General features: G+C 45.7%; 44 protein-coding genes, 3 tRNA genes, 1 other RNA gene and 4 pseudogenes (2 of these 52 running past the window's edge). 24 read left to right on the top strand and 28 right to left on the bottom strand.

Annotated features, from left to right (window positions below; translation table 11 throughout):
* Together BM607_RS02715 and BM607_RS02710 are read right to left on the bottom strand one after the other, a co-directional pair.
* Positions 1–147: the 5' end (the start) of a DUF3450 domain-containing protein gene (locus BM607_RS02715; protein WP_006087403.1), read on the bottom strand. 636 nt of this gene lie to the left of the window's left edge; only the first 147 of its 783 coding nucleotides appear in the window; the start codon lies at positions 145–147; the stop codon falls past the left edge of the window.
* A gap of 553 nt (positions 148–700) precedes the next feature.
* A pseudogene (locus tag BM607_RS02710) lies at positions 701–808 on the bottom strand (transposase); the annotation flags it as partial.
* Between the two features lie 65 nt (positions 809–873).
* Here BM607_RS02710 and BM607_RS02705 point away from each other — a divergent pair.
* Together BM607_RS02705 and BM607_RS02700 are read left to right on the top strand one after the other, a co-directional pair.
* Positions 874–1,108 (top strand): annotated as a pseudogene (locus BM607_RS02705) (transposase); the annotation flags it as partial.
* A 383-nt stretch (positions 1,109–1,491) separates the two neighbouring features.
* Positions 1,492–2,355: pseudogene (locus tag BM607_RS02700) on the top strand (IS982 family transposase).
* Here BM607_RS02700 and BM607_RS21750 read toward each other — a convergent pair.
* From BM607_RS21750 to BM607_RS02685, 4 genes and pseudogenes are all read right to left on the bottom strand, one after another.
* Positions 2,349–2,523: pseudogene (locus tag BM607_RS21750) on the bottom strand (helix-turn-helix domain-containing protein); the annotation flags it as partial. The pseudogenes BM607_RS02700 and BM607_RS21750 sit on opposite strands and share 7 nt — an antisense overlap.
* 178 nt (positions 2,524–2,701) lie before the next feature.
* Positions 2,702–5,596, bottom strand: a complete 2,895-nt coding sequence (locus tag BM607_RS02695; protein ID WP_071938986.1) for a TonB-dependent receptor — start codon at positions 5,594–5,596, stop codon at positions 2,702–2,704.
* 294 nt (positions 5,597–5,890) lie between these two features.
* Positions 5,891–7,102 carry a porin gene (locus BM607_RS02690; RefSeq protein WP_071939284.1) on the bottom strand — a complete coding sequence of 404 codons (1,212 nt, stop codon included), beginning with the start codon at positions 7,100–7,102 and terminating at the stop codon, positions 5,891–5,893.
* A 223-nt stretch (positions 7,103–7,325) separates the two neighbouring features.
* On the bottom strand, positions 7,326–9,755 hold the full coding sequence (locus BM607_RS02685; RefSeq protein ID WP_071938987.1) for a DNA polymerase II: 2,430 nt from the start codon (positions 9,753–9,755) through the stop codon (positions 7,326–7,328).
* A gap of 120 nt (positions 9,756–9,875) precedes the next feature.
* Here BM607_RS02685 and dinG point away from each other — a divergent pair, with 120 nt between their 5' ends.
* Genes dinG through BM607_RS02655 form a run of 6 tightly spaced genes read left to right on the top strand, consistent with a single transcriptional unit; the run spans position 9,876 to position 15,352 of the window.
* A complete protein-coding gene (gene dinG / locus BM607_RS02680; protein WP_071938988.1) occupies positions 9,876–11,948 on the top strand; it encodes an ATP-dependent DNA helicase DinG in 2,073 nt (690 codons plus the stop codon).
* A gap of 9 nt (positions 11,949–11,957) precedes the next feature.
* Positions 11,958–12,731 (top strand): TSUP family transporter, encoded by a 774-nt coding sequence (locus tag BM607_RS02675; RefSeq protein WP_012196866.1) that lies wholly within the window; start codon positions 11,958–11,960, stop codon positions 12,729–12,731.
* Complete coding sequence (locus BM607_RS02670; protein WP_006081147.1) at positions 12,728–13,390, top strand: primosomal replication protein; 663 nt, start codon at positions 12,728–12,730, stop codon at positions 13,388–13,390. Before BM607_RS02675 ends, BM607_RS02670 begins: the two co-directional genes overlap by 4 nt.
* Before the next feature lie 10 nt (positions 13,391–13,400).
* A complete protein-coding gene (locus tag BM607_RS02665) occupies positions 13,401–14,090 on the top strand; it encodes a DUF2057 domain-containing protein (RefSeq protein ID WP_006085379.1) in 690 nt (229 codons plus the stop codon).
* Positions 14,091–14,119: 29 nt separating this feature from the next.
* Complete coding sequence (locus tag BM607_RS02660; RefSeq protein WP_071938989.1) at positions 14,120–15,028, top strand: histone deacetylase; 909 nt, start codon at positions 14,120–14,122, stop codon at positions 15,026–15,028.
* A gap of 33 nt (positions 15,029–15,061) precedes the next feature.
* Positions 15,062–15,352 (top strand): late competence development ComFB family protein, encoded by a 291-nt coding sequence (locus BM607_RS02655; RefSeq protein ID WP_006081144.1) that lies wholly within the window; start codon positions 15,062–15,064, stop codon positions 15,350–15,352.
* A 219-nt stretch (positions 15,353–15,571) separates the two neighbouring features.
* On the opposite strand, the gene ffs is transcribed toward BM607_RS02655, so the two are convergent.
* The 8 genes from ffs to pspA form a co-directional block, all read right to left on the bottom strand.
* Positions 15,572–15,669: signal recognition particle sRNA small type (gene ffs, locus BM607_RS02650), an RNA gene on the bottom strand.
* 284 nt (positions 15,670–15,953) lie between these two features.
* The gene (locus BM607_RS02645) at positions 15,954–16,322 is read right to left on the bottom strand and encodes a ComEA family DNA-binding protein (RefSeq protein WP_006085377.1); all 369 of its coding nucleotides are present in this window, start codon (positions 16,320–16,322) and stop codon (positions 15,954–15,956) included.
* 226 nt (positions 16,323–16,548) lie between these two features.
* Positions 16,549–17,742 carry a methionine gamma-lyase gene (gene megL / locus BM607_RS02640; RefSeq protein ID WP_071938990.1) on the bottom strand — a complete coding sequence of 398 codons (1,194 nt, stop codon included), beginning with the start codon at positions 17,740–17,742 and terminating at the stop codon, positions 16,549–16,551.
* A gap of 342 nt (positions 17,743–18,084) precedes the next feature.
* Positions 18,085–19,305 (bottom strand): YcjF family protein, encoded by a 1,221-nt coding sequence (locus tag BM607_RS02635; RefSeq protein WP_071938991.1) that lies wholly within the window; start codon positions 19,303–19,305, stop codon positions 18,085–18,087.
* Positions 19,302–20,762, bottom strand: coding sequence for a YcjX family protein (locus BM607_RS02630; RefSeq protein ID WP_071938992.1), 1,461 nt, complete (start codon positions 20,760–20,762; stop codon positions 19,302–19,304). The genes BM607_RS02635 and BM607_RS02630 overlap by 4 nt, the downstream gene beginning before the upstream one ends.
* A 113-nt stretch (positions 20,763–20,875) precedes the next feature.
* Entirely contained in the window at positions 20,876–21,262 is a 387-nt protein-coding gene (pspC, locus tag BM607_RS02625; protein ID WP_063883141.1) for an envelope stress response membrane protein PspC, read from the bottom strand.
* Complete coding sequence (gene pspB / locus BM607_RS02620; RefSeq protein WP_006081138.1) at positions 21,249–21,488, bottom strand: envelope stress response membrane protein PspB; 240 nt, start codon at positions 21,486–21,488, stop codon at positions 21,249–21,251. Before pspB ends, pspC begins: the two co-directional genes overlap by 14 nt.
* A 17-nt stretch (positions 21,489–21,505) precedes the next feature.
* Positions 21,506–22,189, bottom strand: coding sequence for a phage shock protein PspA (pspA, locus tag BM607_RS02615; protein ID WP_071938993.1), 684 nt, complete (start codon positions 22,187–22,189; stop codon positions 21,506–21,508).
* A gap of 177 nt (positions 22,190–22,366) precedes the next feature.
* Between pspA and pspF the strand changes: the two genes are divergently transcribed.
* The 8 genes from pspF (at position 22,367) to BM607_RS02575 (ending at position 30,490) form a co-directional block, all read left to right on the top strand.
* A complete protein-coding gene (pspF, locus tag BM607_RS02610; RefSeq protein ID WP_071938994.1) occupies positions 22,367–23,458 on the top strand; it encodes a phage shock protein operon transcriptional activator in 1,092 nt (363 codons plus the stop codon).
* 69 nt (positions 23,459–23,527) lie between these two features.
* A complete protein-coding gene (gene sapA, locus BM607_RS02605; protein WP_071938995.1) occupies positions 23,528–25,153 on the top strand; it encodes an ABC transporter substrate-binding protein SapA in 1,626 nt (541 codons plus the stop codon).
* On the top strand, positions 25,153–26,184 hold the full coding sequence (locus BM607_RS02600; protein WP_006085371.1) for an ABC transporter permease: 1,032 nt from the start codon (positions 25,153–25,155) through the stop codon (positions 26,182–26,184). Before sapA ends, BM607_RS02600 begins: the two co-directional genes overlap by 1 nt.
* Positions 26,171–27,061, top strand: coding sequence for an ABC transporter permease subunit (locus BM607_RS02595; RefSeq protein WP_006081133.1), 891 nt, complete (start codon positions 26,171–26,173; stop codon positions 27,059–27,061). The genes BM607_RS02600 and BM607_RS02595 overlap by 14 nt, the downstream gene beginning before the upstream one ends.
* Positions 27,062–27,064: 3 nt before the next feature.
* Positions 27,065–28,072, top strand: a complete 1,008-nt coding sequence (locus BM607_RS02590) for an oligopeptide/dipeptide ABC transporter ATP-binding protein (protein WP_063883145.1) — start codon at positions 27,065–27,067, stop codon at positions 28,070–28,072.
* Positions 28,053–28,838 carry an ATP-binding cassette domain-containing protein gene (locus BM607_RS02585; protein WP_006085370.1) on the top strand — a complete coding sequence of 262 codons (786 nt, stop codon included), beginning with the start codon at positions 28,053–28,055 and terminating at the stop codon, positions 28,836–28,838. The genes BM607_RS02590 and BM607_RS02585 overlap by 20 nt, the downstream gene beginning before the upstream one ends.
* A gap of 105 nt (positions 28,839–28,943) precedes the next feature.
* Positions 28,944–30,146, top strand: a complete 1,203-nt coding sequence (gene fabV, locus BM607_RS02580) for an enoyl-ACP reductase FabV (protein WP_011846466.1) — start codon at positions 28,944–28,946, stop codon at positions 30,144–30,146.
* 131 nt (positions 30,147–30,277) lie between these two features.
* Positions 30,278–30,490 (top strand): molybdopterin-binding protein, encoded by a 213-nt coding sequence (locus BM607_RS02575; protein ID WP_006085368.1) that lies wholly within the window; start codon positions 30,278–30,280, stop codon positions 30,488–30,490.
* 189 nt (positions 30,491–30,679) lie between these two features.
* Here BM607_RS02575 and BM607_RS02570 read toward each other — a convergent pair whose 3' ends face one another.
* The 9 genes from BM607_RS02570 to BM607_RS02530 form a co-directional block, all read right to left on the bottom strand.
* A complete protein-coding gene (locus BM607_RS02570) occupies positions 30,680–32,545 on the bottom strand; it encodes a SurA N-terminal domain-containing protein (RefSeq protein ID WP_071938996.1) in 1,866 nt (621 codons plus the stop codon).
* Positions 32,546–32,770: 225 nt separating this feature from the next.
* Positions 32,771–33,043 carry a nucleoid-associated protein HU-beta gene (gene hupB, locus BM607_RS02565; protein ID WP_006081127.1) on the bottom strand — a complete coding sequence of 91 codons (273 nt, stop codon included), beginning with the start codon at positions 33,041–33,043 and terminating at the stop codon, positions 32,771–32,773.
* Positions 33,044–33,302: 259 nt separating this feature from the next.
* Positions 33,303–35,660, bottom strand: coding sequence for an endopeptidase La (gene lon / locus BM607_RS02560; protein WP_071938997.1), 2,358 nt, complete (start codon positions 35,658–35,660; stop codon positions 33,303–33,305).
* Positions 35,661–35,792: 132 nt separating this feature from the next.
* On the bottom strand, positions 35,793–37,073 hold the full coding sequence (clpX, locus tag BM607_RS02555) for an ATP-dependent protease ATP-binding subunit ClpX (protein ID WP_006081125.1): 1,281 nt from the start codon (positions 37,071–37,073) through the stop codon (positions 35,793–35,795).
* An 84-nt stretch (positions 37,074–37,157) separates the two neighbouring features.
* Positions 37,158–37,766 (bottom strand): ATP-dependent Clp endopeptidase proteolytic subunit ClpP, encoded by a 609-nt coding sequence (gene clpP / locus BM607_RS02550; protein WP_006081124.1) that lies wholly within the window; start codon positions 37,764–37,766, stop codon positions 37,158–37,160.
* Between the two features lie 89 nt (positions 37,767–37,855).
* Entirely contained in the window at positions 37,856–39,160 is a 1,305-nt protein-coding gene (gene tig, locus BM607_RS02545) for a trigger factor (protein ID WP_071938998.1), read from the bottom strand.
* A 261-nt stretch (positions 39,161–39,421) separates the two neighbouring features.
* Positions 39,422–39,497, bottom strand: a tRNA-His gene (locus BM607_RS02540).
* A 9-nt stretch (positions 39,498–39,506) separates the two neighbouring features.
* Positions 39,507–39,583: transfer RNA gene (locus tag BM607_RS02535), tRNA-Arg, on the bottom strand.
* Positions 39,584–39,700: 117 nt separating this feature from the next.
* Positions 39,701–39,777, bottom strand: a tRNA-Pro gene (locus BM607_RS02530).
* Positions 39,778–40,140: 363 nt separating this feature from the next.
* On the opposite strand from BM607_RS02530, the gene folD reads away from it, so the two are divergent.
* Entirely contained in the window at positions 40,141–40,995 is an 855-nt protein-coding gene (folD, locus tag BM607_RS02525; RefSeq protein ID WP_071938999.1) for a bifunctional methylenetetrahydrofolate dehydrogenase/methenyltetrahydrofolate cyclohydrolase FolD, read from the top strand.
* Between the two features lie 117 nt (positions 40,996–41,112).
* Here the strand turns inward: folD and cysS are convergent, their stop codons facing one another.
* The gene (gene cysS / locus BM607_RS02520; protein ID WP_006081121.1) at positions 41,113–42,492 is read right to left on the bottom strand and encodes a cysteine--tRNA ligase; all 1,380 of its coding nucleotides are present in this window, start codon (positions 42,490–42,492) and stop codon (positions 41,113–41,115) included.
* Between the two features lie 140 nt (positions 42,493–42,632).
* Between cysS and BM607_RS02515 the strand changes: the two genes are divergently transcribed.
* Together BM607_RS02515 and BM607_RS02510 are read left to right on the top strand one after the other, a co-directional pair.
* On the top strand, positions 42,633–43,127 hold the full coding sequence (locus BM607_RS02515) for a peptidylprolyl isomerase (RefSeq protein WP_012588029.1): 495 nt from the start codon (positions 42,633–42,635) through the stop codon (positions 43,125–43,127).
* A gap of 9 nt (positions 43,128–43,136) precedes the next feature.
* Positions 43,137–43,859 (top strand): UDP-2,3-diacylglucosamine diphosphatase, encoded by a 723-nt coding sequence (locus tag BM607_RS02510; protein ID WP_071939000.1) that lies wholly within the window; start codon positions 43,137–43,139, stop codon positions 43,857–43,859.
* A 127-nt stretch (positions 43,860–43,986) separates the two neighbouring features.
* Here the strand turns inward: BM607_RS02510 and miaE are convergent, their stop codons facing one another.
* A complete protein-coding gene (gene miaE / locus BM607_RS02505; RefSeq protein ID WP_012588031.1) occupies positions 43,987–44,757 on the bottom strand; it encodes a tRNA isopentenyl-2-thiomethyl-A-37 hydroxylase MiaE in 771 nt (256 codons plus the stop codon).
* 283 nt (positions 44,758–45,040) lie between these two features.
* Between miaE and BM607_RS02500 the strand changes: the two genes are divergently transcribed.
* Positions 45,041–45,637, top strand: a complete 597-nt coding sequence (locus BM607_RS02500; RefSeq protein WP_006081117.1) for a Yip1 family protein — start codon at positions 45,041–45,043, stop codon at positions 45,635–45,637.
* 197 nt (positions 45,638–45,834) lie between these two features.
* On the opposite strand, the gene glnS is transcribed toward BM607_RS02500, so the two are convergent.
* The 3 genes from glnS to BM607_RS02485 form a co-directional block, all read right to left on the bottom strand.
* A complete protein-coding gene (glnS, locus tag BM607_RS02495) occupies positions 45,835–47,505 on the bottom strand; it encodes a glutamine--tRNA ligase (protein WP_006081116.1) in 1,671 nt (556 codons plus the stop codon).
* A gap of 215 nt (positions 47,506–47,720) precedes the next feature.
* Entirely contained in the window at positions 47,721–50,015 is a 2,295-nt protein-coding gene (gene feoB / locus BM607_RS02490) for a Fe(2+) transporter permease subunit FeoB (protein WP_071939001.1), read from the bottom strand.
* Positions 50,008–50,247 carry a FeoA family protein gene (locus BM607_RS02485; RefSeq protein WP_006081114.1) on the bottom strand — a complete coding sequence of 80 codons (240 nt, stop codon included), beginning with the start codon at positions 50,245–50,247 and terminating at the stop codon, positions 50,008–50,010. Before BM607_RS02485 ends, feoB begins: the two co-directional genes overlap by 8 nt.
* Positions 50,248–50,682: 435 nt before the next feature.
* On the opposite strand from BM607_RS02485, the gene BM607_RS02480 reads away from it, so the two are divergent.
* The 4 genes from BM607_RS02480 to BM607_RS02465 form a co-directional block, all read left to right on the top strand.
* On the top strand, positions 50,683–51,648 hold the full coding sequence (locus BM607_RS02480) for a DmsE family decaheme c-type cytochrome (protein ID WP_086010627.1): 966 nt from the start codon (positions 50,683–50,685) through the stop codon (positions 51,646–51,648).
* Between the two features lie 13 nt (positions 51,649–51,661).
* The gene (locus BM607_RS02475; RefSeq protein WP_071939002.1) at positions 51,662–53,812 is read left to right on the top strand and encodes an MtrB/PioB family decaheme-associated outer membrane protein; all 2,151 of its coding nucleotides are present in this window, start codon (positions 51,662–51,664) and stop codon (positions 53,810–53,812) included.
* 35 nt (positions 53,813–53,847) lie between these two features.
* Positions 53,848–55,767 carry an OmcA/MtrC family decaheme c-type cytochrome gene (locus BM607_RS02470; protein ID WP_071939003.1) on the top strand — a complete coding sequence of 640 codons (1,920 nt, stop codon included), beginning with the start codon at positions 53,848–53,850 and terminating at the stop codon, positions 55,765–55,767.
* 248 nt (positions 55,768–56,015) lie between these two features.
* Positions 56,016–57,671: the 5' portion of an OmcA/MtrC family decaheme c-type cytochrome gene (locus BM607_RS02465; protein ID WP_071939004.1), read on the top strand. The gene runs 876 nt beyond the window's last position; only the first 1,656 of its 2,532 coding nucleotides appear in the window; the start codon lies at positions 56,016–56,018; its stop codon lies off the right edge, out of view.

The following is a 57,671-nucleotide window of genomic DNA, read 5'->3' as shown; positions in this document are numbered from 1 at the left end:
TTGCGACGCAGCAGCATCAGCATGGATCATACTATCCGCTTTCTGCACGTCGGTAAGAGGATCTGCAACAACGAAGTTGCTGCTCGCTAATGCCAGCACGCCAACAAGTGCAGTAGCGATTTTTGTTCTATTGCTTACCTTGGACATAGTTCCCAACCAATTTGAAGTGAATAAAAAGGTTTAACTTACCAGCAACAAAACGAGAAGCAATAAATGCTCGCCGAAAAAATTACTGTAAGTTCGTCTTTCTCTTGTGATTCTTAGTTTTTTCTTCCCTTTCCTACGCCCTTACAGGCATAGACCCGCTGGCATCATTTCACAAAATGTTGACCTGTGTCAACATTTCGGTCGGCTAAAAACTAGTGTAAAGAAGCGCTAATGATAAAAAATTTTACTAAAGGTGTTTTTTTAAACAATACATCACCAACAAAGTTAATTTAATTGAGCAGCCAAAATAAAATATCGATAAAAAACATTAAATTTCATAACCTTGAAATGAATCATCTTTGACCCGGCTGATTTTGTTAATTAACATTTTTCAACATGAAACTAACTCAAGCAGGTAATCTTTACTTGCATCTTAATTTTTGGAAAGAGAATTTTTATAGAATGTAGAGCATGGATTAATTAATCAAGGCAACCTTTATAATAGCTGTAACTAAAAATAGCTTATCTAACCTAGGTTCGATTTAACGAGCTATAACTTAAAACCATGCACGTTTCGGTGTCTTGATCGCTCTATTTGAGAGATATTTTTTAACTGATCGTTGATGGTTTCTATGATGAAACCTCTCGACAGCATCGCTCTATGGTTCTATGGTGTTGTTGAACAAATCATGAACTAATTGGTGTTGAAATCATCAGATTTCCTAACTAATCTTCTGGGTGGATGAAGCAGCAATAAATGCGCAGTACTACCATGAGCATCATGGCAAGCATGATTGCGGGTTTAGCAATAGTGATGTTCAATTGAAACCGCGTTGATGATTAAACGCATCTTTAGTTTATTGTTGCGTGCGCTAGAAGGCTTCACAACTCATTATTTACGTTGATGAATGTTCCACTAACATCACCTGGTTACATCTCTAGCAGTAAACGCGCTAAGACATATATGATCACCTCGGGTTTAGCAAGGTCAATGTCCTACTTTGTTCAAACTACATTTACGTTAATCGATAATTCAACTTTCACAACGGGGTATCAGTCGTTAATGGTCGCGGTCTTGCGACATATATCCGGCGTCTGTTGCGCCCTAATGAGATCCAAATTGACGTTTTACCCTCCTTGGCATCCACATGGCCTCGAAGGCCACAGTCCCGTTCCGGTTTTGGGTAAGACAAACCGTTTAACTCATTAATACCATTACCGCTGTTGTGCTTTGATGGGCATTTATCTATTTAACCTGAACTCGGGATAAGAAATGTTGAACTAATGGCCCTCCAAGTGATCGGATCTTTCAACCAAGAGAAATCCCATCACACCAGAGCGCCTATGCATAAATTAGTGGAAGTGTTTTGCGATGTCGATGATTTTTCGTTGTTTTCATTCCTGAATGGGAAAAAACGCTGTTAACCGATGGCACACGCAAGCGTCAACTCGTGGCCGTATGAAGATGAGCGAAGTGATGACCATTTCAGATGTCTCACCACCGTGATCTCAAGAACTTCTACATCGGCTATCTGGCTCATTTCTACAAATCCGCTTTTCCAATTTACTCAGCTATACCCGCTTTCTTGAAGTGACGCCCACTGCTTTAGTGCCGCTTTGCAGCTACTTTGCCAGCCTCAAGAGTGACCCCACTGGCATCGAATTTGTTGATTCAACCAGCATCAAAGTGTGTCACAACCTACCTATTCATCGCCATAAAACCTTGGCGGGACTGGCGTGCAGAGGTAAAGGTACTATGGAGTGGTTCTATGGCTTTAAGCTGCATTTGATTGTGAATCATCAACGCGGAATAGTGGCGGCCAAAGTGACCCCTGCGAATGTACACGACACAAAACCGGTGAACGAGATGGTGCAAAGTGATATGAATAAACTCTATGCAGATAAAGGGTATATCAGTAAAGCACTGTCCAGTGAATTGCTGGAGAAAGGCGTCACACTGGTGACAAACGTGCGTAAGAATATGAAAGCAAAAGCGATGGCGTTGTGGGATAGAGCGATGCTGTCGAGACGTTTCATCATAGAAACCATCAACGACCAGTTAAAAAATATCTCTCAAATAGAGCACTCTAGACACCGCAGCGTGCATGATTTTATGCTCAATATGATTGCAGGAATCATTGCCTATCAATTGAAAGCAATAAGCCACAACTGAACCTCACTAACATGGCTCGTTATCAGGTTAAATAGGTTGATATCCATCGATTGACACTGGTTCTACTGACCTTGAACATGCTTGCTACAGGCGGTACGAGAATGACCTTCGCTAAAATGGAGTAAGATAAGATGCTTAGGTGCGTTTTTCTCAGATTTAGCTAAGGCAGCAGCGCAGCTATGCTGAGATTTCGCATATTCAATATGGTTAGAACATAACAATCAATTAGACCATATAATTAATGTAAATGGCATAAAATATTGGCACGAATCGGTACAACCAAGTTCCATTACATAATGTTATTAAATAAGAAAGCACTCTGTGAACTTCACAGAGTGCTTTGATTTAAATAATTATTCAGAAATTATCTAATTTCAACAATTAGAACTTCTGATTTAGATTTAAGAACCAACTGCGTCCGAACAAACGATACGAACTCTCATCGGTATTACCATTAAAGGCAGTTTCAATATATGGTGGTTTTTCATCAAACAGATTTGTTACACCAAGAGTAACTGTTGTGTTTGATTTGAAAGCATAGCTAGCAGTCAAATCATGGTACATTACACTTGGAATTTCATATGTCGGTAAGTATCCAACCTCTCCAAGGATGTCTGACTTAGTAAAATATGTTAAATCTTGATATGTCATACCAGAAATGTAATTTGTGCGGTAAGTAACAGTTAAGTCATCTAACTTATACACAGCAGTAAAATTCCACTTATCTTCAGCATAGGAAGTGTCATTAACAAAAGTACCAGCAACATCACCAAAACCGTAGGTATATTCAACAGAACCATCAGCCAATTCTGTGGTTTCGAAAGAATTTTCACCTCGCTCTAAGAAGTGTGTCCAAACAAAGTTTAAGTTGAAATCACCGATACTTGTATCGAACACATAATTTGCTTCGAAATCAATACCTTTTGCAGTCATTCTAGCTAAGTTAGTATTGCGAGCCTCAATATAGTCAATTGTACCATCAGAGCTACGCTTAACATTTTGACAAAGTGTATCAAGTCCACCAATGTAACACGCATCCAGCGAGTCTATAGGATCAATTGTTGTAATAACATTATCAATATCAACAGCCCAATAATCTAAAGTAATGCCTAATCCTTCAACAAAATCTGGAGAATAAGCAAGACCTACAGTCAAAGTATCCCCTTCCTCAGGTTTTAAATCCGGATTTCCACCAATTTTAGCTAATTGCTGCTGATCATCATTATTCAAACCACCGGAGGGAACACCATCAGCAGTACAACGAGCTTGAGCATCAGTAGTTAAGTTTGACCAATTTGATGAACGACAAGGATCAGTACCTTGAGGGAATGAATCGCCCCCTGGTGAATATAGATTACTAATAGTAGGCGCACGGAACACTGTTCCATAGGAACTACGAGCTAGTAAACCATCAAAAATTGACCACTCTAAACCTGCTTGATAAGTTGTTGCACCACCAAATGTATTAAAGTTGTCATAACGGACACCAACTGGCATCTCTAATCGTTCAACACCAGGCAACCCTTCTAATAAAGGCACTCGAAACTCGGCAAACAATGAATTAACATAGAATGAACCAGAAGTTCCTGCGCCTTTATTTCCTGAAACCTGTCCCATGAACTTACCGGAATCAACTTGGGATGTTAACTTCTCTGCTCGATGTTCGTAACCCAAACCACCACTTACAGAACCAGCTGGTAAGCTAAAAAGATCTCCTCCTAAGAATGCTGTAAAAGTCTCAAGCGTATATTTATCACTGTCAACTAAAGGAGATGTAATATAATCAAGCATATCCTGTGTGATTGTACCTGGACCACCAAATACGTCTAAGGAAACACAATCCGCAATAGGGTTCGCTGCAGTACCACAAACTATTTTTCCTTGTGCATCTTTAAATGATGGACCTAATGCTTTAGCAAGGTTAGGACCATATAGTTGGCCGAAGTCAGTACTCTGAGTTTGATCGATTCCATAGTTATAGTTTACATCTAATGACCATGTGTCATTAAGGGCAATTTCTGCTCCAATAACTTGCTGTGCACGTAAAACATCCTGTTCAAAAGATCGCCCCCCCTCTAACATTCTACGGCGTGAACGCTTAACATCCTCACCAAACGGATTATAATAGTTATCCTTAGAAATACCTTGATAAGCTTTGCCCGTTATAGGGTCCAACACAGTATATCCAGGATCAAATTGAGTATCATAAGGAACGGCAGCTAATTCTTGGCGAGAACTGCGCTTATTGATTCGAGTTTCAGAATAAATTGTAACAGAGTCATTTAGCTCAAAACTTCCATCCACATAGAAGTTAAGTTTTTCATATGGCGTCTGTAAATAGTTTACGGGGTTAAAGTTATATGTATCTCCTCCGGTATATGGTCTCATATCATTGAGCACAGCCGTTCCTGTACCAAGGTCACCGTTATCTCGGCATGTCCCATTAGTAAAAGAACCTGGCTTCGTAAATAAATAGAAATTCCCACATGGAATAGAACCACTCCCTGCATCGAAGGCATTTTCGCCTTCTTGACCTGGTGGGATCAGACCATTTTGAGCAAAACTCTCAGGGTCAAAAACGTTCCATGGATGTTGAAAAAAATCGACATCAGTTACATCGCCTTGATAAACTTCTTTTTGTTTCACATAGTCAATGTTTACAACAAAATGACCTGAATCAAATTTTTTGCCTGCTAAAAAACTAAAGCTTGTTTGTTCACCTGCATCAACATCAAAGTTCTGTTTTGTTTGAGCATTAAACTCTAAACCATCAAAATCACGCTTAGTAATAATGTTTACTACACCAGCCACGGCATCTGCCCCGTAAGTTGCTGATGCTCCATCTTTCAAAATTTCAACACGCTCAATCATTGATGCTGGTATGCCCTGCATATCCGAAGATACAGGACGACGACCATTAACGAGAACCAACGTACGAGAAGAGCCAAGCCCCCTCAATTCTACATACGAATCCCCATTACCGCCGTTATTGGTTGTCGTAGCTATAGGTGAACCCGACATCACAGAGGTTGATTGAAGAAATTCACCAATATCTTGAATACCTAAACTTGAAATCTGCTCTGCTGTTACAGTTGTAATTGGCGTTGCAGTTTCTAAATCCGTGCGTTTCAAACGAGAACCAGTAACTTCGATACGTTCAACTTTATCGGCTCCATCATCAGCAGCCAGCACTAATGGAGCATTTAGCGCGGTTGCTGCAACACCACCAATCAACGCAAAACGCACTGACTTGGCTAAAAAGTTATTCTTATGCATTGTCTATCTCCCTGGACATATTATGTATTTATTATAATCCGCTTATTTAATAAGCAGTTTCAGACAGCAGTACTTCGGAAAAATACGGAGCACTCAGCTGAAACAATAAAATCACATATGAAACTTTTTATCAACAAAAAACACACAGGTAAAACAAAGGAACCATTGTGAGATACTCAACTTGCATTCATATGAGTATATTTTGTCGGAATTATAATGCAAAAAAGCCAGTCATTGCTGACTGGCTTTTTGGGTAATATCTGAAAAGGTTCTTACTTTAAAGAACCTTGAAACTTAGAGCGTGTAACGGATACCGATTGCTACGCCATCAGATTCAGAAAGTGCCATTCTGGCTTCTTGGTCTTTATCTGCGCTGGTAAAATCACTGTAATCTTTACGTGCTTCTATATACAGAACTGTGTTTGGATCCCATACCAAATGCAGGCCGACAACTAAGAACTGACGTTTGAATTCATCGTTAGGATCGGCATTGAAGTTAGGCTGAATAACATAATCTTTACCCGCATCAAGCACGTTGTAAGAAATGAATGGACGTAGGCCATTATCAAACTTGTAAGAAACTAAACTTTCAATACCATAGGCATCTTTGATCAAACGACCAATGTTGTCAGTATCATGGTTTTCTTGTCTGTTAAAGTTTGCAGCAGCATATAAACCATCGTTATCGAAGTTGCCCCAAGTGATTCCGGCACCATAGATAACATCGATGGCAGTTCTTTGCTCACCATTACCAAAGCTCACTTCAAACTCACCACGGTTAATACCCGCAGTTAAAGTCAGCATATCAGTAGCTTTATAGGTCAGCGCGCCACCATAAGTGTAGTTGTACTCGACTTGTTGAGCTTTCTTATCGCCGCTTTCCCAGTCAGCTTGGCACTGAGCTTGAGTAATATCATCGGTGGTATCACAAGTATAGAAGCTGCTGTTTTTCAACTGCGCTTGAACTGCGAAGCTAACATCGCCAAAGGCGTTGCGATACTGGACCGTTTTATCACCACGACCCACGCCGTTTACCGCGCCGTCATCTTTGTTATAAGTGTAAACACCTGCAGTGTTGCCGTCCCACACAAAACCGTAGTTAGTGTTGTAAACGACATCGTACCAAGCACCCCACTGCTTACCGATAGTTAGTGTTCCATAAGTGTCATGGGACAGACCTGCGTAACCTAAACGGTTATAGAAGAACTCTTCTTGAACAGATTCGAAGCGATTGTTATAGACGATATCGCTGCTACCAACTGGGTTTACGCCCCACTCTAATTTAGCAAAGGCTTTCCAACCGTCAGTCAACTCACGATTAAAACCAAAATTAATGCGAGATGCGCCGTTAACAACCTCAGTTTCCCCTTGAGTGTTGATCACGCGTGCATCAATAAAACCACCGATTTCTACGGCATTTTTATTATCTTTATAGATCTCGATAGCCGAGACTGATGGTACTAAAAAAATTGCTGCAAGCGCAGTTGCTACTAACGTCTTGTTCATTTGGTGCTTAACCTTTTTTTGTTTATGTTCTGCCAACGTCATTCCGTTGTTATATTTCCTTACAATTTCCACTTAAAGGGTAGCAAATTATCAATATCCCCTCAAAGCGAAACCTAAAGAATATGTCGATTAACATCACAAAAACAAACCAGTTAACCTCTACAAAACAGGTTAAAACGCTACATCCGCCACCTATCGCAACACATAAGGAACATTAAAAACACTATATTAACAGCAACTGCTTTGACGCAATATCCATGTAGTTTAGTTTCATTATCGAAAATACCGGTTCTGCAATAGGGCCAATTTGCTTATCAATGTAGTATTGGTAATCAATTGGTGACGTTCTGTACAGTAAGGGTTCCGGTCCATTTACAGTAATCAGGTAGTCAATTTGCGCCCCACGCTTGCCAAAAGAGACATCACCTGTTATGCCGCATAGTTGCTGGGCGACTTTAACATGTGGTGAAGATTTAGCCGTGTAATCTTCAATATTGCGCCGCATGCGTTTACGAAATACCAAATCATTATCCAACTGACCATCAAGCAGTTTTTCAAACACGCTGGCTAAATAAACACTGATATCCCTTTGGTTAAACATTCGCTCATAGAGTGACTCTTGGACTTTGCGCGCTAAGGGGCTCCAATCACTACGCACTTGTTCCATCCCTTTAAAGGTGAGCTCAAGTTCATCGCTCGCATTGCGCCACGCGCCAACATAACGTTTTTTACTGCCTTCTAATGAACCTCTTAAGGTTGGCATAAAGAACTGCTCGTAATGCCGCTCAAACTGTAACTCGAGAAAACTCTCAACTTGGTGTTCAACACAGATCTTAGCCTGCCACTTAGCATTGATATCCTGTGCTAATGATTTACCTAAGGCGTTAATGTCTGAGAGATCAGGCTCGCTGCCAAGCCACACAAAGGTCGAATCCGTATCGCCGTAAATCACTTGATAGCCCATCTCTTCTATCCATGCGCGGGTTTGTTTCATGATTTGATGGCCGCGCATTGTGATCGAACTTGCCAACTTGGCATCATGGAACACGCAGCCTTGAGAGCCTAAAACCCCATACAGCGAGTTCATGATAATTTTTATCGCTTGAGATAACGGCGCATTGTGCTCACGCTTAGCCTTTTCGCGCTGCTCAGATAAGGTTTGAATTAGCTTAGGTAAAATAGGCTGTTGCCGACTAAAACGGCCACCGAGAAACCCCGTAACACAGTCAGACTCAGGCAACTGCAAACCTTCAATCAATCCCTTAGGATCGATCAAAAAGGTGCGAATAATGGAGGGATACAGACTTTTAAAATCGAACACTAAGATGTGTTTATAAAGACCCGGCACAGAATCCATCACGTAGCCGCCAGGACTTTCAATGCCCTGACTCACAGGCTCTGCTGGAGCGACATAACCCGCGCGATGTAAATGTGGTAAATACAAATGATTAAACGCCGCCACCGAAGCCCCTACCCGCCCCAGTTCTAAACCTGTCAGTTCGGCACGCGCGAGGGCAAAATCCCACAATTGAGTGTGAGTAAAAATATCCCACACTAGGCGGCTATCGGTAAGATTGTAATGGGCTAAGGCTTGTTTATCGGTCTTAAACAGCTGGTCAATTTCTTCAACGCGATTATCGACGTTATGAATGGCCTTGCCTTCACCTAATAGTTGCCGCGACACAAATTCCAACGAAAAACGCTCAAAGTGATAAAAAGCGGCTTTAAGCCAATCGATACCATCGAGTACCACACGACCAGATAAGACTAAGGTTTCTGGGCGAAACTTATTGTCAACTTTCCAATCGAGCTTAGCACCACCGCGGCCAATGGTGAGCGGAATACGATGTAATAATGCACGGCGTGACAATAGCGCAAGATCGAAACTCACCACTGACCAACCAATAATAAAGTCAGGATCAAACTCATGGAACCACGCGATTAATCGATGGATCAGCGCCGCTTCATCGACCACCCATTCAATATATTCGGGGGCGTTTGATTCAGCTTCGCCCACCATAATCACTTTTTCATAAGTCTGCTTGAGGCTGCCTTGCCCCACGTCTCGGCCACTGTCTTGACCATATAGCGCGACCGAATAGAGTAAGCCCTCAAAGCTGCATTCAAAATCCAGTGAGATACAGCGTAAATTCACCGCCGTTAAAGGGGCAATACTCTTAGCCCGCTCGGCGATAAACACGGGCAGCGAGTTAGCCTCAAGGCTATCGCTAGTCGGCGCAGAGAAATGCCCTAAAAATGCCACATCCAGCGCCACAAACCGCTCGATTAAATAACGCTGTTCAGGGCGAATATCCGCTTCAAATAAGGGAATGTCGGCATCTTTCGCGATGCGCTGTAAGGTACGTAAGCTATTGCTCGATTTAGCATAAACTCCACTGACGGCGCCGCCTTTAAAGCTTTTGAGCGCTAACGGCACAAACCGCAATGCTTGACCCGGCGTTTGTAACTGTAGAGCCGCCACATCCGTTTGATGACAAAAACAAATGTGTTCGGTGCCTTGCACTTCCACCAGCACAGGGCCTTGGGCGGTCGCCAGATAATACTGCAACACTAAACTCCCATGACGATGAATCGCATGGCGTGTTAAGACTCGACCTTGTACACTAACGGCCGTTGTTGCCTCTGGCTTCATCGCATGGGTTCCCAAATCGTATAGCTACTCAATTTAAATGCCGCCAAATGGCAGAAAAGTTTCTTAGGCTATGCAATCACTGTTATTATGTACAGCATTAATTCGATAAAGTAGTGACGCATGTTACCTGACAATGTAAAAACCCAGATCCGCACCATCTATAAGGATATCGCTACCGCCTTGCCTCATTTTAGGCCGCGCCGCGAACAAAACTATATGGTGGCGGAAATCTCTAAGACCCTCGCCGGCGACTATGACAAAGATAGACGCATCATAGTGGTCGAAGCAGGGACTGGTATCGGTAAATCATTGTCTTATATTCTCGGTACCATTCCACTGGCATTAGCGAGCAAGAAAAAAGTCTGTATCGCCACCGCGACCGTCGCCCTGCAAGAACAATTACTGCATAAAGACTTGCCCTTCTTCCTTGAGCAATCCGGTTTAAATTTCCGCTTTGGCCTAGTCAAAGGTCGACAACGTTATGTGTGTCTATCGAAACTGGCGATGCTCATCGGTGACGACAACAGTACACAAATGGCCATGTGGCAAACTAAGCCTGACAATAGCCAAGTGGCTATGATGCATGGCCTGTTAAAAGACTATAACGAAGGTCGCTGGAACGGTGAAATCGATACCTTAGCCGTGCCGCTGCCCGACCATCTGTGGCAACAAATCGCCTGCGACAAACACAGCTGTCATCGCCAAGTCGCCAGTCACAGAAATTGCCCGTTCCATAAAGCCCGTGAAGATGTCGATACCTGGGACGTGCTCATTGCCAACCACAGCCTGTTATTCGCCGATTTAGAATTAGGTGGCGGCGTGATTTTGCCCGATCCAGAAGACGTGTTTTATGTTATCGACGAGGCACATCACTTACCCATTGTGGCGCGGGACTTCTCCAGTGCGCAGGCCACGCTGAGGGGCGCCTGTGACTGGCTCGAAAAAATCGGCAAAACCTGCGCTAAGTTACAAAACCAAATAAAGAGCAACAACATCATTGCTCCCGCGCAGGCGATGCAAGATCACTTAGGCGATCTTATCGCCCAGCTCAATCAAGTGGCTCACTACTGCGATACCCAGACAAAGCACTTTGCCAATCCTGAAAACCGTCTGCGTTTTGAGCACGGCAAACTGCCTGACTCATTACTTATTCTGGCCGAAAACCTTGCTGTGACCTCTAATCTTGCCCTCAAGCAGTTTAATAAAATGCTGTCGCTGTTGGCAGAGGCGATTAAAGATGGCGACATTCCTAAACATCAATCCGAAGCACTATTAGCCGAAACCGGATTTATGCTGCAAAGGCTCGAGAATCTACAAAAATTGTGGAAGATGATGGCCAAGGAAGATAAACATAAAGGTGCACCTATGGCGCGCTGGGTTGAGCTCATCACAGGTAAACAAGTGGATTATCTGTTTAGCGCCTCACCTATCGAAGTCGGCTTTATGCTGGAATCCATGCTATGGCAGAAAGCCGCGGGCGTAGTTTTATGTAGTGCCACGCTGCGCGCACTCAATAACTTCGACCATTTTGTGCATCAAGTCGGTTTATCACTCAACGATGGCAGCCGTTATTTAGCCTTACAATCGCCCTTCGATTATCCCAATAACGCGACACTTTATTTACCCAAAATGCGCACTGAGCCGACGGACGATGCCTATACGGCTGAACTTGCGGAGCAAATCGTCACTCTGATTGAAGGAGAAATGGCTACCTTAGTGTTATTCGCCTCCTACTGGCAGATGGAAAAAGTGGTTGAATTACTTGAAGGTAAACTCACCACTGAGCTGCTTATTCAAGGCAATGCGCCACGGCAACAGTTGTTAGAGAATCATAAAGCTAAGTGCGATAAAGGCGAACCGAGCATATTATTCGGCACCGGCAGTTTCTCTGAAGGTCTCGACTTACCCGGCGATTATCTGACGAACTTGATCGTCACTAAACTGCCCTTTGCGGTGCCAACCTCGCCCGTTGAACAAGCCCATGCGGAATATGTCAAAGTCAAAGGCGGCAATCCCTTCTTGCAACTGACTATCCCAGATGCTTCACGTAAGCTTATTCAAAGTTGTGGTAGATTACTGCGTAAAGAGCAAGATTATGGCCGAGTCACCATTTTAGATAGGCGGTTAGTCACTAAACGCTATGGCAAGTCCTTGCTGGACGCCTTACCGCCCTTTAGACGTGTCATAGAGTAGGATTAAAATTTGGAATTGTTACTCGAGCCCAGTCATTGGGCCCTGTTGGCAGTTATAGGTCTTATCGCTGGGTTCATCGATGCTGTTGTTGGCGGCGGTGGCCTATTGTCGATCCCCGCACTGTTAACCTTAGGCATAGCACCGCACACCGTATTAGGTACCAATAAGTTAGCCGCCAGTTTTGGCTCTTCAATGGCGGCTTGGACCTATTATCGTCAGCACCTTTTTAAACCCTCGTTTTGGTACATGGCCTTTATTGCCACCTTTATTGGTGCCGTATTGGGCAGTTTCTTAGTCTATTTAGTCGATACCCAATGGCTCGAAAAAGTCCTGCCACTGCTGATCATTGGCATCGCCATTTACAGTTTAATCAGCCCCAATGCGATATCAGATGTTAACTGCCAAGCCCCAACCAGCAAACCACCCGCCAAGCAACAATGGCTACAGGGACTCGCTTTAGGCACTTATGATGGCTTTGCCGGCCCTGGCATTGGCGCGTTTTGGACTGTCACATCCGGCTCTTTGTATAAACTGCCTTTACTGCACAGTTGCGGCCTCGCCCGTGCAATGACCTTCACCAGCAACTTGACCGCATTGACTATCTTTGGCTGGCTTGGGCAGGTAGAGTGGCAAATAGGTTTGTGGATGGGATTATGCATGATGTTAGGCTCATTTATCGGCGCCCGCTGCGCGATTAAATTTGGCATGCCCTTTATTCGTCCACTGTTTATTTTGATCGTGCTAATGATTGCAGCAAATTTGGCATGGAGCGCATGGTTGTGAACACCCAACAATTACTGGTGATGCTGAAAAATCAGCTCAAAGCCCTAGAGCAAGAAGTACTGCAGCACGATAATCGACTCGCGCCGCCGCAGCGTAAACTCCTGCAAGAAACGGAGCGCTTTAATCATTCGCTGTTTGTCCAACACGGCGCTCAACTCGGCCCCTGTATTGAACAAATTCGGAGCAGCATTATACAGCTCGAAAAACAAATTAAGCTCAAACTCGCCCCCCAGACGATTGCCCTCAGCTGTGAGCGCATCCAAGACAGATTCACCGCCGTCAAACGGGCCTTGCTGACGACCTCTATCGACATTAAGTCCAAGACTCAGCAACGTGCCAGTAGCCGCGCCCGTTTTGCTCAGCGTCAGAATCAGTCTCACCAAGCCAGTGGTTTCGATTGGATCGCCAATAACGTGATGCAAAATAGTCACGAGATCTATGAAGAATTGAACAAACACCTGAATTGGGCGAAAAAATTTGAACAAAAAATTGAAGAAATGGAATCAAAACTTGAAAACTGTCATAGTGCTGACAAAATAAAATTGCAAAATGACATCCTTTTGATGCATCGTCGTCTAGGAAAATGCAGGCAAGCTATTAGTTATATAGAAGATCGCATTCAAATATTCGAACGTCCGTATCAGAGTAATAATCGTTAAGGAGTAACAATTGAAATCACTTTTGCCAATCAGCAGCCTGCTAGTATTACTCGGTTCTGCTTCAGCTTTCGCCGCAGATCTCAACATTCCGATGTCATTTGAGTACCTTGCACTCGATGGTAAAAAAGTCGAGTCTAGCGTGTTCAATCATAAAAGCAGCTTAGAATTGACACCTGGCACTCATAAAATCGCCATTCGTTACCATGAGATGGTTGAAGACGATTTTAGCGATAGCCAAACCTTTGTTAAATCAGCCCCTTTCATCGTGACCTTAGACGTTGATGGCGACTATCAATATTACCTCCAAGCCGCCGAAGGCAAAGTCGTTAAAAAGCCAAAAGTTTACGCGCAAAACCCACAAATCAAATTGACCCGTGGCGACAAAGGCGACGTCAATTTCCAAGTGGTGAATACCAATTTAGAAGAAGAAAGCTTTGTCTCTCGCCTTTTTAGTGGTAATCAAGCCGTTGACGTTTCGGGAACTGCCGCAGCAGCAACCGGTGCAGCAGGCGCAGTGGTTGCCGTTGCACCAGCACCCGTGGCAACATCGGCTACCGTTAGCGCAACCTCACTCACAGCTCCCGTAGACACTTCTAAAGCAACAGCTGCCAATCCACAACAAATGTTGCAATACTGGTGGTTACAAGCGGATGAGAAAACACGTAAAGAATTTATGAGCTGGGCAATTTCACAGCTATAACGACTTACGATAACGAGGTTTAGTCAATATTGACTCTGATCCCACTGGTTTATCACGCCAGCTATTCCAAGCTGGCGCTTCCTCCTCACCACAGATTCCCCACGACCAAGTACGCGCATCTACGGCAGTACTTACTCGATAATCAGCTTGCCACACCAGCCCAGTTCTGCACGCCAACGGCGATGACAGCGCAGGATGTAATGCAAGTGCATCAACGCGAGTACGTAGAGCAGTTTATCGCGGGCACGTTGCCAACAGCGGCGCTTAGACGGATTGGTTTTCCGTGGAGTGAAACCTTAGTTGAGCGCACCTTGCATTCTGTGGCAGGCACCACTCTCACAGCTTCATTGGCCATTAATCAGGGTATTGGCCTGCACCTAACGGGTGGCTATCATCACGCCCATTACGATTTTGGCAGTGGCTATTGTATTTTCAACGATCTTATCCTCGCGGCCAAAAATGCCATCGCGAGCCAGCAAGTGCACAAGGTACTGATTTTTGATTGCGATGTGCATCAAGGTGACGGTAGTGCAACACTCAGCCAGCGACATCAAGGGATAATCAGTTGCTCGATTCACTGCAAAGAGAACTTCCCGAGTCGTAAGCAGCATTCCCACCATGATATTGAGCTAACCAAAGGCAGCGATAACAATCTGTATCTCGAAACCGTGGAGCAAACACTCGCCCTACTCATCCGCATCCATCAGCCAGATCTCATTCTTTATGATGCTGGGGTCGATATCCATCAAAATGATGATCTCGGCTTGCTCAATATCAGTCAAGAAGGGCTGTTCAGACGGGATTTAACTGTGTTATCAATGGCAAAATCGGAAAATATTCCAATTGCAGCCGTGATAGGCGGCGGCTATAGCAGAGACGCACTACAATTAAGCCAAAGACACAGCCAACTTTTTATTGCGGCAAACCATTTGTGGTAGCAAACTCAATGAAAACCGTCATGGAGCATAACGATGCAACTCGAAATCCGTAATTACTACGAAGTTCTTTTAATGGAAATATTGTCAGATGAAGGACTTATGGACGAGCTTCCTGAAGACTATCTCGCCGACTTATGTTGTGTGACCTTAAATCAACTGCCAGTGCGCTACATACGCCACCTCGTCGATACCTACTTCTTTGAAGACTATAACGAGCTGCAAGCATTAAAGCGTGAGATCCAAACCGCACTCGAAAAGTCCCGCGCTTTTCTAAAACAAAATCTGCAAAAAAGATTACAGGAAGAAGCCGAAGCCAATCGTTAATCTCGCTAAGGTCTGACTTTTTAGAGTATTTTAGCCGTTACAGTGGCAGGAAAGAGGCAAACAATGGATTATCCCATTGCGTATAAAGTATTCACGCTATAAATGATTAACGGCAGAAAACAGAAATAGTCAGTTAGCAAGTATATTGAATAAAATAAATTGAGTAGATATAAAGAAGTAAAATGAGAATAAAACAGAGATATTGCAGAATTGGAGGTTCCCCTAGAGCCGACACCCCGGCACACGAGTCGCTTGCTGCGGTTGCTCCCTTCCGGGCCTGGCCGAGTTCACAAGTTATCATTGCGGGGGGACCCTAGGGTCACCATAACTTCGAGCATTGCTTTGAAAGAGATAAACCAAAGCGCTTGCTTGAACGCCGAGGATTATCCCCCATGCCTCCTATGGGATCAAGCGCTAATCGACAAGATCTCTTAATATCCCGCCTAACTGCACAATCTATAAGCAAGTGCAGTGATTGAAATGATAAAAGCCTGCAAATGCAGACTTTTATAGACATTTCACTGTGTCAAACTTGGCATATTAAAAATTCAACAAGAGTGAAACTCAATACATAATGCAACTCAATCATCGCCTGAGATAATTACAACTTAATCAAATGACGATTCTGCTCAATCAACTTAGCCCCAACACCCGAGACATTGGCTAAATCATCGATTGCATTGAACTTACCATTTTTGGTTCGGTAATCGACAATCGCTTGCGCCTTAGCGGCACCAATCCCTTTTAGCACTTGTAACTGCTCTGCTGAAGCCGTATTGATGTTGACTTGAGCAGCATCCGGCATAGCTTTCTTCGCATCCGATGCCATATCGCTCGCCTCAGTTTTGGCCTGAGTCTGCATTTTAGCGGCGGCTTTAGTCGGGGTGTCTGCGGCGATTGCTGGCGTTGTTAAAAAAGCCGTTAATGCCATGGCGCTCATAATAGCGGGTATACATTTGGTGATGTTCATAACTCTTCCTCTATTCCATGAATTGCGGCCTCTCTTCCTACTTCCGTGGCCTCAAATCAAAAATAGTCCAAGCTGTTATGAAATACCAAATCGGCGCCACAAATATTCACACTAGCTAAACTTCACCTCTTAACCCGATGAACCTAAACTTAGCCATAGAAAAAGGGATGCTAAATCGCATCCCTTTATCATTCAAATAGTTGGTGGTTTAAATTAGTGACACTCGTTAAGCTAAACGCGCTAACGCTTGACTCAAGTCAGCGATGATGTCGTCACAATCTTCTAAGCCAATAGAAATTCGCAGCAGATTATCACCAATGCCAGCCGCCGCTCTCGCCTCTGGCGTATAGGGAGAGTGTGTCATCGACGCTGGATGTTGAATGAGGGATTCTGCATCGCCTAGACTCACCGCAATAGAGAACAAGCTTAAATGCCCCACAAAGGCCATAGCCTCTTCTAAATTTGCCGCAAGTTCAAACGCGATCACCCCACCAGCACGTTTCATCTGCTGACCAATGAATTTATGCCCTGGGTGAGAGGCAAGTCCGGGATAATACACGCGGTTAATACTGGGATGTTCGGCCAAAAATTCGGCCACGCGCTGGGCACTATCGCAATGGCGCTGTAAACGTACATCTAAGGTTTTAAGGCCGCGCAAGATCAGCCAAGCATCGTGTGGCGATATCACAGCGCCAATATCTTTTAAGATTTCATACTTCACTTTATGGAGCTGCTCTTCACTGCCACACACTATCCCCGCAATCACATCACCATGACCATTCAGATATTTAGTCGCACTGTGGATCACCAAATCAATACCAAAATCCAGCGGCCTCTGCAGTAATGGGGTCATAAAAGTATTATCAACAATACTGACCAACTGGTGACGTTTGGCAATAGTCGCAATTGCTGCCAAATCAAACACCTGTAAATGGGGATTCACTGGGGTTTCACAGAAAATGACCTTAGTATTGGATTTAATTGCCGCTTCTATTTCTGCTACCAATGAAAAGTCTACTAGGGACACTTCAATACCAAAGCGAGCGAACTGAGTCGTCATTAGCGCATAAGTACAGCCGTATACGGCATTGGATGCCACTAAGTGATCGCCCATCTGCAAGTTAGCCAGTAATGCGGCGGATACTGCGCCCATACCAGATGCGGTTGCAGCGGCGGCTTCTGCCCCTTCTAAAATCGCCATTTTACGTTCAAGCTCGGCGGTTGTCGGATTCCCTAAGCGCGTGTAAATATACCCCGGCTCATTACCCGCAAATCGCTCACCACCTTGCTGTGCGGACTCAAACACAAAAGTCGCACTTTGATATAGCGGCGTCACTAAGGCGCCAAAGGCCTCACGCTCATGGCCGCCATGAATAACCTGTGTTGCCGCTTTCCACATCTTGCCTGACTCATCTTGCATACCTAGCTCCTTGTAATTGGCATTGAACTGATCCCTTCTTGATTGATTGTTCGTTTGGGATGCTCAATGCCCGCATTATGGACAATCCAATAGATAAGTTAATAAAACATTAGCCCTATCAAATAAGCACTACCATAACGCGGCCAAGCACTTAAGCCAGTAGTGTGGTGAAAATAGCAGCGCCCCAAGTGTAATTAACTTGTTACATAGCACTTTTCAGCCGCACTTTGTCATACTCGGCACCTGCAAAAAATCATAAAAAAATGCGCTAAGGAACAAGTCTATTAGCGCATCTACTTTCGGCCGATTTAAATCGGTTAATTGTTTGATATTAAATAATATCTACTCTTTAGATTTATCTTTAGCTGACTGAGGTACTTTGTCATCCACATCGGCGAACTGGCCTTTTAATGCGTCGCGGCCTTCCTTGGTAAACAACTTGCCTGAAAACTGCTTCAGTTCGATCAACAATTCCTGATGCACTTTAGACAACTTAGGCCTTTGCTCTTCCCTAAACACAATCGGCCGACACAGCGCCATGGCTTGATATCCAAGGCGCGCAGTTAACATACCGCCACCTAAGCCTTGGGCCAAGCGAGCAGACAATTTACCTGTCATTTCAACCGATAACAGCTGTGTTCCTAAATCGGTAACTAACTCACTGGTGCCCGCATAAATAATATTGATGATGATACTGCGGATAAGTTTAATCCGGCTCCAATAACCCAGCTCAATGCCATAACAGCGGGCGACATCACGCAGCATACGTTGATTACGCCAGAGGATAATGGCCATATCGAGCACAGCTAACGGACTGGCCGCCAGTAGCACTGCCGACTCAGCCGCATAGCGTCGCACGACTTTTTTGGCCAGTTCATCCCGCTCTGTCAGCACTAAGTCCTCAAATAACAAGACTTTCTCGGCATCATTATGTTCATCTTTTAATGAACGGCGAAGTTGCTGCAAACCTTGGCTGTCGCCATAGTGGCACACTATGTTATCGATAAAACTGTCTGCCTCACCCATTTGCATGCTCTGCGCTAGCCTTGCGCCAGTTTCTTGGGTATCGGCGACCTGTTTGAGTCGCTTCAGTTTACGGTACTCACTAAACGCCCCCGCCAATGCCCACGCACTAACGACCCCAAGCACCACGCCATAAAAACTAAACAACCAAGGGCTCTCAAGCCAGGCATCCCTCAATCCTAATCCCGTTTGAACTACCACGAGCAGCAATAAACTCGCTACCGCCAGACGAGCGAGCCAAGACCAAGGGCGTGATTTTACAAGTTGAGGCGATACCGATTTAGCATCGATCATTTTTGGATGGGATGACAGCGTTTCATCCATCAATTCCTCAATATCGGCAGCCACTTCTTGCACTGGGGTATGCGGATCAAAAGCTTTCGTCCCTTTGATCTCCTCTTTGCTGGGTTTGAGCTCAACAACTTGTGAGTCAAACAGCTGCTGCTTTTTCAGCGGCTTATGTTCAACTGAGCGTGCAAAGGAGTTGGCAGAAGAATTGGAGGCCTGCTCATTAGCGTTATCCGATAGCTTTAGCGTCATTCCAACTTATCTCCCAGTAAGTACTGCAACAAATGATCGAGACGAATATGGTCAAAGTGCACTTGAGAGGGGTCAACATTGACATTGCTCGGCGGTGCAAAGCCGATAAAGTTAAACCCTTGGTCACGCCAAAAATCAGGCTCAGGTAAGCGAGTAGGCACTTCGCCTGGAAACAAGGTCAGGGCTTTACCATTGAGTCCCGTCCCCTGCACGACTTCGACCTCGCCATCTTGGGTCGTTACCATGCCATGGCGAGTCGCCTTGATGGCGCTAATCGCCATCGTCTCCACTTTACAACCATCGAAACTGGCAAAATGCTGGCTGTGTTTCAACATATCGGTCAGCAGGGACAAAACATGGCTCTGCTGATCGCGCGTCACATGGTCAACCTTGCTCGCAGCAAACAATAAACGGTCGATGCGGGGAGAAAATAAACGCCGTAAATAACTCGATTGGCCAAACTGAAAGCTTTCCATAATGGCATTAAGCGCCGCGCCCATATCCTCAAATTGCTTTTTACCGCGATTCAACGCACTAAAACAGTCAACGAGCACTAACTGCCTGTCAAAACCGGCAAAGTGGTTTTTATAGAAAGGCTTAACCACTTTAGCGACGTATTCTTGATAGCGTTTTTCCAGTACATGGAATCCACTGTGTTTATCGCTTTGCGAAAGCGCTGCGAACTTTTCATCATTAACTAATAACAGGGGGAAAAAAGCCAATAAGGGAGCGCCCTGCCATTCACCCGGCAATAACATGCGTCCAGGCTGCGCTTGGTAATAACCTTGCACGTGCACTAAATCATTGAGTAATAACTGATATTGATCGGCAATCCGCTTTAATTGCTGCTCATCGGCGCTGGCGGCTAAATCCAATGACATCAATGATTGTTCAAACTCAGCATATAAGGGTGAGCTTTTAAGATTCTCGATACGAACTTGTTGCGCACGACACCAAGTAACGAAGTCTTGGCGCAGCATAGGTAAATCGAGTAGCCATTCGCCGGGATAATCAACTATGTCCAAATACAGTGTGGCGGTATCAGAAAACTTGGCCAATAAGCCCTTTTGCGGTCGGTATTTAATCGCCAGTCGTAATTCAGAAATAGTGCGAGTGGAGGCTGGCCAGGTCGCGGGTTCGGAAGTGAGCGCTAACATGGCGCCTTGATAATCAAAACTGGCGATTTCCAGATCTGGCTGCATGGCACGTTTAACCCCGAGCAGACGCTGATCGCGGCTCACCTGCCACAATGGCAAAGCGCTGTTGTTGCGGGTGTGGGATGAGGTTGAGACAGAGCCAGAATTGAGTAACTGATTGACTAACCCTGTGATAAATGCGGTTTTTCCTGCACCAGAAAGCCCAGTCACGGCCAAACGTAAATGCCGGTCCGCGGTGCGATGTAACAGGGATTGGCCCTTTTGGGTTATTTTATGGAGCGAGGCATCAAGCATTCCCATAGAGACTTCCCTTATGTCGAATGATGTTAACTTATGTTAAGTGATCTTGACTATACACTGGAATGGACAGGAGATTAAGCAACAAGGGCGGACATGGCCGCCCTTTAGAAGGATTACAAACTATTGATTTGTCTTTTTAAATCAAAGTTGTCAGAGGTGACGTGACGTTCTAAATTTTGTAGCCTGACTTCCAGACTTCGAAATTGACGACTCACGTCGCTCAGCGCTTGCTTTGCGGGTTCTCCCGACTGCCACGGCTTCTTCTTTACCTCGATATCGTCCCTATCGTACGACTTCTGTGGCTTGATGTCTAAAATCACCCACAAAGCGACATAGATGATAAATACCACACCTGAGCCGCCGAGTAAGAAGATAGACACCGCCAGTACTCGCACTAACCAAGTTTCAATCGCAAAGTACTCGGCAATCCCTGCGCATACACCCGCTATTTTGCCTGACTGGGGAATGCGGTACAAAGTACGGCCATTAGATCCTCTCATGTTTCCCCCTCCATTCGGGCGATTCTGTATCCAGAATGGCCTCTAAGGTCTCGATACGCGCCGCCATTTTATCGGCCTTGGATATCAAGTCATTGAGTTGTGAAAACTCTTCCTCAGTGAGTCCCTGGCTCACTTGTCGCTTACTGCGATAATGAAGAACTAACCATATTGGCGCGACTATCACCATGAAAATAATAATCGGCGCCATCAGTACGTCCATATCCATAACTCACCTCTGAATTGTTATTCTTTTGACTTAGTTGGCGCTTTAGCTTTTACCTTGGCTTTTAGCGCTGCCAGCTCTGCATTCACAGAATCTTCCGCTTCTAGCGCCGCAAACTCATCGGCTAAGGTCTTTTTGCTGCCAAGATCGTAAGATTCAACTTGGGCTTCTAAGCCTTCGACACGGCGCTCATATTGCTCAAACTTGAGCATAGCGTTGTCGATCTTGCTTGAATCTAACTGCTTTTTCACTTCTAAGCGTGATGACGCTGTTTGAGTGCGCAAAATAATGGTCTTTTGACGCGCTTTTGCATCGAGCAGCTTTTCTTGCAACATGCTCACTTCATCTTTCAAGCGTGCAATATGTTCATCGATAACGGCTAACTCTTGATTCAGCGTGTCCGCTAAACCGGTCGCTTTTTGTTTTTCAACTAAAGCGGCTTTTGCTAAGTCTTCACGGTCTTTGGACAGTGCCAGTTCAGCCTTATCTTGCCAATCTTGCACTTGCTCTAACACGCGGTTGATACGACGTTGCAGCTCTTTCTTTTCAGCTAACACTTTAGCTGAGGTAGAACGCACTTCAACGAGTGTGTCTTCCATTTCTTGGATAATCAGTCGAACCATTTTTTCTGGGTCTTCGGCTTTATCCAGCAATGCGCTGATATTAGAGTTAATGATATCGGCGAAACGAGAGAAAATTCCCATAATCCTATCCTCAAATTGATGTTGGTCTCGTATAAGGTAATACACTAACCGTGCCAACTTTTACTTCTTATTTAAATACAGTGGCTTAAACAAAATTTTAACTTTTACTTCCTTTTACGCTTGAAGCCACTTATTATCATTTTCACCAAATTTTAGCGCGAAAGACTAAAAAATATCGTGGATAATAAATTTCAGCAAGACAACCTTATCGGTCAATCCAATGCCCTACTCGAAGTGTTAGAACATGTGTCGCAAATTGCACCGCTGTCTAAACCCGTACTGATTATTGGTGAACGTGGTACAGGTAAAGAGCTTATTGCCGAACGCTTACATTATCTGTCTAAGCGCTGGGATCAAAGTTTTATTAAGCTAAACTGTTCATCTTTGAGTGAAAATTTACTCGAGAGCGAATTATTTGGCCATGAGTCAGGTGCCTTTACTGGCGCCAAAGGCAAACACGAAGGTCGCTTTGAGCGCGCCGACGGCGGCACTTTATTCCTCGACGAATTAGCCAATACCTCAGGACTTATCCAAGAAAAACTCCTGCGTGTCATTGAATACGGCGAATTTGAACGAGTCGGCGGCAGTAAAACAGTGCAAAGTGATGTTCGTTTAATCTGCGCCGCCAACGAAGATTTACCATCACTTGCTGACGCAGGCGAATTTCGTGCCGACTTGCTCGATAGACTCGCCTTCGATGTGATCACTCTGCCACCGCTGCGTTGCCGCCCAGAAGACATAATGACGCTGGCGGAATACTTCGCCGTTGGCATGGCGCGTCAGTTAAAGCTGCAGCTGTTCAGCGGTTTTAGTGCCCATGCGGTCGAGCAACTAATGACCCACGACTGGCCGGGCAATATCCGAGAACTTAAAAACGTGGTCGAGCGCAGCGTTTATCGTAATGGTGGTGAAAATCGGCCCATCGACCATATCACTCTTGATCCCTTTGCTTCACCCTATCGACCTAAAACTCGGATCAAGACCCGCGAACGTCAAATCACCTCAGTCGCGCCAACAACCGTTGCCAGTACGCCGCAATATGCGCCGATACTTGAGGCTGAAGTACTAGTCAATACTGAGTCTTCAGTGAATAGCTTTAATTTTCCGCTGGATTTTAAAGAGCAAACTGAGAAGTACGAAATGGATCTGATCCAACAGGCGCTCTCAAGCAGCCAATACAACCAAAAGAAAACCGCCGACATGCTCGGATTAAGCTACCACCAACTGCGTGGCATCCTTAAAAAATACAATTTACTTGATAAAGCATAAGCAGATTGCCCATGGGGGAGATGCACTGCTAAAATAGCCGTTCATAGTCGATAAAATAATGATTTATAAATGAGTGTGCTAATTAGACGCCTGTGCCTAACAACTGCAGTTTCTTGCATGAGTTGGTTGTTGGTCGCGTGTGGCCCCCAACGACTCCCTTCCGGTTTGGTGTATTGCTCCGAAGGGAACCCTGAGTCTTTTAATCCACAATTGGTGACGTCTGGCACGACAATCGATGCCACCTCGCACCAAATTTATAGTCGCTTAGTGGATTATGATACCCAGTCAGGCAAGCTTGTCCCTGCCTTGGCGACGAGTTGGGCTATGTCCGATGATGGCTTAAGCTATCGCTTCACCCTCAGGGAAAACGTGCAGTTCCAGCATTCGAAGCGGTTTACCCCAACACGGCCCTTCAATGCCGACGATGTGTTGTTCTCCTTTAAGCGTATTATCGATACCCAGCATCCTTATCATTTTGTCTCCCGCACGGGTTATCCCTTCTTCCAAAGTATTGGCTTTTCTGAACAAGTTAAAGGGATAGAAAAGATAAACGATCATGAAGTGGTCTTTTATTTGACCCGCAAAGACGCTTCATTTCTGTCAAATCTGGCCACCGACTTTGCGGTGATTTTATCCGATGAATATGCGCAGCAGCAGTTAGCCTTGGGTCATCCTGAAAACGTCGACCACTTTGCCATTGGCACTGGGCCGTTCACCTTAGTGCAGTACGCGAAAAACGAATATATTCGCTATCGTCGTCATCCTGACTTTTGGGGCGAACCAGCAAAAATCGATATGCTGGTATTTGATATCACGCCCAAAAGTACCGTCAGACTCGCAAAACTTATCGCGGGCGATTGCAGTGTGTCTGCGCTGCCCAAAGCGGGTGAGCTGCCTGTTATCAAGCAACATGAAGAATTGAATATTGAGTCACAACCTGGACTCAACGTGGCATTTTGGGCCTTTAATACGCAAAAGCCGCCACTGAATGACGTCCGAGTGCGCCGCGCACTGGCCTATGCGGTCGATAAACAAAATATCCTGCGGGCGGTTTATCAAAATACCGCCATTGAAGCCACAGGCGTTCTGCCGCCAGCGTCTTGGGCCTACGACAATAACAAAGGGCTTGTGGATTACAATCCGCAAAAAGCGCGCGACCTCTTAAAAGAAGCAGGCATTAAAAATCTCAGTATCGATATTTGGGCTATGCCAGTTGCCCGCGCCTATAACCCCAATGCGTTAAAAACGGCCGAATTAATTCAATCTGATCTGGCCAACATAGGCGTCAAAGTGAATATCGTCAGTTACGACTGGAGCGTGTTTAGTCAGCGGCTCAGCCGCGACGACTATGATTCAGTGTTAATTGGCTGGAATGCTGATAACAGCGATCCCGATAACTTCTTTACTCCATTGCTGAGCTGCGCCGCAATGCAGTCGAACAACAATCGTTCTCGCTGGTGTAACCCTGAGTTTGATGCCATCTTAGATAGCGCAAGAGAAGTGTCGGATCAGGGCGAACGTAAAGTGATTTATCAACAAGCAGAAGCCTTTTTAGCTGAACAAGTGCCTATGCTGAGTCTGGCCCATGCCAAACGTGTGGCGTTGACTCGCCATGATGTTAGAGACATGCAACTCACGCCTTTTGGTGGCATTTCCTTCGCCCACACTAGCCAAGCACAAGAGGAGGCGAATTAATGTTTAAATACCTACTGCGCCGCCTCAATTTGTTTCTTGCCACCTCGTTAGTCATGGTGGGTGTCTTATTTTACGCCACGGGCTTATTTCCGGTGGATCGCACCCACGCACTCACAGGCATACATACACCGACTGCGAGTCAACTGGTTCAAATCGAGCAGGACTACAAATTAGATAAAAACCAAGCGTGGCAATTTATCGCTTATCTACAACAAAGGCTTAGCGGTAATTTAGGCATTTCAGTCACCTCACATCAAGAAGTGGCCGAAGAACTCAGCGCCGTCCTACCCGCCTCCTTCGAACTTGCTGTGATGGCGGCCATTATCGCGATTTGCTTTGGTGTGCCCTTAGGCGTACTTGCCTCTCAGAGCCAACATAAGCTCACCCAAAATACCATTATGGCGATCACGCTAACTGGCTACTCTGTGCCCGTGTTCTGGTTAGGTCTTTATCTTTCACTCTGGTTTGGCGTCGATCTTGGTTGGTTACCGATTTCGGGACAAATCAATTTGTTATATGAAATCAAACCTGTCACTGGCTTTATGTTGGTAGATACCCTGTTGTCAGAGTCTGAATACGGCATGTCGGCATTTAAAGATGCGCTGCTGCACATCATTTTGCCTGCCACGACACTGGCCGTGTTACCTTTTACTGTGGTGGTTCGCAGCACGCGATCGGCGATGATGAATGTGATGAATCAAACCTTTATCCGCGCCGCCGAAGCCAGAGGCATGCATACTGGGACTATTATACTGCGCCACGCCCTGCCTAACGCCTTGATCCCCGTGCTGAAACATTTAGGGTTAATGCTAGGTTCCTTTGCCAGTTATGCCATAGTGGTCGAAATGATTTTCTCTTGGCCTGGCGTGGGGTCTTGGCTGGTGTCAGGGATTTACCAACGGGACTACACTGTCATCCAAGGTGGTATTTTGGCCGTAGCCCTATTAATTATCTTCCTAAGTATCTTGATTGAAGTGCTGCATACAGTCTTTAATCCACTGAGCAGAAAAGACCTTTATGCCACCAGTTAAAATTTATCAAGAAGATCAGATTGCCTCACCGACTATGCGGGTTTGGCTTAACTTTTCGGCTAATCCTTTCGCCTTGGCAGGTCTGTGGACGATTGCTTTCCTGCTCTTGCTAACGCTATTTGGTCCTATGATTGCGCCCTTCCCACCAGAGGCACAAGATCCCAGAGCCTTGCTATTGCCGCCCTCTTGGGATCCCTCAGGCACTGTGGCACACTTTTTAGGCACAGACGATTTAGGCCGCGATATCTTCAGCCGATTATTACACGGCGCGCACTTGACCTTTGGTATGGCGCTGCTGATCGTCGTCACAGCATTATTCACAGGCTTTATCATAGGGTCACTGTCCGGCATGATGCGGGGCTTAAAATCCAGTATTCTCGGGCACTTACTCGATGCATTGTTATCAATCCCTTCATTGTTGATGGCCATTTTAGTGGTGGCGGTAATGGGGCCAGGGCTTGAAAATGTGTTCTGGGCCGTCGGAATTGCCTTAACCCCGCAATTTGTGCGCTCGATACACCAGTCAGTGCATGAAGAGTTGCAAAAAGAATACGTCACAGCGGCGCGTTTAGATGGCGCGAACTCAATGCAAATTTTTTGGTATGTCATCATGCCAAACGTGTGGGAAGTAGTGATCATTCAAACCACACTTGCCATTTCGGCCGCCATTTTAGATATCGCCGCCCTCGGTTTTTTAAGCTTGGGGGCGCAGGCACCAAGCCCAGAATGGGGCGCTATGGTCGCCCAAGGTATGGATAATTTATTAACGGCGCCTTGGGCTGTAACTATCCCGGGCTTAGCGATTCTTTTCAGTGTGCTTTCCATTAACTTGGTTGGCGATGGCCTACGGTCGGCGCTTGCGCCCATCAGAAACTAACTTATGCCTTTACTCGACGTACGAAATCTCACGATTGAACTCGATACGCCCCACGGTAGAGTGCGGGCGCTCGAAAAAGTCAGCTTAACGCTCAATGCCGGCGAAATTCATGGCCTAGTCGGTGAGTCTGGCTCTGGACGAAGCTTGTTAGCAAGAGCGATTCTTGGGATCCCTGGTCCCAACTGGACCATCACAGCCGATCGCATGATGTGGGATGGCAATAACTTGATGGCCATGAGCTCAAAAGAGCGCCGCAATCTGATGGGTTCAGACATGGCGATGATCTTCCAAGATCCATCGGGCAGCTTAGATCCGGCGCAAACCGTCGGCAGTCAGCTGATGCAAGCCATGCCTAAGAATCCCAACGCCTATTTTTGGCAACGTCGTCGACATGCACGGCTGACAGCGCAAAAATGGCTACATAAAGTCGGGATTAAAAATCCACGACAGGTGATGTCTAGCTATGCGTGGGAATTATCCGAAGGCGAATGCCAAAAGGTGATGATTGCGATGGCGGTTGCTAATCAGCCTCGCCTCTTGATTGCCGATGAACCCACAAGCTCAATGGAACTCAGCACTCAAGCGCAAATATTCAGATTATTATCTCAATTAAATCAATTACAAAACGTATCGATTCTATTGATCAGCCACGAGCTTGAAACCTTAGCCCAATGGTGCGATCACTTATCCGTGCTCTATTGCGGTCAGGTTATGGAATCGGGGCCGACAGACGAAGTGATTAAGCAGCCTTATCATCCTTACACTAAGGCGCTGCTTGACAACATGCCCGACTATTCAGGCTCAGGTGGCCACAAGGCGATTATGCCCACCCTTCCAGGGTCTGCGCCCGCCTTACAGCATTTGCCAATCGGTTGCCGTTTAGGGCCTCGTTGCCCTGAAGCACAAAAAAAATGCGTTAATCAGCCAAATTTAAGTCATATTAAAGACCGCTATTTTGCCTGTCATTTCCCTTATCACGGCGAAACCCACAATGACGACCCCACTGCTTAAAGTTAACGATCTTTATAAAAGATACGATACCGGTTATCGAGGCTTTTCCCGCCAATATAACGATGCCTTAGCGCCCGTATCCTTCGAACTCCAACGCGGCGAAACCTTAGCCATAGTGGGTGAAGCAGGTTCGGGTAAGAGCACCTTAGCCCGCATTTTAGTCGGTGCAGAGCCCCGCAGCGGTGGCGAGATTTTTTTCGAAGGTGAAGCCTTAGACAGCCGCGATATCAAGCAAAGATGCCGCTTGATTCGAATGATTTTCCAAGATCCGAATACCTCACTAAACCCGCGTTTGACAATTGGCCAGTTGCTCGATGAGCCGCTGCGTTTTAATACCAAAATGTCGGCGCAATCACGGCACACCCAAGTGGTCGACACATTGCGCAAAGTGGGCTTATTACCTGAGCATGCGGAGTTTTATCCGCACATGATTTCCGAAGGCCAGAAACAACGCGTTGCGGTAGCGCGAGCCTTAATGCTCAATCCTAAAATTATTATTGCCGACGAAGCCTTGACCGCGCTTGACCTTTCAGTACGCTCACAAATTCTTAATTTGCTGCTGAAACTGCAAAAAGACCTCGGCTTGTCTTATATCTTCGTATCCCATAATCTCAATATTATTCGCCATGTTAGCGATAAAATTATGGTGCTGCACAAAGGTGTAATGGTCGAGAAAGCGCCTACAGAACAGATATTTAACTCGCCACAACATGAATATACCCAGAGGTTGATCCAAGAGCAGAGTCTGTTTGTCCATAAACGTTAAACTGCTCCAACCACTTAAATAATTAGGTGAATTGGCTAAAAATAGGTGCCATTTACCCGCCGAAATATTTATCCTATTGGTCATTTTGATAGAAGAAGCTTAAACATGATTATCAAACCAAAAATTCGTGGATTCATTTGTACCACTACACACCCAGTCGGTTGTGAAGCAAACGTTCAAGAACAAATCACGCTAACCAAAGCTAAAGGTAAAATTGCTAACGGCCCGAAAAAGGTATTAGTGGTTGGTTCATCAAGCGGTTACGGTCTGTCTTCACGTATCGCAGCCGCTTTCGGTAGCGATGCCGCAACGATTGGCGTGTTCTTCGAAAAGCCAGGTACTGAAACGAAACCAGGTACTGCGGGTTGGTACAACTCTGCCGCTTTCGACAAATTTGCTAAAGCTGAAGGCTTATATTCTAAGAGCATTAACTGCGATGCCTTTAGCCATGAAGCAAAACAAAAAGTGATCGAACTTATTAAGCAAGATCTCGGTGAAATCGACATGGTCGTTTACTCACTGGCATCACCTGTGCGCAAACTGCCGGATTCTGGTGAACTCATCCGTTCTGCATTAAAACCAATCGGTGAAACTTACACTGCGACTGCGGTTGATACCAATAAAGACTGCATCATTGAAGCCACCGTTGAGCCTGCAACTGAGCAAGAAATTGCCGACACTGTAACAGTGATGGGCGGCGAAGATTGGGAACTGTGGATCAAAGCCTTATCTGAAGCCGGTGTATTAGCGGATAACTGCAAAACCGTAGCCTATAGCTACATCGGTACTGAACTGACGTGGCCAATCTACTGGCACGGCGCCCTTGGCAAGGCCAAGATGGATTTAGACCGCGCAGCAAAAGCCTTAAATGAGCAATTGTCAGCTACTGGCGGTAGCGCTAACGTAGCGGTACTGAAGAGCGTTGTAACTCAAGCGAGTTCGGCTATTCCAGTCATGCCTTTGTATATCGCTATGGTATTCAAGAAAATGCGTCAGGAAGGTCTCCATGAAGGTTGTATGGAGCAAATCTATCGCATGTTCAGTGAGCGTCTATTCCGCGCCGATGGTGCTAAGCCAGAAACTGACAGCGACAATCGCATCCGTTTAGACGATTGGGAACTGCGTGAAGATATTCAGCAACACTGCCGTAATCTGTGGCCACAAGTGACCACAGAAAACTTGTCAGAATTAACGGATTACCGTGAATACAAAGCTGAATTTATTAAATTATTCGGCTTTGGTATCGAAGGTATTGATTACGATGCCGACGTTAACCCATACGTTGAGTTTGACGTTATCGAGCTCTAATCGACTGCGATAGCTGATCACTGCTTATCACAACGTAAACGCCACTTTTTAGTGGCGTTTTTATTTGCAACGCCCACACTAAGATGCGCTACACTCGTTTCCACTAATCACTCCCTCAATAAGGAAAGACGATGAAAATTAGCGCAAGAAATACGCTCAGTGGCACGATCAAATCCATAGAAATGGGCGCGGTAAACAATGAAGTGACTATCGAACTTGCACCAGGTGTCGTATTGACCTCTGTGGTAACTAAAGCATCCTGTGAGCGCCTAGGGCTTAAAGTGGGGGATTCGGCTTATGCACTCATCAAAGCCAGCAGCGTGATGATAGGCGTTGATGATTAGCACGACTGTAACGTCGCGCTTGATGTGATGGAAGAGTAAATCTGACGGGGCTGCTGTGGCAGATCCCCTTCAAACTCATCGACATACTTCATCGCATTGAAAAACAAAAAGGCCAAGTGAAATCACTTGGCCTTTTTAATCGAAGTTTACTAGTAGGGTAGCCAGTTCAACGCGCTATCCTCACTTAAATTATTCTTCTACAGGGTAAAGCACCTTGGCATTGGCTTTAAGTGAATCTATCAAGCCACGGTAGTCTGCTTCGCTGTATTGAGCGTTCAGGCGTTGTTTAAGCGCATTAACCAGCTCATCACTCACACCTTCAGCAGCGTTGACTTTATCTAGCGCAACCACGGCATAACCATTTGCTAAACCCACGGTATCGACAACTGGAGAAGTGCTTGGTGTTGGCATTTGGAACGCTTTGCCTACAATCGCAGCATCAACATCTTGCGCGCCGCGGCCTAGTTTCGCTTTAGCCACTAAGCCAAGATCCGTTGCACCGGCTTTAACTTGTGCCATCAGCTCTTGTGCTTTCGCACGGGCAGCTTCGTTTGCTTGATCTTGCTTCAAACGTTCGGCGATATTGGCTTTCACTTCCGCTAAGGCCAAAGTGCCCGCATCGTGATGTTCCTTCACACGCACCACCACCACGTGGTTAGGTTCAAGCTCAATCACTTCACTGTTTAACCCTTTTAGCATAACAGTTTCAGAGAACGCAGCTTTAACTAAGTCTGGCTTGTTCAGCGCAGCAGGAACGTTATCGCGAGAGAACAGTGGAGTCGTCTTAATATCGACGCCCACAGCTTTAGCAGTTTCAGATAGTGTATCTGGCACTTCATAGCTAGTATCAGCCAATTTGCTTTGTAAGCTGTAGAACTGATCAACCGCTTTCTTATCTTGCAATTGCGCCACTATCTTAGCTTTCACATCGGCAAAGGGTACAGTCACACCAGGTTGCACATCTAATAGCTTGATAATGTGGAAACCAAAGTCAGTTTTAACCACAGCAGAATGTTGGCCTTTGTTCAATGCAAATAATGCAGCATCGAAAGCGGGGTCCATCACACCTGGTTCAAACCAATCCAGTTTACCGCCCTGCTCTGCACTCAAGGTATCGTCAGAGTTAGCTTTAGCCAGATCAGCAAAATCGGCACCGCTGTCTAATTGCTTCGCTAAATCTTCAGCCTTGGCTTTTGCAGCCGCTTCATCGCTACCTGGCATAACCAGAATGTGTGCTGCAAGACGCTTCTCATTAGACACGTATTGCGCTTTATGTTCTTCGTAATAAGCTTGCGCTTCTTCGTCTGAAACTGGGTTATTTTTAGCAAAATCAGCCGCATTCAGCTCAACATATTCTAAGCTCACCATTTCAGGGCTCATAAACTGCCCTTGGTTTGCGTCGTAATAGTTTTTCACTTGCTCGTCAGTCACAACCGCTGTCGCGAAGAATGGCGCAGAATCAACGACTAAATAACGCACATCGCGGGTTTGGCCTTGTAACTCAGCTAACTGCTTAGCTTCGCCAGCTAACACAAATTCAGTACCAACTAGCGCTGCCGTTAACTGACGACGGGTCATATCGACGCGCATCATGTCTCTGAATGCCTGTGGTTGATAACCTAACTGACGTAGAATCGCTTGATAACGGTCGTTATCAAATTTGCCATCGGTTTGGAATGCGGGTTCAGTTTTCACGGCTGCAATGATCTGTTCGTCAGATACACGCAACCCCATAGCCTTAGCCGCTTGATCTATCAGTTTGTCAGCCACTAAGCGCTCTAATACGCTCTGCTTAATACTTTGTAGATATTTTTCGTCAGCAGATAACGCAGCAAACATCTCACCTAGCTGTTGCTCCATACGAGAGCGCTCGCTTTGGTAAGCCTGCTCAAGCTCAGCTTTAGTGATTATGTCACCGTTCACTTCTGCTGCAGGCACATCAGTTGTAGAACCTAAGTAACTGCTGACTCCTGCAAATGCAAAAGATAAAATCACAAGTACGAGAATGCCTTTAGCAATCACGCCTTGCGAACCATCGCGGATCTTTTCTAACATCAGATTTCTCGCTTGTTGCGATTAACAAAATAAAAAGGCGCATCAGTTTGAGATGCGCCTTTCTGTAATTTATGGGGAATATTCAGACGCTACCACAGGTAAATTCTAAAACCCCGAGTAATGGTAGAAATTAAGCTTCATATTCCATTACTTTCAATTCGTAAAAAGCACTGATAAACAGTGCTTGTCATTACGAATGCCTTACAAAGGCTACGATATTAATGATTAATTAACAGCGTCTTTCAGTGCTTTACCAGCTTTGAATGCTGGAATTTTAGCTGCTGCGATTTTGATTTCTTCACCCGTTTGTGGGTTGCGACCAGTACGCTCAGCGCGTTCACGCACTTCAAAAGTACCAAAACCAACAAGAGAAATTTTATCACCTTCTTTCAGACCTTCGGTCACAGCAGCGATAAAAGAATCCAGTGCACGGCCGGCAGCGGCTTTAGAAATGTCAGCACCAGATGCGATTTTCTCGATTAGTTCAGATTTGTTCATGTCATCCCCTTGAATGTAATTTTTTTGCGCCGCAACCAAATCCGTCTCTAGAGCGGTCTGCGGAGGCTTTTATAACAAGCTTGAATTCAAAGTTCAAGCTGAGTTCGAAAACCAAAGAAATAAAACTGGATACAGCTCAAAGCCAGTTGCGCCAAGGGCTTGGAGCAGCTGGCTCTCCACAGACCTAGGCTACCACAGGTCTACGCTTTGTTAAGCCCCTTTTTTCATTTTTTTTAACGTGATAGCGCAATTTCTTGCGTTATGCCAAGTTTTTAACCACTTCGAAGCCTTCAACCGGTCTTTCTAGAGCCAGTTTTAACACTTCATCGACCCAACGCACGGGACGAATTTCTAAATCGGCAATCACATTGGCAGGAATTTCTTCCAGATCACGCTCGTTTTCTTTTGGTATAAGCACTAATTTTATGCCCCCGCGGTGTGCTGCCAGCAGTTTTTCTTTCAAACCACCGATAGGTAACACTTCACCACGTAAGGTTATTTCACCTGTCATGGCCACGTCGCTACGCACTGGGTTACCCGTTAAGCTGGATACTAAAGCGGTACACATAGCCGCACCGGCTGATGGACCATCTTTTGGCGTTGCACCTTCTGGCACATGCACATGGATATCACGCTTCTCGTAGAAATCCGCATTGATACCTAATTGTTCCGCACGGGCGCGAACAACTGTCATCGCCGCTTGAATTGACTCTTGCATCACGTCGCCAAGGGAACCGGTATAAGTTAATTTACCTTTACCAGGTACCGATGTTGCTTCAATCGTTAGCAGATCACCGCCTACTTGTGTCCACGCTAAGCCTGTCACTTGACCGATTTGGTTCTTCGACTCGGCTTTACCGTAATCGAAGCGCTGCACGCCAAGGAATGACTTAAGATTCTCTTGATTCACAGTGACAGATTTTACTGATTTATCGAGCAAAATCATTTTCACGACTTTACGGCAAATCTTAGACAATTCACGCTCAAGCGAACGCACGCCCGCTTCACGGGTGTAATAGCGGATAATGCCAACGATAGCGCTATCCTCTACTTTAATTTCAGCCGCTTTTAAGCCGTTGCGCTCAATTTGCTTATTCAGCAAATGTTGCTTAGCAATATTCAGCTTCTCGTCTTCGGTGTAACCCGACAAACGGATCACTTCCATACGGTCCAGTAATGGCCCAGGAATGTCCATAGAGTTAGACGTTGCCACAAACATCACATCGGATAAGTCGTAATCGACTTCGAGGTAATGATCGTTAAAGGTCGCATTTTGCTCAGGATCTAACACTTCTAATAAAGCAGAAGCCGGATCGCCGCGCATGTCTGAACTCATCTTGTCGATTTCATCGAGCAAGAATAATGGGTTTTTCACGCCCACCTTAGCCATTTTTTGAATGACTTTACCTGGCATAGAACCAATATAGGTACGGCGATGACCACGGATTTCAGCTTCATCACGCACGCCGCCTAAAGCAACACGCACATACTTACGACCGGTCGCCTTAGCGATCGATTGACCCAAGGAAGTTTTACCCACACCTGGAGGTCCAACGAGACACAGGATTGGTCCTTTAAGCTGACGCACTCGGCTTTGTACTGCCAAATATTCCAAGATACGTTCTTTAACTTTTTCCAGACCGAAATGATCGGTATCGAGCACTTCTTGGGCTTTTGCTAAATCACGTTTGATTTTAGAGCGTTGGCTCCAAGGCACTGACGTCATCCAATCCACATAGCTGCGCACAACTGTGGCTTCTGCCGACATTGGCGACATCATACGTAGCTTGTTAAGCTCTGCCAGGGCTTTTTCTTTCGCCTCGGCGGGCATATTAGCCTCTTCAATCTTACGATTTAAGGCTTCAAACTCGTCATGGCCTTCGTCTAAGTCACCCAGTTCTTTCTGGATGGCTTTCATCTGTTCGTTCAGATAGTACTCACGCTGACTTTTTTCCATCTGTTTTTTAACGCGGGTACGGATACGTTTCTCAACCTGCAATAGGTCGATCTCCGATTCCATCATCGCCATTAAATATTCCAGACGCTCGCCAACGTTGATCATCTCAAGCACAGATTGCTTATCTTCAAGCTTAAGTGGCATGTGTGCAGCCATAGTATCTGCCAGACGCGCCGCTTCATCGATACCCGATAAAGAGGTCAAGACTTCTGGCGGGATTTTTTTGTTCAGCTTGATATAACCTTCAAACTGACCAATAGCACTGCGCACTAACACTTCTTCTTCTTTGTCTTCCAGCGGTTCTGATTCCAGATACTCAGCCTTAGCCACAAAGAATTCTGTTTCTTGGGTGTAACGGGTAATACGGGCGCGACGACCGCCTTCTACCAACACTTTGACTGTGCCGTCTGGCAGCTTAAGTAACTGTAAAATAGAGGCAACCGTACCCACTTCGAAGATGTCATCTTTTGATGGTTCATCGAGTTCGGCATCACGCTGCGCCACTAAAATAATTTGCTTATCCTGCGCCATTGCGGTTTCGAGACATCGAATAGATTTTTCTCGTCCGACAAATAACGGAATTACCATATGGGGATAGACCACCACATCTCGCAGTGGCAGCACGGGGAGTTCGATATGCGCTTCACGCTCTTGGGTCATAGTTCGATTCCGTTTTGGTGAAATGGATTAATACTGGAGTATATTGGGACGCTTTATTGAGTTTCAATGGCTAATACGAAAAAAGGAGTCCATTGGACTCCTTGTTTTTCAGTTTATTAGCAATCAGTACAATTATTGCTCGCCAGAGGCTGCTTGGGCTTCATTGTGCTCATAAATCAGGATAGGTGCAGATTCACCTTTCACGACTGATTCATCGACAACGGCCTTCACTACACCATCGACTGAAGGAATATCGTACATAGTATCCAGTAGAATACTTTCAACGATTGAGCGTAAGCCACGGGCACCAGTCTTACGTGACATCGCCTTGTGTGCTATCGCTTTAAGTGCATCTTCACGGAACTCAAGCTCGACGCCTTCCATCTCAAATAACGCACTGTACTGCTTAGTCAGGGCATTTTTAGGTTGAGATAAAATTTGCACTAGGGCTTCTTCATCCAGCTCAGTCAGAGTCGCAACCACAGGTAGACGGCCGATAAACTCAGGAATTAAGCCATATTTGACCAAATCGCCAGGTTCAACTTGAGTTAAGGTTTCAGAAATCGTCGCCTTCTCTTTTTCGCCTTTTACCTGAGCACCGAAACCAATACCCGAACCAACGTGTGCACGTTGCTCAATCACTTTCTCAAGCCCTGCAAACGCACCGCCACAGATAAACAGGATCTTAGAAGTATCGACTTGTAAGAATTCTTGCTGTGGATGCTTACGGCCACCTTGTGGTGGAACCGCGGCAACAGTACCTTCAATCAGCTTAAGCAGCGCTTGCTGCACGCCCTCACCCGATACGTCACGGGTTATCGATGGATTGTCTGACTTACGGCTAATTTTATCGATTTCATCGATATAAACGATACCACGCTGCGCTTTCTCTACATCGTAGTCGCACTTTTGCAGCAACTTTTGAATGATGTTTTCAACGTCTTCACCCACATAACCCGCTTCGGTCAGTGTCGTGGCATCGGCCATAGTGAAAGGTACATTGAGTGAGCGCGCAAGGGTTTCAGCCAACAGCGTCTTACCGCTACCCGTTGGACCGATAAGTAAAATGTTACTCTTACCCAGCTCGATACCATCTTTAGGCGACGCATTTTTCAAACGCTTATAGTGGTTATACACTGCCACAGACAGCACTTTTTTCGCTCTGTCTTGGCCAATCACATAATCGTCTAAATGTGCACGCAACTCATGTGGTGTCGGTAACTTATCGCTATCGCGCTTTGGAGAGATTTCTTTAATCTCTTCACGAATGATGTCGTTACATAACTCAACACATTCGTCGCATACATACACTGATGGGCCAGCAATGAGTTTTCTGACTTCATGCTGGCTCTTTCCGCAAAAAGAGCAGTACAGCAATTTACCGCTGTCACCATTATTTTTGTTGTCGCCCATTAATTACCTCATTTGCAGTCTGCTCTACTGCCTGTCTTAAATTTGCTTAACCTTTACAGAGCATAGCTCAGTCAAAAGCAAAAATCAGCCGCGTTTCGTCATCACAGAGTCAACTAAGCCATATTCGACGGCTTGAGTCGCGCTCATAAAGTTGTCACGATCGGTATCGCGTTCAACGACTTCGAGCGGTTGGCCAGTGTGCTCGGCTAACATTTGGTTAAGCTTATTCTTAATGCCTAAGATTTCTTTGGCATGGATAGCGATGTCAGAAGCCTGACCTTGGAAACCACCCAGTGGTTGATGGATCATCACGCGAGAATTTGGTAAACAGTGACGTTTGCCCTTCTCACCACCGGCTAATAAGAAAGCGCCCATGCTGGCCGCTTGGCCGATACAGACAGTGCTAACATTCGGTTTGATAAACTGCATGGTATCATAAATCGCCATGCCTGCGGTGACTGAGCCACCTGGAGAGTTAATGTATAAAAAGATATCTTTATCTGGGCTTTCTGATTCTAAGAATAATAGTTGCGCCACGATAAGGTTTGCCATGTGTTCTTCAACTTGACCTACCAAAAAGATAATCCGCTCTTTCAACAAACGAGAATAAATATCGTATGAGCGTTCACCCTTAGCAGTCTGTTCGATCACCATAGGCACTAAAGCACTTTGTATGTCTGACGCATTATGCATTATTCACTTCCCTAAATAAAAATGGCTCGCATGAGGAGCCTCATACGAGCCATTATAAATGGCGAACAGCTAATCAAGTCAAGCTTAGCTTATGCGCGACCAGTAGCCTTGTTCATAAATTCTTCAAAAGCGACTTCTTTTTCGGTCACTTTGGCAGATTTCAACAGTGCTTCAACCGCTTGCTCTTCTAAAGCAACGTTGCGCATGTTTTGCATCAGCTCTTTGTTGCTGTTGTAATAAGCAACAACTTCACTTGGATCTTCGTAGGCAGAAGCCATAGAAGCGATCAAACCTTGTACGCGTTCGTCTTCTGCTTTCAGTTCGTTAGTCTTGATGACTTCGCCTAATAACAGACCGATTTTAACGCGACGTGCAGCTTGTTCAGTGAACAATTCAGCTGGCAGTTCAGGCATGTTGGCCGTTTGATTGCCAAAACGTTGCATTGCTTGTTGACGCAGTACGTTAACTTCGCCATCGATCAGTGCTTTTGGCAGAGTGATGTCATTGTTAGCTAACAGACCGTTGATCACTTGCTCTTTCACGTTAGCTTTTAACGCTTGCTCAAGTTCACGGTTCATGTTTTTACGGATTTCAGCTTTAAGGGCTTCTAAGCCACCTTCGCTGATACCGAACAGAGCAGCAAACTCATCATTTACTTCTGGCAGGTTAGCCGCTTGAACTTCAGTCAGCGTAATCGCGAACTTAGCCGCTTTACCTTTCAGGTTTTCAGCGTGATATTCTTCTGGGAAATTCACGTCGATAACAAATTCTTCGCCCGCTTTGTGACCTAAAACGCCAGCCTCAAAACCTGGGATCATACGGCCGCTACCCAATTGCAGTTCGAAATCGTCAGCTTTTCCGCCTTCAAATTCTTCACCATCAACTGAACCAACAAAGTTCATTTTCACTTTGTCGCCATCGGCAGCTTCACGTTCAACAGCAGCGAAAGTCGCGTGTTGTTTACGTAGGGTTTCAATCATAGTGTCAACGTCAGCGTCAGTCACTTCAGCTTTTGGTTGTTCTACTTCGATTGCATCTAAGCCTTTCAGCTCAACTTCTGGATAGATTTCAAAGGTAGCGATAAATTCGAACTTTTCGCCATCAGTAGAACCAGGAACAAAAGTCGGTGCACCGGCTGGGTTTAACTTCTCAGCAATAATTGCTTCGATGAAGTTACGTTGCATCACTTCACCCATGATGTCTTGACGAATCGCTGCGCCGTAACGTTTGTTAATCACAGTAATAGGCACTTTACCAGGACGGAAACCTGGGATACGAGCACGCTTAGCTTCACGTTGTAAACTGTCTTTAACCAGCTTTTCAATTTGTTCAGCAGGAACAGAAATGGTCAGGCGACGCTCTAGGCCTTGGGTTGCTTCAACAGAAACTTGCATTGTTTTACCTCGAAATTTGTCTAACGTCCTTTGTAATAGCCGATTCATCAACTATTCAGGTATTCGTTTCTTGATCATTAAATTTGACTACAATGCCCACCACTACTGGCTTTAGGCACAGGTCGCTCATAGTTGATATCTATCAAGACGCGACATTATAGCCACCGTTTTCTGCAGAGTCGAGCCTCAACAGCCGAATCTGGGGTATAAAAAAAGCGACACAAGGTCGCTTTTTTTAATTTGTACTCAAAGTACTAAAAATGGGGTGACTGATGGGGCTCGAACCCACGACAACCGGAATCACAATCCGGGACTCTACCAACTGAGCTACAATCACCACTGAAACTGGTACGCCCGGCAGGATTCGAACCTGCGACCACCCGCTTAGAAGGCGGGTGCTCTATCCAACTGAGCTACGGGCGCATGGTTTACAGAACTTTCTGTATCCTAACCGATTTTGGAAAGCACTTAGCTAACCCTATCATTCGCTTATTTGAGTTCAAATTATCTTTAAATTCATTGAAGCAAACAATAATAAAGTGGTCGGTGATAGAGGATTCGAACCTCTGACCCTCTGGTCCCAAACCAGATGCGCTACCGGGCTGCGCTAATCACCGAAGGTCTTACATTTTTTTGGTATCAACTCAGAGGATTTCCTCTGGTCCGTTCTCACCCAAAATCTGGATACGCTATTGGACTGCGTTAATCACCGAAGGTCTTACATAACAATTCCAGTGCTAGATGAACACATCTGCCTGAGAACGGAGCGCATCTTATCCCCTCACTTTACAACCGTCAACGATTTTTTTATTGATTGACTCTAGGTGCTGAATTATCAGGCTAATCCGGTTTTTTTTATCCATTTGGCGACGGCTTTAACCATGACACAGTAGCTGTGCCCTGTTAAAATAGCTGCGATTGCCAATCTCTGTGTTAACTACTGTTTTAACCATCGCCCATATAAAGGATATCCTACACCCATGACAGCCCAAATAATCGACGGCAAGGCGATTGCTCAATCCATCCGCACTAAGCTCAGCGAAAAAGTCACCGCCCGCAAAGAGGCTGGACAGCGCATTCCGGGTTTAGCCGTAGTATTAGTGGGAGCCGATCCGGCATCACAGGTTTATGTTGGAAGCAAACGTAAGGCCTGTGAGGAAGTTGGATTTATTTCTCGTTCATACGATTTAGAAACAAGTTGCAGTGAAGATGAGTTGCTGAGCCTTATTGATAGTCTGAATGATGATCCGACCATCGATGGCATTTTAGTGCAACTGCCATTACCTGCCCATATCGAAGATTCAAAAGTCATCGAACGTATTCGCCCAGATAAAGATGTCGATGGATTTCACCCGTATAACGTTGGCCGTTTAGCGCAGCGTATTCCTGTGCTGCGCTCTTGCACGCCGATGGGCATAATGACACTCATCAAATCCACCGGCGTTGATACTTATGGTTTAGATGCTGTCGTGGTTGGTGCGTCTAATATTGTCGGTCGTCCTATGACGTTAGAATTACTTTTGGCGGGTTGCACTACGACCACTTGCCACCGTTTCACTAAGAATCTTGAGCAAAAAATTCGTATCGCAGATCTCGTGGTTGTCGCAGTCGGTAAACCCGGCTTCATTCCTGGTGAGTGGATCAAGCCCGGCGCTATCGTCATTGACGTAGGCATTAACCGTTTAGATAACGGCACCTTAGTCGGCGATGTGCAATATGAGGTCGCGGCGCAAAATGCCAGCTTTATCACTCCAGTCCCCGGCGGTGTTGGTCCGATGACGATTGCGAGTCTATTGGAAAACACCTTATACGCTGCCGAGCAATATCACGACTAAGTTCTAAGTTCTAAGTTCTAAAGTTCTAAAGTTCTTCAGCCATAAAAAAACCTGCATGATGCAGGTTTTTTTATGGCTGAAGATTTCGTCTAGATGAGAGAAAACAACTAACTAAGCTTATTTCTTACGCCAAGTGGTACCACTTGGGCCATCTTCGAGCTCAACGCCTAACTCATTCAAACGGTTACGCGCCACATCCGCAGCAGCCCAGTCCTTTTCAGTACGAGCACGGTTACGTTCAACGATTAAAGCTTCGATTTCAGCCACTTCATCGTCACTACCGCCGCCTTGGAAGAAAGCTTCAGGCTCTTGGCTTAATAAGCCTAACACATCCGCTAATTGCTTCAAGGTGACTGCTAATGCCGATGCCTGTGCCATATCGGTCAGTTTTAAGCGATTGATCTCACGTACCATGTCAAACAGGACTGAATAGGCTTCAGGTGTATTAAAATCATCATCCATCGCCGCTTTAAATTTCGCGACAAACTCTTCTGCTGGCGCCGCAGCGACAGTCAAGTCGACATCTTTAATGGCGGTATATAAACGCTCTAAAGCTGAGCGAGCTTGTTTCAAGTTATCTTCTGAATAGTTCAGTTGGCTACGGTAATGGCCAGATAACAGGAAATAACGCACAGTTTCAGCATCATAGTGACCAAGTACATCGCGAATAGTGAAGAAATTGCCTAACGACTTAGACATTTTTTCACGGTCAACCATCACCATGCCAGTGTGCATCCAATAGTTCACGTATGGCGTGTCATGGGCACAGCAAGACTGGGCGATTTCGTTCTCATGGTGTGGAAATTGTAAGTCAGAGCCGCCGCCATGAATATCAAAATGCAGACCTAAATGTTTGCTGTTCATGGCCGAACATTCGATATGCCAGCCAGGACGACCCGGTCCCCATGGCGATTCCCACGTCGGTTCACCAGGTTTAGACATTTTCCACAACACAAAATCCATTGGATTTTGTTTGGTTTCGTCCACTTCTACCCGAGCACCGGCTTGTAGTTGATCTAAATTCTGACCCGATAAACGGCCGTAATCAGGATAGGAAGCCACGCTGAAAAGCACATCACCATCGCTCGCCACATAGGCATGGCCACGGGCGAGTAATAACTCAACCATGTCGATGATTTCGGCAATATGCAGGGTTGCGCGCGGTTCAAAATCGGGGCGCAACATATTTAAGGCATCGAAGTCTTGATGCATTTCACCGATCAAACGCTCGGTTAAGGCTTCACAGCTTTCGTTATTCTCGTTAGCGCGCTTGATAATTTTGTCATCAACATCGGTGATATTGCGCTGAAAATTCACTTCATAACCCGCGTAACGCAGGTAGCGCACTATCATGTCAAAGGAAACAAAAGTACGGCCATGACCAATATGACAGAGATCGTATATGGTCACACCACACACGTACATCCCGATTTTTCCGGGAGTAATCGGCTTAAATTCCTGTTTTTGGCGGGTAATACTGTTGTAAATCTTCAACATCGATATTCTCTTCAATGATACATTCAGGTGTAAAATCAAGGAGTCAGTCTACCACGGCCTGACAGGTTTTGAATACTGCACTTTGCGCGCAATCCGAGATAAGTTAGAATCGCGCCACTATTTACAGAGAGTATGAAAACATGATCACAATACACACCAATTTGGGCGACATTAAACTGCAACTGAACGCTGAAAAAGCGCCGTTAACAGTAGCAAACTTTATGAAATATGTTGACGAAGGTTTCTTCGACGGCACTATCTTCCACCGTGTGATTGACGGTTTCATGATCCAAGGTGGTGGCTTCAACGAAGACATGAGCCAAAAACGTTGTAACGAGCCAGTGAAAAACGAAGCCAATAACGGTTTATCAAACCGTACTGGTACTGTCGCTATGGCACGTACTTCTGATCCACATTCAGCCACTGCACAGTTCTTCATTAACGTGAACGACAACACTTTCCTCGATTTTAAATCAGAAACCTCACAGGGCTGGGGCTACTGCGTATTCGGCGAAATCGTTGAAGGCATGGACATTATCGAAAAAATCAAAGCTGTTAGCACTGGCAACCGTGGCATGCATCAAGATGTGCCATTAGAAGCCATTGTGATTGAAAAAGTCAGCGTTTCGGCATAATCCCTGCGGATGCGAACTTTATTTATAGGCGATCTGCACCTGAGTGCAGATCGTCTTGATATCACCCAAGCGTTCACTCGCTTCCTCGACACTGAACTCGATGATGCCGACGCCCTCTATATCTTAGGTGATTTGTTTGAAGTCTGGGTTGGCGATGATATTGCCTTGCCTTTTGCCCTCGAACTCGCCGAAAAACTCAAGCAAATATCGCAAAAGCTGCCGGTCTATTTCATCCACGGTAACCGTGACTTTATGTTAGGCAAGCAATTTGCGCGCGCCGCAGGAATGCAAATCTTACCCGAAGTGAAGTGCCTGAATTTATACGGCATAGAGACGGTTATCTTACACGGCGACAGCTTGTGTACTTTAGATAAAGCCTACCAGCGCTTTCGGAAACTGCGCAGTTTGTCACTGGCGCGTTGGCTATATGGTTGTTTATCCAAGAAAACCCGTCAGGGTATCGCCGATAAAATTCGCAGCAATAGCAAAAGCAGCAATCAGCAAAAAAGCTATACCATCATGGATGTGGAGCCCAATGCGGTCGATGCGTTATTTGCCAAGACCCACACCAAACATATGATCCACGGTCATACCCACAGACCCGCCATTCATCAACTTGCCAATGGCTGTCAACGTATTGTGGTGGGCGATTGGTATGAGCAAAGCAGTGTGCTGAGTGTAAGCGCCGAAGGGATTAATTTGCAGTCGTTACCCTTCGAAACGACAACTTAAATTAGCTTGCTTTTATTGGCCTTGTTTCAGCTTAAAGACGCTTCATATTAACGGTTCGAGCGAACCGTTAATCGTTTTAGCTATATCGACTTAATTCATCAATTTTTAAAAAGAAGGTGCTTTCAAATCAATTTGCTAGCGGCGACCCACTGTGGAAACGAAACTCATCATCCTGCGCCAGAATCAACTCAGCCTCTAACTCACCAAAGTACTTTACGCGCTCGCTAATATCCTCAGGTGAAACCAACTGTGCTAATGCAAGATAATCTTGATAGTGGCGGGCTTCAGAGCGCAGCAGTGACACATAAAACTTACTCAGCTCACCGTCTAAATAGGGCGCCAACTTAGCAAAACGCTCGCACGAACGCGCCTCAATATACGCCCCCACAATCAGCTTATCCCGCAGGATATCTTTCTCATGGGTGGTTACATAGCTCATCATGCCTTTGGCATAACGGCCTGCGCGAATATTACGATACTCAATGCTGCGTTTGTGCATCAATTCCAATACTTGCTCAAAATGATGAAACTCTTCTTTAATCAAGCGGATTAAAGGTGAAACCAAATTAGCGGCAAACTTAAAGTTTGGCTTAGGCATAAGTTCGGCCACCAGCTCATTCTTTTTCACATCGCGCGCCAGAAAGCTCACCACATCATGATCTTGCGAATAGATAAACTCTTCATAGGGTTTAGCCCACGCCAACAGAGCTCGACCACTGTCTTTATCTAACGCATATTTTCGTAGCAAAAATATCGCCGTCTGGGCCGCTTTTAACTCACAGTTACAATGATCGATAAGCAACTCATCCAAGGAATCTGATTTAATCGCGACATCAATCCAAGTTTGCGGTGTTTCACAACGAAGAAACGCGTGGATGGGGGCAAGAAGTTGCTGCATGGACTCACTCAATATCATTCTGAATATCGCGCTATTTTACGCATATTTACTCATAAGCTATAGCATTAGGCTTCAGTAAACTTGACGTGCCGAACTTTTTGTTCAATAAATAATCTACACTCTAAAGAACTGAGATCCTGATCACACAGCTTCTCACTTCTGTATGTGTCACCAATCGGCAGTTAAAGGGACAGGACACCATTTTAACCTCGATTGTGGAGCTGTTATCAGCTCGTCTGACGTTTGGCGAGCCATTCATCAATGCTGAACAAGGATAATTATAATGATATTGAATCACTTAATGGGGCTATACACTCATCCTAAACAAGAGTGGCACACAATTGAAAAAAACCATGAGGCACTAAAAAGTAGCTTAAGTCATGTGGTACTGATCGCCTTAATTCCTGCGATTTGCAGTTATATTGCTACGGCTTACATTGGTTGGAACCCAGGCGCCGGCGATCCGATTTACCTCACACCTCAAAGCGCCATGTTTATGTCAGCTGGCATGTATTTAGGTCTGATTGCGGGCGTATTCGCCCTCGCCTATTTGGCCTATTGGATGGCAAAAACCTTCGATGCAAACCCAACCTACACCCAAGCGTTAGAACTCGCATCCTATACCGCTACGCCATTGTTCATGGTCGGTTTAGCCGCATTGTATCCAGTGCTGTGGTTTATCATGATAGTGGGATTGATTGGTTTGGCTTACTCAGTGTACTTACTGTACGCGGGTGTGCCGATCATTATGAATATCCCTGAAGAGAAAGGCTTTATCTACGCCAGTTCTATGGTGACCGCAGGTTTAGTGCTGTTAGTGGGGCTAATGGCAACCAGCGTTATCTTATGGAGCCTAGGCTTTGGTCCTATGTATCAATAACAACTCAAATAAACTGTCACTCACACCAGCCAATAGCTTTATCGCTGATTCATAAAATAAAAAAGAAGGCCTAAAGGCCTTCTTTTTTGGGTCTAATTAATGATCAGAATAACTTAGCTTAATTCAACTTAGCTTCGTTGAGTTGAACTGTTTGACTCATTCCATCAAACGAATTCAATCAAGCCAATTCTATCAAATCATTCGAAAGAATCACGCAGCGCTACGGTTAAGTTAAACACGAGTTTATCAGCTGATGAATCTTTGCTGTCAGCACAGAAATAACCTTCACGCTCAAACTGATAAGCTTTTTCTGCTGGTGCATTTACTAGGCTTGCTTCAGCAAAACCGTGCACAACCACTAATGATTCAGGGTTTAATACTTCGTCCACAGTCTCAGCCGCTGCTGGGTTAGGATCGGTAAATAAACGCTGATATAAACGGAATTCAGCAGGCTTGGCAGTAGATGCCTCAACCCAATGGATCACGCCTTTGACTTTACGGCCATCAGCAGGGTTTTTACCTAAGGTTTCAGGATCATAAGTGCAGTAAACCGTCGTGATATTGCCTTCGCTGTCTTTGTCACAACGCTCAGCTTTAATCACATAAGCATTACGTAAACGCACTTCTTTGCCTGTCACAAGGCGTTTGTATTGCTTGTTGGCTTCTTCTCTAAAGTCAGCCACATCAATCAATATTTCGCGGCCAAAGGCTAATTCGCGCGTCCCCATGCTCTCATCATTTGGATGAGCGGCCGCTTGAATATACTCAAGTTCACCTTCAGCATAGTTTTCGATGATCACTTTCAATGGACGTAATACGGCCATAGCACGAGGTGCATGTTCGTTCAGTTCTTCACGAATACACGCATCTAACATGCCGACTTCAATCATATTCTCTTGCTTAGTCACGCCGATACGTTGGCAAAACTCGCGAATTGACGCAGGCGTGTAACCACGGCGACGTAGACCAGCAATCGTAGGCATACGTGGGTCGTCCCAACCTGACACTAATTTGCGAGTCACAAGGTCGTTTAGCTTACGCTTAGACATCAAGGTATATTCAAGATTTAAGCGTGAAAACTCGTATTGACGAGTACGATTCGGCGCTTGAAAATCGTTCAAATTATCCAACACCCAGTCGTATAAACGACGGTTGTCTTGGAACTCTAATGTACATAAAGAGTGGGTAATATGTTCTAACGCATCAGAAATACAGTGGGTAAAGTCGTACATTGGGTAAATGCACCACTTGTCACCCGTTTGGTGGTGATGGGCAAAACGAATGCGGTAGATGATAGGATCGCGCATACACATGAATGGCGACGCCATATCAATTTTGGCACGCAGCGCACATTCACCTTCTTTAAAACCACCGTCGCGCATCTTAGCGAATAAGGCGAGGTTCTCTTCGACTGATGTGTCGCGGAAAGGACTGTTTTTACCTGGCTCTTTTAACGTGCCACGGTATTCGCGGGTTTCATCAGCATTCAAGAAACACACATAGGCCAAACCTTTATTGATCAGTTCAACCGCATATTGATGTAACTGATCAAAATAGTTTGATGAATAGCGCACGTCGCCATCCCACTGGAATCCAAGCCAACGCACATCCGCCTGAATAGAATTAACATAATCAATGTCTTCTTTTTCAGGATTAGTATCGTCAAAACGTAAATTACACAGACCGTTATAGTCTCGCGCTATCCCAAAATTTAAGCAGATAGATTTAGCATGACCAATATGAAGATAGCCATTCGGTTCCGGCGGGAAACGAGTCTGTACACTCGTGTGCTTACCGCTTTGTAAATCTTCATCTATGATATTACGAATAAAGTTACTCGGACGTACTTCAGTGTCCACATGACTCATGGAATTCCTCTTTGCGAACAATGGCAATTTTAAGAAAACCAGCATGATCCTACAGATCACTACTAGTTACAATGCCTAGTGCTAAAAACTATGGTTTTTGACCGGCTGGGTTATAGCCGCGATAGTAAAACAATAAAAGCAGCCATGAAAGCTGCTTTTATCTTTGACCTAACTAAGCTGACATTTATTACTCAGTCATGCTGACTCAGTAAATCTTACTCGGTAATGATGCGGATCCCCGGAATGATCTGCTGGGTTCTTCTGCCCTTACGTTTCAGCCATTGATAAAAGGCCACTAACGCAAAGAGGAAGAAACCAATCCACAGACTCGATTGCACAGGATGTTGCGTAAAGGTTGCCGCTTGATAGACTACCGTCGCCGAGCCATAGGCCAGTGAGAAAGTCCACGTTGCCGCAAATGTCGCCCAACGGGAGCCAAACTCATGCACTAAAGCGCCCATCGCCGCAACACAAGGGGTATACAGCAAGATAAACAACAAGTAAGAGAACGCCGCAATTTTACCACTGAAACCAGCTTGCAGAGCACCGAAGGTCGATGTTGCCACGCCTTGCTCTTCCGCTATCGCTTCTTGATTGGTCAAATCACCAACAGACAGTTTTAACGGATCTTCAAGATCTAACCCAAACAAGTTTGCTGGAATCGTCGCTAGAGCCGCATTAAAGCTTTCACTCAAGGGTGTCAGCTCTTCATCAGCGGGCGCTGCACTGCTGTACAAGCTGTTTAAGGTACCGACCACGGCTTCTTTGGCAAAAATACCTGTGATAATACCGACCGTTGCTGGCCAGTTATCCTGTTCTATACCCATCGGTGAGAAGATTGGCGTGATTTTTTGGCTCGCAACACTCAACAAAGATGCTTGGCTGTCTTCATGGCCGAAAGTGCCATCAACACCAATAGCATTGATAAAGTTTAATAGCGTCACCACCAGCACAATGGTTTTACCCGCACCTAAAATAAAGCTCTTAGTGCGTTTACCTGTACGGGCCATTACGGCTTTGAGTTTTGGCATTTCATAGCTTGGCAATTCCATCACCACAGCGCTACTGGTACCGGGTAACAGTGTGCTTCTGAGTAATAAACCCGTACCGATAGCGGCAAAGATACCAATAACGTAAAGCAAGAAGACTAAATTCTGCCCAGAATCGGGGAAGAAAGCCGCGGCAAATAACGCATATACTGGCAGACGTGCACCGCAAGACATAAATGGCGCCATCATACCTGTGACAATACGCTCACGTTCACTGCCTAAGGTCCGCGTCGCCATAATCGCCGGCACAGAACAACCAAAGCCGACAATCATAGGCACGAAAGCTTTACCAGGCAGACCGATGCGGCGCATTAAACCATCGACCACAAATGCGGCGCGCGCCATGTAGCCAGAGCTTTCAAGCACCGACAAACCAAGGAATAAAGCAGCAATCACCGGAATAAACGTAGTGACGGTTTGAATACCTTGGCCAACCCCACCCGCTAGAATAGTAACTAACCAAGCTGGAGAGCCCATGTTCGTCAAGAATGCGCCAAAGTGATCGACAAACAGCGCGCCCGCAAATACATCGAAGAAATCGATAAAAGCACTGCCAATGTTGATGCTGAACATAAACATCAAATACATCACAAACAAGAACACAGGAATGCCTAGCATGGGATGCAATACGAGTTTATCTAATTTGTCACTGAGGGTGAGAAATCCCGACTCTTTCACTGAACCTTGAAACACTTTTTCAACGAAATTAAAGCGCGTGGTAGCCACCATCACTTCAATATCATGGCCTTGCGAAGAGATAATCTGGGTACAGGTATTCACTTCATCCTGCAGCTCAGCATTCTGGCAGCTGCCACAACCTGAACCATTGCCTAACATAGCCAAGGCACGACCACGGCTTAATTGCGCGTCTTTGCTACAAAGTAACTGCACGCCCGCTTCAATTTGTTCATCATAATGCAGCATTAATGGCGCTTCAGAGACTCGGCCTTGCAGTAAATCGAGTACCTGCGCTTGCACTTTTTCCACATCGGCAGGATCGCGAGAGCACACCCCAATCACGGGGCAGCCCAGCTCTTTGCTCATTTTCTTTAAATCGACTTTGATACCGCGTTTGACTGCAGAATCGATTTTGTTCAACACCACCACCATTGGGATCGCGAGTTCACGCAATTGGGCAGTGAGGTATAAGTGACGTTCGATGTTAGTGGCATCGACTAAATTGATAATGCCATCGACGCGTTGCTCGGCGAGATATTGCTGCGCAATTTGCTCATCGAGTGAACAATCGCAACTATTGCCCGCAGGCAGAAGATCGTAAATACCCGGTAAATCGGTCAGATAGACATCGGCACCGTTTAAGGTGAAATGACCAGTCTTTTTCTCGACCGTCACACCAGACCAGTTACCGACTTGTTGATTCGCGCCGGTTAGCGCGTTAAAGAGCGTCGATTTACCCGCATTCGGGTTACCGACTGTGACGCAATGAAACTGCTTAGTCATTCGCCTTTTCCACCTCAATGATGTCTGCCAAATCTCTGCGCATACAAAGTTTACTACCACGAATATCCAGTTCGAGACCAGAGCCCATAGGTGCGTATCGGATCAATGAAAAACGCGTATTCGGCGTGATCCCCATGGACAACAACTTACGCTTCACGGTTTGTGGCAACGCTAAACGTCCCACTTCAGAAATAATACCGCGATCACCGGGACTGAGTTCGCTTAACTTCATTACGTATTCCACCTTGCAACAGGTTCAGCTCGAAAAACTGCGCCCATTGTAACTGAGCGATGACCCTAATAACTTTACCTAGATCAAGATTTTTGACTGGTAACGATAATAGTTTTCAATTGTGTTGGGTATTATGTGACAAAAATACCAATGAATAAACGGCCAACTGAAAATAAAAATTCACGCCCAAGTGCCCAAGACGGTTATGCGATCGACAGAAGTCAAAAAGCTGTGAACAAATCCCCTACCGAAGCAAACGTGATCAAGGTCACGCTTCCTCTATATCACCAGTAAAATCATCCCTCTTTACAGTGAAAAGACCAAGGAATGTTAAGCGCCTGTCACACATTTGTTCTAATATTAACCAAGTTTAATAAGCTAAATTAGTAATGTCGAAAGCGTTAAAATAACAAATATAAATGCACTCGGGAAAAGATGAACATGGAAATAAGGCTAAAGTTCAAAAGCATAGCTAAGGCTATGCTATGTATTTTGTTATCAATCGTCAGTATTTCGGCCTCGGCGACACCTTGGGATGACAAAAAACCAGAGGACGTTGTCGCGACATTAGACAAAAAATTCGCCGAAGGTAAGTATTCCGCCAAAGGGGCTGACACTTGCCTAATGTGTCACAAAAAAAGTGCCGTGGTCATGGCCATTTTTGATGGGGTTCATGGTAATCCCAATGTAAAAGCTTCCCCCATGGCTGATTTGCAGTGTGAAGCCTGCCACGGTCCGTTAGGGAATCATAACAAAGGTGGCAAAGAGCCAATGATCACCTTTGGCGAAAACTCTCCTGTTCCCGCGCAAAAGCAAAACAGTGTTTGTATGAGCTGCCACAATGACAGTCAACGTATCGCGTGGAAAGGCAATCACCACGATAACGCCGATGTTGCCTGCGCAAGTTGCCATCAAGTTCATACCGCCAAGGATCCTATCAGCGATAAAGCCAATGAAGTCGCCATTTGTACTCAGTGCCATACCCAACAAAAAGCCGATATGCACAAACGCTCAGCCCATCCATTACAGTGGCAACAGATGGTGTGCAGTGACTGCCATAATCCCCACGGCAGTTTGAACGATTCCAGCTTGAAGCAAATGAGTGTCAACGAAAATTGCTATAGCTGCCACGCCGAAAAACGCGGCCCTAAACTGTGGGAACATGCCCCCGTCACCGACAACTGTGCTAATTGCCACAACCCCCACGGCAGCGTGAACGAAGCCATGCTGATCAGTAAGCCGCCGCAGTTGTGTCAACAATGCCACGCCTCAGATGGTCATAGCAGCAATGCCTATTTTGGCAATCAAACCAATGCCTTCACTTCAGGTAACTCCTGTATGAATTGCCACGGGCAAGTGCATGGTTCTAACCATCCTTCTGGCAAATTGCTACAGAGATAACAAGGGAATGATCATGCGAACAGCTAAAATGTCTCACCCTAGTGCTTGCTTCTCACTCACTTTGTTAGCATGGGCGATAAGCTGTGTTTTGACTCAAGCACATGCCGACGGTTATGAGCTACAACAGGCGAATCGAAGTGGCATTAAGACACAGGCATGGAGCTGTAAGCAATGCCAACCTAAGACAGGGCATAGTGGTAATGTCAATGCCACTCTCGCTTATAACGATGGCGAGGACAGCCGTTTCGGTAACCGCACAGGGACAGATAATGATGGTCTCGTTGCCGCCGTCGGTACGGATATGGTGTACAAAACACCGTCAGGTTATCAAACTCAGTTGGTCGCGGATAAGTTAGGTTTTGATGCGGGCTCAGCCAAGCTCACAACAGGAAGGCCGGGGAACTATCAAATCAACTTAGGTTATAGAGGCTTAGCTAACTATAACCATAATCAACTCAAAAGCCCTTATACCTCATCGCAAGATAAGATGTTGTTGCCCGATAACTGGATAACAGGTGGCACAACACAATCTATGCCTATGCTACAGAGCAGCCTTGTTGGCCAAGATTTAAGTATTCAACGTGATCGCTTTATGAGCGGTGGTTATTATGCCGGAAAAATATCACCCGAAAGCGACCATTCCAGTCACTACAAAGCATCATTAAACTATCAACATGAAGACCGCAGCGGCGCCAAAAAGACCAGCGCCAATATACTCACCAATAGCGTCATGCTCGCCCAACCTATTGATGACAGTACCGATGAAATCGATGCCAGAGTCTATTTTAATGGCACTGGCTGGCAAGCTGGCATCAATAGCCAAGTCAGCCAATATAAAAATGATCACCAAGCCATGCAATGGCAATCCGCCTACACGCCCACCTTTGGCGCGGCATACTTAGGCCAAAATGCAGTCGACCCCGATAGTAAAGCCTATCGCGTTGCCGCAGAAGCCTCAGGGGGAGCGAATGGTCAGAATGTGCTAATGCACGCAGGCTTTAGCCGTATGACCCAAGATGACGCCTTTATTCCAGCCACCATCAATGGCCCATCACCTATCCTGCCTGCAGATACCTTAGATGGCCAAGTGGATATTATTGAAATGGTCCTTAAATATTCGGGCCGGATCACCCAAGACTTAAGCGTACAGGCTAGCTACAACTATCAAGACAGAGATAACAAAACGGCCAAATTAGACTTCCCACAAATCATCATCGACAGTATTAACCAAGGCACTGCTCAAAATAGCCTTTATGATAAGCGAACCAAAAAACTCGAACTAAAAGGCAAGTACCGTTTCACCTCAGCCTCCTACGTCGAAGCGGGCTATAGCCGCAACGAAAACGATTACACTGAACTCGACCGCCAATCCGTCGACGAGTCCGGCGTGTTTGCTAAACTGAGCTATCGCTATTCCCCTGCTTGGTCAGCATGGTTGAAAGGAGAAGCACTAGAGCGCGATGGCAGTGAATACGATCCCGTCACGACCACTCAAAGTCAAAGCAATCCTTGGCTACGTAAATCCTACCTTGCCGACAGAAAAAGACAAAAAGTCACCTTACACACTGATTATCAAACTGATATCGGCCTCTCGCTGGGCGCCAGCTTGCACAGTGTCGATGACGATTATCACCATACCCAAGTGGGTCTCACTCAAGTGTCCTACCTAGGTTATGACGTATCGGCCCAATATGCGCTGAGTAACGATCTTCATTTCACCGCTTTTGTTAACCAAGATTGGCGCGACTCAGATCAAGCGGGCAGTAACCGCTTTTCAACGTCCGATTGGTACAGCACTGCCGAAGAAAAATCGACTCTAATTGGGGCTGGTTTCAGTTATCAAAACCTGTTCGATAATCACCTCGACATTGGCTTGGACTACAGCTATTCCGATGGACAGAGTGATACCGAAGTCATCTACGGCATCACTAGTCCCTATGGCGACTTTTACGCCCGCAAACACAATTTGAATGCCTACGCCAAGTATAGGTTTGCCGACAGTATGTCGCTGCGCGTCGATTGGTTATTTGAGAAATATCAAGATGCTAACTGGCAAAATCAAGGCACAAGTTGGGACACGATTCCCAACGTACTCAGTTTTGGTGATATGGGCCACGACTACAATGCTCACTACTTAGGTTTGACCTTAAGCTACCAAATGTAACTTAGGCACTGACAGCGCATTCCAAGGATAGAAATATGAACAAGTTTGCAAAAATGAGCACTCAATTCAGTCTGATGCTGGCCTTAGTCTCGCTATTAAGCGCCTGTGGCGGTGATAAGGGCCAAGATGGTAATCCCGGTGAACCCGCAAAACCACCCGCATTAATCATCACTAGCCTAAAGGTCATGGTCGATAAAGTCGCGATAACAGATGGCATTGCTCAAGTGGATTTTCAAGTGAGCAATCAAGATGATGAAGCCGTCATTGGTGTCCCATCGGCGACGTTTATTGCGGCGCAGCTTCTCCCCCAAGGCTATACAGGTGCGGGAAATAGCAGTGAATGGCAACATTTTACCGCTGAAACCTGCGCGGCAACTTGCCCAGGCAGTCTCACAGATCATAAAAACGGTCACTACAGTTACACCTTCAGCGCCACGTTTAATGGCATGAATGGGGTGACGTTTATGCCGGAAGCGACCCAAAGAATGGTGGTCAAAATCGGCGGCGATAAACTTGCAGATAACACGCCCTTGCCTATTACCAATCAACATTATGACTGGCAAACTTCTGGGGATAATGTCGCTTACACCCGCAACTTAGTCACAATAGAAACTTGTAATAGTTGCCACAGCAATCTTGCTTTCCATGGCAGTAAATATAATCAAATCGAAACCTGCGTCACCTGTCATAACAGCAAAAAAGTCAGTAATCCTGCGGATATTTTCCCGCAAATGATCCACAGCAAACATTTAACCGGTTTCCCGCAACCCATTAGTGACTGCCAAACCTGTCATGTCGATAAGGCAGAGTTAGCTGAGCAGCAAAACTGGCACAGAGTCCCAACCATGCAAGCCTGCGGCGCCTGCCATACACAAATCAATTTTCCCGCAGGCGAAGGACACCCAGCGCAGGCCGATAACAGTAACTGCGTGGCGTGCCATAATGCAGACTGGACCGTAAGCGTTCACAGTGATGAAGACAAAACTGCGGCACTGATGCAATTTAGCCCAAGCATCACCAGCGCCAGTATGGATGCCAATGGTACAGTCACCGTCGCGGTTAAATTGATGAACCCAGCTACTGGCAGCGTCTACAGCGACAGTGCCGATAAGCTAAAATTCATCAATGATTTAAGGGTATATGCCAACTGGGGAACCAGTTTTGATTATGCCACTCGCTCTGCCCGCTCGATTAAGCTGCCGGAATCCACCCCAGTGTCAGGCTTAAATGGCATTTATACCTATACGATTTCGGGTCTTACTGTGCCTGCGGGCACTGAAGCGGATCACGGCGGACTCGCGATTCAAGGCCGAGTCTGCGCCAAAGACAAAGTACTCGTTGATTGCACCACTGAACTGGCGGAAGTGTTAGTGATTAAAGCCAGCCACAGTTATTTTGATATGGCAGCATTAAGCAGTACGGGTCGCCGCACTGTTGTCAGTAATGCAAGCTGCGGTAATTGCCATGGCGATCAAAAGCTTAATATCCATGGCTCACGTAACGATCTCGGTGGTCAATGTCAACTATGTCATAACGCCAATATGCTGGCTGATGCGACGGCGGCAAATCCTTCCACCACGTCATTTGACTTTAAGCAGCTGATCCACGGTATTCACACCAGCCAATTCGCAGGTTTTGAAAACCTAAACTACCCAGGAAAAATCGGTAACTGTGCCCAATGCCATGTTAACGATTCTGCGGGGATATCTACCGTCGCCCTTCCTTTAAATTCAGCAGTACAACCCCTTGCCCTCGATAACGGCACTTTTACCAGCCCGATTGCCGCTGTGTGTAGCAACTGCCATTCAGATACCAGCACTCATAACCACATGGCTCAGCAAGGTGCTGTTTTTGCTGGCACAAAAGCTGATGCAACCGCAGGAACTGAAACCTGTGCTTTCTGTCATGGACAAGGCGGAGTCGCAGACGTGTTAAAAGTGCATCCCATAAACTAAGCCTATGATGCTGGCCTAAAAAGGCCAGCAACTGCAGATATAAAAGGAACTCATACTATGCAGTCATCTACTCCTAAAGAAATAGTCAGATCTCAGTCACATTAACCACCTAAAGTGACTGATTAATACCAGTGACTTAGTTAGCCTTACAGATGGAAAACTAATTCCACACATCTTATGCGGGTAATGAGATTTATTCTTATCTACCAAGCGTTTGATGATGATTACAACTATTGCAGGGAAATATCATGATGAAACGGTTCAATTTCAATGCCGCAACAAAAGCGATGTTGGGTGCCGGTTTACTCTCTCTACTACTCGCCGGTTGCGGTGGTAGTGACGGTAAAGATGGTGAAGACGGTAAACCGGGTCCGGTAGGCTTAGATATCAGTCAAGCCACCACACTCAAAGCCACACTTGAAGATGTAAAAATTGACAGCGGCACAGTCAGCGTCGACATAGTGCTAACGAATGCGAATGGCGTTCCTGTAACAGGCCTAGAGCAATACGCTCAAATCAATGCCATAGGATTAGGTATTGCAAAACTTACCCCTGAAGGTGGCAAGGGTTATAAAACCCCTCAATGGGTCAGCTATATCAACTCAGTGAAAGCGGCAGATCCTGCACGTAGCCTGGCTAATTATAGCTATACCGATGGTAAAGATAGCGCTGGCAATCCGATTATCAAAGAAGTGAAATTCACTCCTGGTGATGCCATTCAAGCGAACATAGAATCTAGCTGTAAAACCACTTGCCTAACTGTGGTAGATAGTGGTGTTTACCGCTATACCTTCCAAACTAACTTAAGCACGTTACCCGCTATTGAAGGTCTAGATTTAACCTACGACCCAACATTAGTGCACCGTATTACGTTAGAGCTGCAAACCGATGGCAGTAAAGATGCCAAGTTAGTGAACAGTCATATCGATTTCTTACCAAGCGATAACTTTAGAGAAGCCAAGGCTGAAGAAACGCGTACTGTTGTCGATTTAGAAGCCAACTGTATTAAGTGCCACAGCACAAACTACAGCGATACTTCCTCTACCGCTAAACCATTAGCACTTCATGGCGGAAGACGTATTGCGATTGCAAACTGTCAAGTTTGTCATACCAGTTACAGTAAAGATCCAGAAACAGGCTCATCAATTGATTTAGGTGCCATGGCTCACGCCATCCATAAAGGCACTTATACCATGGTAGGTTACAGCGGCACAGCCTATGACTTTAGCGGCACTATGGCGAAAGCCGCTGCTGAAAATGGCTATCCACAATTCCGCGAAGGTAAAGACACTTCCGAGCGTGTCACTCTGCCAGTGTCAATAGGTAGTTGCCAATCTTGCCATAGCACAGATGCTAAAGGGCCAGTTGATGCTGATAACTTTAAACATCACAGAGGCTTAGCTTGTGCATCTTGTCACATGTCAGGTTTCAACCCAGTTGATAATAGTGAATGGTTAAAGCCACCTGAAGGTCAAAAAGACCGTGGTTTCGTCGGTAACTACTTCCACTACTATGCAACGCCTGAAATTGACGGTATTCCAGGTGCAAACCTAGTGAATGTATTCCAAACCGGTGGCTGTGCTTCATGTCACGCCGAACAGGGTGAAGAAGGCAGCGCTAAATATCACTTAGCCAAAGCCAATGCCACTAAGTTACTGCGTACTGAATATGCCTATAAGTTAGAAAACGGCACATTTGATGCGACGAAAGGTGAGCTAACGTTCACAGTGGACTGGCACAGTGATGTTGCACCACATCAAGATCCTAAAGTGAAAGAATTTTGGGTCAGCCTAGCGGCGTTTGATGGCAATGAATATACCATGGGCCCACGCCCATCTAACGGTACGCTAGGTCGTAGCGAAAGCCGTATTTCAGTGAACTTAGCCAAAGTTGAAACTAACGCT

It is taken from the genome of Shewanella sp. SACH, from assembly GCF_001887095.2.
GTDB lineage: Bacteria > Pseudomonadota > Gammaproteobacteria > Enterobacterales > Shewanellaceae > Shewanella > Shewanella baltica.
This window is presented reverse-complemented; position numbering and strand designations above follow the sequence as displayed.

What these genes read in the sequence shown, in the direction of transcription:
- BM607_RS02695 (WP_071938986.1), bottom strand. Translation starts at nt 5,596, where the DNA reads ATGCATAAGAATAACTTTTTAGCCAAGTCAGTGCGTTTTGCGTTGATT.
- BM607_RS02690 (WP_071939284.1), bottom strand. Translation starts at nt 7,102, where the DNA reads ATGAACAAGACGTTAGTAGCAACTGCGCTTGCAGCAATTTTTTTAGTA.
- BM607_RS02685 (WP_071938987.1), bottom strand. Translation starts at nt 9,755, where the DNA reads ATGAAGCCAGAGGCAACAACGGCCGTTAGTGTACAAGGTCGAGTCTTA.
- dinG (WP_071938988.1), top strand. Translation starts at nt 9,876, where the DNA reads ATGTTACCTGACAATGTAAAAACCCAGATCCGCACCATCTATAAGGAT.
- BM607_RS02655 (WP_006081144.1), top strand. Translation starts at nt 15,062, where the DNA reads ATGCAACTCGAAATCCGTAATTACTACGAAGTTCTTTTAATGGAAATA.
- BM607_RS02645 (WP_006085377.1), bottom strand. Translation starts at nt 16,322, where the DNA reads ATGAACATCACCAAATGTATACCCGCTATTATGAGCGCCATGGCATTA.
- megL (WP_071938990.1), bottom strand. Translation starts at nt 17,742, where the DNA reads ATGCAAGATGAGTCAGGCAAGATGTGGAAAGCGGCAACACAGGTTATT.
- BM607_RS02635 (WP_071938991.1), bottom strand. Translation starts at nt 19,305, where the DNA reads ATGACGCTAAAGCTATCGGATAACGCTAATGAGCAGGCCTCCAATTCT.
- BM607_RS02630 (WP_071938992.1), bottom strand. Translation starts at nt 20,762, where the DNA reads ATGGGAATGCTTGATGCCTCGCTCCATAAAATAACCCAAAAGGGCCAA.
- pspC (WP_063883141.1), bottom strand. Translation starts at nt 21,262, where the DNA reads ATGAGAGGATCTAATGGCCGTACTTTGTACCGCATTCCCCAGTCAGGC.
- pspB (WP_006081138.1), bottom strand. Translation starts at nt 21,488, where the DNA reads ATGGATATGGACGTACTGATGGCGCCGATTATTATTTTCATGGTGATA.
- pspA (WP_071938993.1), bottom strand. Translation starts at nt 22,189, where the DNA reads ATGGGAATTTTCTCTCGTTTCGCCGATATCATTAACTCTAATATCAGC.
- sapA (WP_071938995.1), top strand. Translation starts at nt 23,528, where the DNA reads ATGAGTGTGCTAATTAGACGCCTGTGCCTAACAACTGCAGTTTCTTGC.
- BM607_RS02600 (WP_006085371.1), top strand. Translation starts at nt 25,153, where the DNA reads ATGTTTAAATACCTACTGCGCCGCCTCAATTTGTTTCTTGCCACCTCG.
- BM607_RS02595 (WP_006081133.1), top strand. Translation starts at nt 26,171, where the DNA reads ATGCCACCAGTTAAAATTTATCAAGAAGATCAGATTGCCTCACCGACT.
- BM607_RS02590 (WP_063883145.1), top strand. Translation starts at nt 27,065, where the DNA reads ATGCCTTTACTCGACGTACGAAATCTCACGATTGAACTCGATACGCCC.
- BM607_RS02585 (WP_006085370.1), top strand. Translation starts at nt 28,053, where the DNA reads ATGACGACCCCACTGCTTAAAGTTAACGATCTTTATAAAAGATACGAT.
- fabV (WP_011846466.1), top strand. Translation starts at nt 28,944, where the DNA reads ATGATTATCAAACCAAAAATTCGTGGATTCATTTGTACCACTACACAC.
- BM607_RS02575 (WP_006085368.1), top strand. Translation starts at nt 30,278, where the DNA reads ATGAAAATTAGCGCAAGAAATACGCTCAGTGGCACGATCAAATCCATA.
- BM607_RS02570 (WP_071938996.1), bottom strand. Translation starts at nt 32,545, where the DNA reads ATGTTAGAAAAGATCCGCGATGGTTCGCAAGGCGTGATTGCTAAAGGC.
- hupB (WP_006081127.1), bottom strand. Translation starts at nt 33,043, where the DNA reads ATGAACAAATCTGAACTAATCGAGAAAATCGCATCTGGTGCTGACATT.
- lon (WP_071938997.1), bottom strand. Translation starts at nt 35,660, where the DNA reads ATGACCCAAGAGCGTGAAGCGCATATCGAACTCCCCGTGCTGCCACTG.
- clpX (WP_006081125.1), bottom strand. Translation starts at nt 37,073, where the DNA reads ATGGGCGACAACAAAAATAATGGTGACAGCGGTAAATTGCTGTACTGC.
- clpP (WP_006081124.1), bottom strand. Translation starts at nt 37,766, where the DNA reads ATGCATAATGCGTCAGACATACAAAGTGCTTTAGTGCCTATGGTGATC.
- tig (WP_071938998.1), bottom strand. Translation starts at nt 39,160, where the DNA reads ATGCAAGTTTCTGTTGAAGCAACCCAAGGCCTAGAGCGTCGCCTGACC.
- folD (WP_071938999.1), top strand. Translation starts at nt 40,141, where the DNA reads ATGACAGCCCAAATAATCGACGGCAAGGCGATTGCTCAATCCATCCGC.
- cysS (WP_006081121.1), bottom strand. Translation starts at nt 42,492, where the DNA reads ATGTTGAAGATTTACAACAGTATTACCCGCCAAAAACAGGAATTTAAG.
- BM607_RS02515 (WP_012588029.1), top strand. Translation starts at nt 42,633, where the DNA reads ATGATCACAATACACACCAATTTGGGCGACATTAAACTGCAACTGAAC.
- BM607_RS02510 (WP_071939000.1), top strand. Translation starts at nt 43,137, where the DNA reads ATGCGAACTTTATTTATAGGCGATCTGCACCTGAGTGCAGATCGTCTT.
- miaE (WP_012588031.1), bottom strand. Translation starts at nt 44,757, where the DNA reads ATGCAGCAACTTCTTGCCCCCATCCACGCGTTTCTTCGTTGTGAAACA.
- BM607_RS02500 (WP_006081117.1), top strand. Translation starts at nt 45,041, where the DNA reads ATGATATTGAATCACTTAATGGGGCTATACACTCATCCTAAACAAGAG.
- glnS (WP_006081116.1), bottom strand. Translation starts at nt 47,505, where the DNA reads ATGAGTCATGTGGACACTGAAGTACGTCCGAGTAACTTTATTCGTAAT.
- feoB (WP_071939001.1), bottom strand. Translation starts at nt 50,015, where the DNA reads ATGACTAAGCAGTTTCATTGCGTCACAGTCGGTAACCCGAATGCGGGT.
- BM607_RS02485 (WP_006081114.1), bottom strand. Translation starts at nt 50,247, where the DNA reads ATGAAGTTAAGCGAACTCAGTCCCGGTGATCGCGGTATTATTTCTGAA.
- BM607_RS02480 (WP_086010627.1), top strand. Translation starts at nt 50,683, where the DNA reads ATGAACATGGAAATAAGGCTAAAGTTCAAAAGCATAGCTAAGGCTATG.
- BM607_RS02475 (WP_071939002.1), top strand. Translation starts at nt 51,662, where the DNA reads ATGCGAACAGCTAAAATGTCTCACCCTAGTGCTTGCTTCTCACTCACT.
- BM607_RS02470 (WP_071939003.1), top strand. Translation starts at nt 53,848, where the DNA reads ATGAACAAGTTTGCAAAAATGAGCACTCAATTCAGTCTGATGCTGGCC.